This is a genomic window from Janthinobacterium sp. SUN033 (assembly GCF_030397595.1).
Taxonomy (GTDB): domain Bacteria; phylum Pseudomonadota; class Gammaproteobacteria; order Burkholderiales; family Burkholderiaceae_D; genus Janthinobacterium; species Janthinobacterium kumbetense.
Genome location: NZ_JAPQNV010000006.1, coordinates 169455 through 226509, shown reverse-complemented (window position 1 = coordinate 226509; position 57055 = coordinate 169455). Strand labels below are relative to the sequence as shown.

Annotated in this window: 54 protein-coding genes, 1 tRNA gene and 2 pseudogenes (1 of these 57 running past the window's edge); 35 read left to right on the top strand and 22 right to left on the bottom strand. The window is 62.1% G+C overall.

What is annotated here, in order from left to right:
- Positions 1-28 precede the first annotated feature (28 nt).
- Positions 29-550, bottom strand: coding sequence for a DNA-deoxyinosine glycosylase (locus tag OX460_RS24395; protein ID WP_289900209.1), 522 nt, complete (start codon positions 548-550; stop codon positions 29-31).
- 95 nt (positions 551-645) lie between these two features.
- On the opposite strand from OX460_RS24395, the gene OX460_RS24390 reads away from it, so the two are divergent.
- On the top strand, positions 646-1074 hold the full coding sequence (locus OX460_RS24390) for an Mpo1-like protein (protein ID WP_099666421.1): 429 nt from the start codon (positions 646-648) through the stop codon (positions 1072-1074).
- Between the two features lie 129 nt (positions 1075-1203).
- A complete protein-coding gene (locus tag OX460_RS24385; RefSeq protein ID WP_034780449.1) occupies positions 1204-1653 on the top strand; it encodes a glycine zipper 2TM domain-containing protein in 450 nt (149 codons plus the stop codon).
- A gap of 22 nt (positions 1654-1675) precedes the next feature.
- On the opposite strand, the gene OX460_RS24380 is transcribed toward OX460_RS24385, so the two are convergent.
- Positions 1676-1807 (bottom strand): hypothetical protein, encoded by a 132-nt coding sequence (locus OX460_RS24380; RefSeq protein ID WP_257218848.1) that lies wholly within the window; start codon positions 1805-1807, stop codon positions 1676-1678.
- A 182-nt stretch (positions 1808-1989) separates the two neighbouring features.
- On the opposite strand from OX460_RS24380, the gene OX460_RS24375 reads away from it, so the two are divergent.
- Positions 1990-2934, top strand: coding sequence for an EamA family transporter (locus tag OX460_RS24375; RefSeq protein WP_289900208.1), 945 nt, complete (start codon positions 1990-1992; stop codon positions 2932-2934).
- Entirely contained in the window at positions 2931-3437 is a 507-nt protein-coding gene (locus OX460_RS24370) for a GNAT family N-acetyltransferase (protein ID WP_289900207.1), read from the top strand. The genes OX460_RS24375 and OX460_RS24370 overlap by 4 nt, the downstream gene beginning before the upstream one ends.
- 233 nt (positions 3438-3670) lie before the next feature.
- On the opposite strand, the gene OX460_RS24365 is transcribed toward OX460_RS24370, so the two are convergent.
- Positions 3671-3808, bottom strand: coding sequence for a hypothetical protein (locus OX460_RS24365; RefSeq protein ID WP_289900206.1), 138 nt, complete (start codon positions 3806-3808; stop codon positions 3671-3673).
- Positions 3809-4022: 214 nt separating this feature from the next.
- Here OX460_RS24365 and OX460_RS24360 point away from each other — a divergent pair, with 214 nt between their 5' ends.
- Positions 4023-4202 (top strand): hypothetical protein, encoded by a 180-nt coding sequence (locus OX460_RS24360; protein ID WP_034746290.1) that lies wholly within the window; start codon positions 4023-4025, stop codon positions 4200-4202.
- 11 nt (positions 4203-4213) lie between these two features.
- Here the strand turns inward: OX460_RS24360 and OX460_RS24355 are convergent, their stop codons facing one another.
- From OX460_RS24355 to OX460_RS24315, 9 genes are all read right to left on the bottom strand, one after another.
- Positions 4214-5659 (bottom strand): glycine betaine ABC transporter substrate-binding protein, encoded by a 1446-nt coding sequence (locus OX460_RS24355; protein WP_289900340.1) that lies wholly within the window; start codon positions 5657-5659, stop codon positions 4214-4216.
- 81 nt (positions 5660-5740) lie between these two features.
- Entirely contained in the window at positions 5741-6967 is a 1227-nt protein-coding gene (hutI, locus tag OX460_RS24350; protein ID WP_289900205.1) for an imidazolonepropionase, read from the bottom strand.
- A 12-nt stretch (positions 6968-6979) separates the two neighbouring features.
- The gene (locus OX460_RS24345; protein WP_289900204.1) at positions 6980-7555 is read right to left on the bottom strand and encodes a HutD family protein; all 576 of its coding nucleotides are present in this window, start codon (positions 7553-7555) and stop codon (positions 6980-6982) included.
- Positions 7555-8931 carry a formimidoylglutamate deiminase gene (locus tag OX460_RS24340; RefSeq protein ID WP_289900203.1) on the bottom strand — a complete coding sequence of 459 codons (1377 nt, stop codon included), beginning with the start codon at positions 8929-8931 and terminating at the stop codon, positions 7555-7557. Before OX460_RS24340 ends, OX460_RS24345 begins: the two co-directional genes overlap by 1 nt.
- Positions 8916-9704 carry an N-formylglutamate deformylase gene (hutG, locus tag OX460_RS24335; RefSeq protein ID WP_099666414.1) on the bottom strand — a complete coding sequence of 263 codons (789 nt, stop codon included), beginning with the start codon at positions 9702-9704 and terminating at the stop codon, positions 8916-8918. Before hutG ends, OX460_RS24340 begins: the two co-directional genes overlap by 16 nt.
- Positions 9705-9724: 20 nt before the next feature.
- Positions 9725-11284, bottom strand: coding sequence for a histidine ammonia-lyase (gene hutH / locus OX460_RS24330; protein ID WP_289900202.1), 1560 nt, complete (start codon positions 11282-11284; stop codon positions 9725-9727).
- A gap of 19 nt (positions 11285-11303) precedes the next feature.
- The gene (gene hutU, locus OX460_RS24325; RefSeq protein WP_251350176.1) at positions 11304-13007 is read right to left on the bottom strand and encodes a urocanate hydratase; all 1704 of its coding nucleotides are present in this window, start codon (positions 13005-13007) and stop codon (positions 11304-11306) included.
- A gap of 118 nt (positions 13008-13125) precedes the next feature.
- Positions 13126-14799 (bottom strand): amidohydrolase, encoded by a 1674-nt coding sequence (locus tag OX460_RS24320; RefSeq protein WP_289900201.1) that lies wholly within the window; start codon positions 14797-14799, stop codon positions 13126-13128.
- Between the two features lie 66 nt (positions 14800-14865).
- Entirely contained in the window at positions 14866-15480 is a 615-nt protein-coding gene (locus OX460_RS24315; protein ID WP_289900200.1) for a GNAT family N-acetyltransferase, read from the bottom strand.
- Between the two features lie 119 nt (positions 15481-15599).
- Here OX460_RS24315 and OX460_RS24310 point away from each other — a divergent pair, with 119 nt between their 5' ends.
- The 7 genes from OX460_RS24310 (at position 15600) to OX460_RS24280 (ending at position 19181) form a co-directional block, all read left to right on the top strand.
- Positions 15600-16166: a hypothetical protein gene (locus OX460_RS24310; protein ID WP_289900199.1), complete on the top strand. Its 567-nt coding sequence runs from the start codon at positions 15600-15602 to the stop codon at positions 16164-16166.
- 90 nt (positions 16167-16256) lie between these two features.
- Positions 16257-16670 (top strand): hypothetical protein, encoded by a 414-nt coding sequence (locus OX460_RS24305; protein ID WP_289900198.1) that lies wholly within the window; start codon positions 16257-16259, stop codon positions 16668-16670.
- Between the two features lie 19 nt (positions 16671-16689).
- Positions 16690-17115, top strand: a complete 426-nt coding sequence (locus OX460_RS24300; RefSeq protein ID WP_289900197.1) for a hypothetical protein — start codon at positions 16690-16692, stop codon at positions 17113-17115.
- Positions 17116-17167: 52 nt separating this feature from the next.
- Positions 17168-17626 carry a hypothetical protein gene (locus tag OX460_RS24295; RefSeq protein WP_289900196.1) on the top strand — a complete coding sequence of 153 codons (459 nt, stop codon included), beginning with the start codon at positions 17168-17170 and terminating at the stop codon, positions 17624-17626.
- Between the two features lie 10 nt (positions 17627-17636).
- Entirely contained in the window at positions 17637-18152 is a 516-nt protein-coding gene (locus OX460_RS24290; RefSeq protein ID WP_289900195.1) for a hypothetical protein, read from the top strand.
- Between the two features lie 47 nt (positions 18153-18199).
- Positions 18200-18664: a hypothetical protein gene (locus tag OX460_RS24285; RefSeq protein WP_289900194.1), complete on the top strand. Its 465-nt coding sequence runs from the start codon at positions 18200-18202 to the stop codon at positions 18662-18664.
- A 13-nt stretch (positions 18665-18677) separates the two neighbouring features.
- The gene (locus OX460_RS24280; protein ID WP_289900193.1) at positions 18678-19181 is read left to right on the top strand and encodes a hypothetical protein; all 504 of its coding nucleotides are present in this window, start codon (positions 18678-18680) and stop codon (positions 19179-19181) included.
- 32 nt (positions 19182-19213) lie between these two features.
- Here the strand turns inward: OX460_RS24280 and OX460_RS24275 are convergent, their stop codons facing one another.
- The 3 genes from OX460_RS24275 to ada form a co-directional block, all read right to left on the bottom strand.
- Complete coding sequence (locus OX460_RS24275) at positions 19214-20890, bottom strand: mechanosensitive ion channel domain-containing protein (RefSeq protein ID WP_289900192.1); 1677 nt, start codon at positions 20888-20890, stop codon at positions 19214-19216.
- Between the two features lie 75 nt (positions 20891-20965).
- On the bottom strand, positions 20966-21655 hold the full coding sequence (locus OX460_RS24270; RefSeq protein ID WP_289900191.1) for a 2OG-Fe(II) oxygenase: 690 nt from the start codon (positions 21653-21655) through the stop codon (positions 20966-20968).
- Complete coding sequence (ada, locus tag OX460_RS24265) at positions 21652-22707, bottom strand: bifunctional DNA-binding transcriptional regulator/O6-methylguanine-DNA methyltransferase Ada (RefSeq protein ID WP_289900190.1); 1056 nt, start codon at positions 22705-22707, stop codon at positions 21652-21654. Before ada ends, OX460_RS24270 begins: the two co-directional genes overlap by 4 nt.
- A 180-nt stretch (positions 22708-22887) precedes the next feature.
- On the opposite strand from ada, the gene hutC reads away from it, so the two are divergent.
- The 8 genes from hutC (at position 22888) to OX460_RS24225 (ending at position 33457) form a co-directional block, all read left to right on the top strand.
- Entirely contained in the window at positions 22888-23607 is a 720-nt protein-coding gene (hutC, locus tag OX460_RS24260; protein ID WP_070254615.1) for a histidine utilization repressor, read from the top strand.
- A gap of 330 nt (positions 23608-23937) precedes the next feature.
- Positions 23938-27261, top strand: a complete 3324-nt coding sequence (locus tag OX460_RS24255) for a PAS domain-containing hybrid sensor histidine kinase/response regulator (RefSeq protein ID WP_289900189.1) — start codon at positions 23938-23940, stop codon at positions 27259-27261.
- Between the two features lie 70 nt (positions 27262-27331).
- A complete protein-coding gene (locus tag OX460_RS24250; RefSeq protein ID WP_077409296.1) occupies positions 27332-27790 on the top strand; it encodes a response regulator in 459 nt (152 codons plus the stop codon).
- A gap of 302 nt (positions 27791-28092) precedes the next feature.
- A complete protein-coding gene (gene trxA / locus OX460_RS24245) occupies positions 28093-28419 on the top strand; it encodes a thioredoxin TrxA (RefSeq protein WP_077408631.1) in 327 nt (108 codons plus the stop codon).
- A 156-nt stretch (positions 28420-28575) separates the two neighbouring features.
- On the top strand, positions 28576-29838 hold the full coding sequence (gene rho / locus OX460_RS24240; protein ID WP_034746249.1) for a transcription termination factor Rho: 1263 nt from the start codon (positions 28576-28578) through the stop codon (positions 29836-29838).
- Positions 29839-30132: 294 nt separating this feature from the next.
- On the top strand, positions 30133-30402 hold the full coding sequence (locus tag OX460_RS24235) for a type B 50S ribosomal protein L31 (protein ID WP_034746247.1): 270 nt from the start codon (positions 30133-30135) through the stop codon (positions 30400-30402).
- Positions 30403-30554: 152 nt separating this feature from the next.
- A complete protein-coding gene (locus OX460_RS24230; RefSeq protein ID WP_289900188.1) occupies positions 30555-32279 on the top strand; it encodes a glycosyltransferase in 1725 nt (574 codons plus the stop codon).
- Between the two features lie 197 nt (positions 32280-32476).
- Positions 32477-33457, top strand: a complete 981-nt coding sequence (locus OX460_RS24225; RefSeq protein ID WP_289900187.1) for a choice-of-anchor A family protein — start codon at positions 32477-32479, stop codon at positions 33455-33457.
- A 75-nt stretch (positions 33458-33532) separates the two neighbouring features.
- Here the strand turns inward: OX460_RS24225 and OX460_RS24220 are convergent, their stop codons facing one another.
- Positions 33533-35212 carry an AMP-binding protein gene (locus tag OX460_RS24220; protein ID WP_289900186.1) on the bottom strand — a complete coding sequence of 560 codons (1680 nt, stop codon included), beginning with the start codon at positions 35210-35212 and terminating at the stop codon, positions 33533-33535.
- 132 nt (positions 35213-35344) lie between these two features.
- On the opposite strand from OX460_RS24220, the gene OX460_RS24215 reads away from it, so the two are divergent.
- Both OX460_RS24215 and OX460_RS24210 read left to right on the top strand, forming a co-directional pair.
- Positions 35345-37708, top strand: a complete 2364-nt coding sequence (locus OX460_RS24215) for a DNA polymerase II (protein WP_289900185.1) — start codon at positions 35345-35347, stop codon at positions 37706-37708.
- A 274-nt stretch (positions 37709-37982) separates the two neighbouring features.
- Positions 37983-39299 carry a hypothetical protein gene (locus OX460_RS24210; protein WP_176376560.1) on the top strand — a complete coding sequence of 439 codons (1317 nt, stop codon included), beginning with the start codon at positions 37983-37985 and terminating at the stop codon, positions 39297-39299.
- Positions 39300-39389: 90 nt separating this feature from the next.
- Here the strand turns inward: OX460_RS24210 and OX460_RS24205 are convergent.
- Positions 39390-39580 (bottom strand): annotated as a pseudogene (locus OX460_RS24205) (SDR family NAD(P)-dependent oxidoreductase); the annotation flags it as partial.
- 242 nt (positions 39581-39822) lie between these two features.
- Here OX460_RS24205 and OX460_RS24200 point away from each other — a divergent pair.
- The 3 genes from OX460_RS24200 to OX460_RS24190 all read left to right on the top strand — a co-directional run bounded on the left by OX460_RS24200 (position 39823) and on the right by OX460_RS24190 (position 42379).
- A tRNA-Leu gene (locus OX460_RS24200) sits at positions 39823-39909 on the top strand.
- Positions 39910-40358: 449 nt separating this feature from the next.
- The gene (locus OX460_RS24195; protein ID WP_289900184.1) at positions 40359-41054 is read left to right on the top strand and encodes a site-specific integrase; all 696 of its coding nucleotides are present in this window, start codon (positions 40359-40361) and stop codon (positions 41052-41054) included.
- 155 nt (positions 41055-41209) lie between these two features.
- Positions 41210-42379 carry a hypothetical protein gene (locus OX460_RS24190; RefSeq protein ID WP_289900183.1) on the top strand — a complete coding sequence of 390 codons (1170 nt, stop codon included), beginning with the start codon at positions 41210-41212 and terminating at the stop codon, positions 42377-42379.
- Positions 42380-42499: 120 nt separating this feature from the next.
- Here OX460_RS24190 and OX460_RS24185 read toward each other — a convergent pair whose 3' ends face one another.
- Positions 42500-43153, bottom strand: a complete 654-nt coding sequence (locus OX460_RS24185; protein WP_289900182.1) for a DUF4113 domain-containing protein — start codon at positions 43151-43153, stop codon at positions 42500-42502.
- A gap of 584 nt (positions 43154-43737) precedes the next feature.
- Between OX460_RS24185 and OX460_RS24180 the strand changes: the two genes are divergently transcribed.
- The 3 genes from OX460_RS24180 to OX460_RS24170 are packed head-to-tail and all read left to right on the top strand — an operon-like array spanning position 43738 to position 47276.
- Complete coding sequence (locus OX460_RS24180; RefSeq protein ID WP_289900181.1) at positions 43738-44799, top strand: radical SAM protein; 1062 nt, start codon at positions 43738-43740, stop codon at positions 44797-44799.
- Positions 44800-44803: 4 nt separating this feature from the next.
- Positions 44804-46234 (top strand): MBOAT family O-acyltransferase, encoded by a 1431-nt coding sequence (locus OX460_RS24175; protein ID WP_289900180.1) that lies wholly within the window; start codon positions 44804-44806, stop codon positions 46232-46234.
- Positions 46221-47276, top strand: a complete 1056-nt coding sequence (locus OX460_RS24170) for a hypothetical protein (protein WP_289900179.1) — start codon at positions 46221-46223, stop codon at positions 47274-47276. Before OX460_RS24175 ends, OX460_RS24170 begins: the two co-directional genes overlap by 14 nt.
- Before the next feature lie 5 nt (positions 47277-47281).
- Here OX460_RS24170 and OX460_RS24165 read toward each other — a convergent pair.
- The 3 genes and pseudogenes from OX460_RS24165 to OX460_RS24155 form a co-directional block, all read right to left on the bottom strand.
- Positions 47282-47368, bottom strand: a pseudogene (locus OX460_RS24165) (GNAT family N-acetyltransferase); the annotation flags it as partial.
- On the bottom strand, positions 47369-47947 hold the full coding sequence (locus tag OX460_RS24160) for an NnrU family protein (RefSeq protein WP_289900178.1): 579 nt from the start codon (positions 47945-47947) through the stop codon (positions 47369-47371).
- Between the two features lie 68 nt (positions 47948-48015).
- Positions 48016-48408: an Imm10 family immunity protein gene (locus tag OX460_RS24155; RefSeq protein ID WP_289900177.1), complete on the bottom strand. Its 393-nt coding sequence runs from the start codon at positions 48406-48408 to the stop codon at positions 48016-48018.
- A gap of 147 nt (positions 48409-48555) precedes the next feature.
- On the opposite strand from OX460_RS24155, the gene OX460_RS24150 reads away from it, so the two are divergent.
- The 3 genes from OX460_RS24150 to OX460_RS24140 all read left to right on the top strand — a co-directional run bounded on the left by OX460_RS24150 (position 48556) and on the right by OX460_RS24140 (position 50291).
- Complete coding sequence (locus tag OX460_RS24150; RefSeq protein WP_180278681.1) at positions 48556-48972, top strand: GNAT family N-acetyltransferase; 417 nt, start codon at positions 48556-48558, stop codon at positions 48970-48972.
- A 7-nt stretch (positions 48973-48979) separates the two neighbouring features.
- Entirely contained in the window at positions 48980-49726 is a 747-nt protein-coding gene (locus OX460_RS24145; protein ID WP_289900176.1) for a M56 family metallopeptidase, read from the top strand.
- A gap of 64 nt (positions 49727-49790) precedes the next feature.
- On the top strand, positions 49791-50291 hold the full coding sequence (locus OX460_RS24140; protein WP_289900175.1) for a hypothetical protein: 501 nt from the start codon (positions 49791-49793) through the stop codon (positions 50289-50291).
- A 3-nt stretch (positions 50292-50294) separates the two neighbouring features.
- Here OX460_RS24140 and OX460_RS24135 read toward each other — a convergent pair whose 3' ends face one another.
- A complete protein-coding gene (locus OX460_RS24135) occupies positions 50295-51101 on the bottom strand; it encodes a class I SAM-dependent methyltransferase (RefSeq protein WP_289900174.1) in 807 nt (268 codons plus the stop codon).
- A gap of 297 nt (positions 51102-51398) precedes the next feature.
- On the opposite strand from OX460_RS24135, the gene OX460_RS24130 reads away from it, so the two are divergent.
- From OX460_RS24130 to OX460_RS24115, 4 genes are all read left to right on the top strand, one after another.
- Positions 51399-54749 carry an MHYT domain-containing protein gene (locus OX460_RS24130; protein WP_289900173.1) on the top strand — a complete coding sequence of 1117 codons (3351 nt, stop codon included), beginning with the start codon at positions 51399-51401 and terminating at the stop codon, positions 54747-54749.
- Positions 54746-55759: an HD domain-containing phosphohydrolase gene (locus OX460_RS24125; protein WP_289900172.1), complete on the top strand. Its 1014-nt coding sequence runs from the start codon at positions 54746-54748 to the stop codon at positions 55757-55759. The genes OX460_RS24130 and OX460_RS24125 overlap by 4 nt, the downstream gene beginning before the upstream one ends.
- A 312-nt stretch (positions 55760-56071) precedes the next feature.
- Positions 56072-56908, top strand: a complete 837-nt coding sequence (locus OX460_RS24120) for a universal stress protein (protein WP_099666390.1) — start codon at positions 56072-56074, stop codon at positions 56906-56908.
- A gap of 69 nt (positions 56909-56977) precedes the next feature.
- Positions 56978-57055: the start of a hypothetical protein gene (locus OX460_RS24115; RefSeq protein ID WP_289900171.1), read on the top strand. The gene runs 792 nt beyond the window's last position; 78 of the gene's 870 nt are visible here — the first part of the coding sequence; it begins with the start codon at positions 56978-56980; its stop codon lies beyond the right edge, outside the window.

The window sequence follows — 57055 nt, the reverse complement described above, 5'->3', positions numbered from 1 at the left end:
GGGCACCAGACATATAATAAAAAATTATTTATTCCGACAATAATTTCCATGCCACTAGTTTTTGCGCGTATGCCAAGGTGTAGGCAGGGCTGCTCGACGGCAAGCAGACGATGCGGTAGCGCTGCGCGTGCTCGCCCAGCACCTTGACGCCCAGCTTGGCGGCCGTGCCGCCGTTGAAGGCGATCGTGTGCAATTGCGGCAGGCTGGCGGCCAGGGCCACCAGGTCGTTATCGTCGCGGGCGCGGATATTGCTGTCCAGGCTGCCCATGCGCTGCGCCTGCGCCACCACGTCCCACAACCCCACGCCGTGCGCCAGCAAGGTGCTCAAGCGCGCTTCATAGGGCTGGCTCGTCAAGTCCACGCCCAGGACCTCTCCCAGCAACCGCCAGAACTTGTTTTGCGGATGCGCATAATACTGGCTGTGCGCCAGCGATTTTTCGCCGGGCAAGCTGCCCAGTATCAGCAAGCGCGTATCGGCGTCAACGACGGGATCGAAACAGCGCTTGCGCGGGTCGGCGGCAGGGTCTGGCAAGTAGGCTGGGCTATTCAAATGAGCGGTCCGGAAGGAGAAATGAAGGGCCATTTTACCCGGCCACGCGACGGTGTAGAATTCCCGGACAACCATCCCTACACAAGAGACCGCCCATGCGCACCATCGACACCCTGCTGGCCCAGTATGGCGAAAGCCACCGCAACCACGTCAATGAATGGGTGCACATCGTGTGCGTGCCGCTGATCGTTTTCAGCCTGCTGGGACTGCTCTGGAGCGTGCATCCCAGCGTGGCGCTGCTCGGCAGTATTCTCGCTTTATACTATTACTACAAGCTGTCGCGCCCGTTTGCGGCAGGCATGCTGGCCATGCTGGCCGCCATGCTGGGCCTGCTGCTGCTGATGCCGGCGCTGACCGTCCTGCCCGTGTCGCTGGCGCTGTTCGTGCTGGCCTGGATAGGCCAGTTCATCGGCCACCAGATCGAAGGCAAGAAACCGTCGTTCCTGGACGACTTGCGCTTCTTGCTGGTGGGACCGCTATTCGTGCTGGGATTTTTGTACCGGCGCCTGCGGCTGGCGTATTGAGCGGTCACGCGGGGCCGTAACAGATTTTTACTATTCGCAACTAGTTATATGAGGCAAGTGTCCTTATGATAAGTCATCATCTGTCGGTCAATGTAATCGGCAACTAACTTTTGTCCAAGGGAGTCCCACATGAAAGCACCAATTATTGCAGTGGCATTGCTCGCCACCCTGGCCGGCTGCGCCGTACAACCGAACTCGGCGAATGTGTACAACGCGCGCCAGGCGCAGAATGAACAATCGGTTCGCATGGGCACGGTTGAATCCGTGCGCCAGGTTACCATCGACAAGGGTGAAACGGGCACGGGCGTGCTGGCTGGCGCGGCGCTGGGCGGCGTGGCCGGCTCGACAGTCGGTGGCGGAAAGGGCGCCATCGCGGCCAGCATCCTGGGCGCCGTCGCCGGCGGCATGGCGGGCAAAAGCATCGAAGCGAACGCGTCCAACAAACCCGGCCTGGAAATCACCGTACGCCTGGACAATGGCGACATGCGCGCCATCGTGCAAGACGCGGACGAGCTGTTCCGTCCGGGCGAACGCGTGCGCCTGCTGTCCGATGGCCGCAAGACCCGCGTCACCCACTGATCTGCTTGCCGGCGCATGCGCTTTAGCCGAATGCGCCGGCAGCCATCAGCAAGGCCGAGGGCGACATGCCCTCATGCAGCCAGATGGCAACCAAGGTTGCCACCACGACATATACAAGCACGCTCCATACTTTGATCTGCAGTGAGGCTGGCATGGCGGTCCCCTTCAAAGATGCAATTCAGAAAATGTTTACTTGATAATAAAGTAAATATTTTCATAAATTCAACATTTTCCAGAAGCACTGCGCTGGCTCAATGCCTCGTTGTCTCCTGACCACTCTTTGAGCAAGCTCGGCCAAGACTCGCCATCCCCGCGCGATGCCCGTATACTTGCGCGATGTCCTCTCCTCTCCTGTTCATCATTGCCTGCCTGATCTGGGGCTCCACCTTCTGGGCCATCACCTTGCAGCTGGGCGATGTCGCCCCCGCCGTTTCCGTGGTCTACCGCTTCGGCCTCGCGTCCGCCACCCTGTTTGCCTGGTGCGCCTTGCGCGGCGACCGCTTGCGCCTGCCCTGGCGCGCGCAGAAATGGATGCTGCTGCAGGGCCTGGCCTCGTTTGCCCTCAGCTATGTGTGCACGTATAGTTCCGAACAGTACCTCGTCTCGGCCCTCGTCAGCGTGCTGTTTGCGCTGATGGTGTTCTGGACGCCATTGCTCAACCGCATCGCCTTCGGCACGCCCATCACCTGGAGCACCTGCTGCGCGGCATTCGTCGCCATCTGCGGCATCGTGCTGCTGTTTTACCAGTCCATCGGTGCGGCACTGCAAGATATCCTGGGCGGCGGCAATGGCCATTTCCTGCTCGGTTTCATGCTGGCCCTGGTGGCCACCGTGTCCAGCACGGCGGGCAATGCCCTCGTCATGAAAGTGCGCGAGCATTCCGGCAACGTGATGCTGACCATGGCCTGGACCATGCTGTGGGGCACCTTGATGGTGGCCGCCTGGGCCGTCGCCACGGGCCAGTCCTGGCAATTTCCCGCGCGCCCCAGTTACTGGATGGGCTTGCTGTACCTGGCCATCTTCGGTTCGGTGATCGCCTTCAGCGCGTATTTCACCTTAATCGCCCGCATCGGCACGCAAAAGACCGTGTATATCGGCGTCGTCACCCCCGTCATTTCCGTGCTGCTATCGGTGCAGTTCGAACACTACCGGCCCGCCGCCATCGAATGGGTGGGCATGGTGCTGTGCCTGTCCAGCGTGGCCTGGGCCCTGACCTCGGGCGCGCGCAAGACGGCTGTTGCATCCTCTATTTCCACCACTCCATCCGCAAAGGCAACATGAGCACCTCTTCCTCCCTCGCCATCCGTCCCGCGACCGCATCCGACGTGGCCGCCATCTTTGGCATGATCCACGAACTGGCCGTGTTTGAAAAACTCGAACACATGATGATCGCCAGGGAATCCATGCTGCACGACAGCCTGTTCGGCGCCCATCCCGCGTGCGAAGCGCTGGTGGGCGAGGAAGATGGCGAGGTGGTGACGTTCGCCCTGTTCTTCCACAACTTTTCCACCTTCCTGTGCCGCAAGGGCTTGTATCTGGAAGACCTGTATGTGAAGCAAGCGGTGCGCGGCAAGGGTTATGGCAAGCAAATGCTCGTGGCGCTGGCGCAACTGGCCGTCGCACGCGATTGCGGCCGCTTCGAATGGTCGGTGCTGGACTGGAATGAAAACGCGATCAATTTCTACAAGGGCATGGGCGCGGACGTGATGCCGGACTGGCGCATCTGCCGGGTCGCTGGCGATGCCTTGACGCAATTGTCGGCGGGTACGCCGCAACCACTGTGATTGGCATCGCATCGCGGGAACTGCAAACGCAAGCTCCAAAAAAAATCCCCGCGGGCTAGCGGCACCGCGGGGTGAACCCATTGTCAAGTGGGAGGGGGAGAATGCAATCAACGGTTATCAATATAAACGCTGCCGCTTGCCGCCGCGCCGACCTTTACATTTGCTTACCGGGCCTTACATTTGACTTAAATCCGCTAACCAAGTGTCACCGAGTGTCGCTCGGATGACACTGATTATTTCCGTGGTTCAATCAATGTGCCGTGCAAACCGATATGTTGTTGCGCAACCCCACTGCCGCCCTGCGTATTTGTATAGATTTGGTACACTGTCAGGCAGGCGATGCAGCCAGCAACCACGGCGAAAATGACCATGCGACGCTCCTTATGCTTGAGGGAATCAGGACCCGCGGCGCCTGATGATGACAGGGCGAGCAGGGAAGATTCAGTGTGGCATCTTCGGTCAGGGGGGCATTGCGCAATCTCAAACGCGCCAATTTGACGGGGTCATGGCATTTGATATGGCGCAAAGTGGCGGCATTCCGCTCACACAAAATGAACGCATCGTTACGCACCTGGGAGCCACATCATGAATGTCTCTGCCAAACCGCTCGTCATGAAAATCTACCGCGCCTACCTGCGCTCCCGCCTGGAGCGCTACACGCGCGACTTGCAAGCCATCGCCGAACAGCGAGAGAACGACTTCCAGGCTGAACGCATCCTGCACCAGGCCGTCGTCTCGGTGCGCTCCAAACTGCACTCGCTGTAACCGTGATGCCGTCAGTGCTGCCGGCCGGCAACGGCCCAGCGCTCCACCAGCTCGAACAAGCCTTGCGTCAGCAGGGCCAGCACGGCTGCGGGGATGGCGCCGGCCAGCAGCATGTCGTTGTCATTCAGCGCCAGGCCGATGGTGATGCGTTCGCCGTAACCGCCCGCGCCGATAAAGGCGGCGATGGTGGCCGTGCCCACGCTCATCACAGCCGCCGTTTTGATGCCCGCCAGCATCACCGGCAAGGCCAGCGGCAAGTCCACGTGCAGCAGGCGGTCGCGCTTGCTCAAGCCCAGCGCCAGCGCCGCCATGCGCAAGCCTTGCGGCACCTGCAAGATGCCCGTGCACGTGTTGCGCACGATGGGCAGCAAGGCGTACACGAATAGCGCGACCAGCGCCGGCACGGTGCCTATCATGCCCAGCAGCGGGATCAATATCGCCAGCAGGGCCAGCGACGGCACCGTCTGCAGCACGCCGACGAAGGCCAGCACCGTTTGCCGCAGCGGCGCCGACAACGCCGCCAGCACGCCCAGCGGAATGCCGATCAGGCACGCCAGCGCCACCGACAGCAGCACCAGGGTCAGGTGCTGGCGCGTCAGGGTCCACAGATCGTCGCCGAGGAGTTTATCGAGCAGCTTGCTGCGCGCGGCGGCCGGTTTTTTCGCCGACGTGCCGGAGGCCAGCCACTGGTGCGCCACGCCGGAAAAAGTCTTGCCATCGATTTCCACGGCCGCATTCATGGCGATCATGTCGCTCTCGCTGATGCGCCCCTGCAAGCCTTGCAGCGCGAGCCAGGCGGCGGGAAAACGCTGCGGCACGTCGAGCCGGTACAAGAGCATGGCGTCGTAGCGGGGAAAATACTGCTGCGTATCGGCCAGCACGCGCAAGCCGTACTGGCGTATCTTCGCGTCCGTCGAATAAATGTCGATCACATCCACCTGGCGCTGCGCCAGCGCCTCGTAGGCGATGCCGTGATCGAGCCCGCGCGGGCGCTGCGGCAAGCCATAGCGCGCGGCCAGGCCCGGCCAGCCATCGACCCGGCCGATGAATTCATGCGACAGGCCGAACTTCAAGGCGGGATGCTGCGCCAGCTGCGCCAGGCTGGCGATGCCCGTTTCATCGCCGCGCATGGCCAGCGCATAGGTATTGTTAAAGCCCAGCGGCACGGCCACGCCCAGGCCCAGCGCCGCCAGCTCGCGCCGCATCTGCGCCAGATCAATGGCCTTGTCGTGCTTGAGGATTTCGCCGGCGATGGTGCCCATGTATTCGGCATACACGTCGATGCTGCCCGCCTGCAGCGCAGCCAGCACGATGGCCGTGTTGCCCAGGCCTTGGCGGTGTTCCGCCCTGACGTGCGGCGCGGCGCTCTGTTTGACGATTTCGCCGAGAATATACGATTCCGTGAAGCGCTTCGAACCCACCTTCAGGGTGCCGCCGTCCATGGCAAGGGAGGACATGGGCGCGGCGGCGAAGACAAGCGAGAACAGCAGATAAAACAGCAAACAAGCAGCACGCACGCGGCGCTCCAGGACGGATGATCAATCCGGCAAGCTTACCACCGGCGCGCGCCAGACACCGCCATGCACCACGCCCGCGCACGGGTTCAGGCCCAGCGCATACGCCAGGTCGGCCGGGCGCGCGATGCGCCACAGGGCAAAATCGGCGCGCTTGCCCACCGCCAGGCTGCCCGTTTCCTGCTGCAGCCCCAGCGCGCGCGCCGCATGGATCGTGCAGCCGGCCAGCGCTTCCTGCGGCGTCAGCCGCCACAGGGTGCAGGCCATGTTCATCGCCAGCAGCAGGGACGTCATCGGCGACGTACCCGGGTTGCAATCGGTGGACACGGCCATCGGCACGCCCGCCGCGCGCAAGGCCGCCACGGGCGGCGGCTGCGTCTCGCGCAAAAAGTAATATGCGCCCGGCAGCAGAACGGCCACCGTGCCATGCTGCGCCATGGCGGCGACGCCCTCTGCCGACAAAAATTCCAGGTGGTCGGCCGACAGGCCGCCATAGCGCGCCACCAGCGCCGCGCCGCCCAGGTCCGACAGCTGCTCGGCATGGAGTTTCACAGGTAGCCCCAGCGCTTTCGCTGCCTCGAACACGAATTCCGTTTGCGCCGGCGTAAAGCCGATGCGCTCGCAAAAGGCGTCGACGGCGTCCACCAGGCCGTCGCTGGCCAGCTTGGGCAGCATTTGCCCGCACAGCAGCTCGATATACGAGTCGGCCTGGCCCGCATACTCGGGCGGCAGCGCGTGCGCGCCAAGAAAGGTGGTGCGCACGGATACGGGCAGTGTTTGCCCGATCCGGCGCGCCACGCGCAGCATCTTCGCTTCGCTGGCCGCGTCGAGGCCGTAGCCGGACTTGATTTCCAGCGTCGTCACGCCCTCGGCCAGCAGCGCCAGCACGCGGGGCAGGCTTTGCCGCAGCAATTCGTCGTCGCTCGCCGCGCGCGTGGCGCGCACGGTGGACATGATGCCGCCACCGGCGCGGCTGATGTCTTCATAGCTGGCGCCATTCAGGCGCGCCTCGAATTCGTCGCTGCGGTTGCCCGCGTGGACGATGTGCGTGTGGCAGTCGATCAGGCCGGGCGTGAGCCAGCAACCCTGGCCATCCTGCAGCACCGCGCCGCTGGCCGGCAGCTCGTCGCCGGGGCCGAACCAGGCGATGCGGCCATCCTTGACGGCGATGGCCGCATCGAGCAGCTCGCCATAACCGTGCTCCATGGTGGCCAGGTGGACGTTGTGGATGACCAGGTCCCAGTCTTGCATCGCTTTCTCTCCCTAGGTGAACAGGTCGACGCACAAGACGGGCGAACACTGCAAGGCGTCGAGCCGCCATTCCTGCGCATCGTCGGCGTCCAGCAGCAGCGCGTCATGGCGGGCCAGCGCGAACTGCTGCTCGCCACCGCGCGCCAGCACGTGGCCTTCGCCGGCGACAAACAGCAAGGTCGCCGCGCTGCGCCGCACCAGCCGGCATGGGGCCGTGATTTTTTCCAGCTGGTGGCGGCAACGGTCGCGCCGCGTCATCACATTGAAATCCGTCGTCGTTCCCCTGACTTGCGCCTCCACGGCCGCTTCGCCGGGAAACCACAGCATCGGTTGCGCCGCGCTCAAGGTCACCTTGCGCACACCATCGAGCGTCAGCTGCACGCTGTCGCCATCGACCAGCATCAAACTGCGGTCGATGCCGGGAAAGCTGGAAAACGGCCCGCTGGCCGTGATCGTCGCCAGGCTGATACGCCAGTCGAATTCCATCAGGCTGGCGCCGGGCGGAGCAATGGCGATTTCCATCGTGCTGCCGCCGCCATTTTTCCACGGCGCGGCGCGCAGGCATTCCTGCGGGATGAAGGTCGCCATCAGAGCGCCCTCAGTTGCGCCAGCGTGCGCTTGTAGGCGGCGGCGATGGCATCCTGCGCCACGTGGCGCCCGCCGCGCACCTGCCATTGGCCGCCGCACAGCACGTCGCGCACCAGGTTGTCGTTGCCGCAGAAAAGTACGCTGCCCAGCACATTTTCGATGGCCACGCCGCACAGGTTCACATGCGCTTCGTCGAGCACCAGCAAGTCGGCGCGGCAGCCGGGCGCCAGCGCGCCCAGCTTGCGCCCGGCCGCCTGCGCGCCGCCCTGCAGGGCCGCCTGCCACAGGTAGTCGCCCACATGGCGCTCCTCCGGCGTGGCGGCGACATTGCGCTGCTGCCGCTGCAGGCGCTGGCCATATTCGAGCCAGCGCAATTCTTCCACCGGCGACTGCGATACATGGCTGTCGCTGCCCACGCCGAAGCGCCCGCCGGCAGCGATGAATTCGGCCAGCGGGAACAGGCCGTCGCCCAGATTCGCTTCCGTCGTCGGGCACAGGCCCGCCACGGCGCCGCTGGCGGCCATCAGCGCCACCTCATCGGGCTGCACATGCGTGGCATGCACGAGGCACCAGCGCGCATCGACGTCGACCTGCTCGTACAAATACTGCACCGGGCGCCGTCCGCTGTAATCCAGGCACTGGTGCACCTCGCCCTGCTGTTCGGCGATGTGGATGTGGATGGGGCGGCCCGCGGGCAGCGCCTCCGCCACCTGTTTGATCTGCGCCACGCCAGCCGCGCGCAGCGAATGGGGCGCAAAGCCCACCTCCACCTGCCCGCCGCGCTGCGGCGCCAGCGCCTCGACGATGCGCAAGACATCGTCCGCACCGGTGCGAAAGCGCGCCTGCTCCGCTTTCAACGGCTGTTCGCCGAAACCCGCATGGCTGTACAGCACGGGCAGCATGGTCAGGCCGATGCCGCTGAGGCGCGCCGCCGCCAGCACTCGTTCCGCCGTTTCCGCGGGACGCGCATACAGAGCACCGGCCATATCGCGCTGCAGGTAGTGGAATTCGCACACGGCCGTGTAGCCATGGCGCAGGCATTCCGCAAACAGCTGCGCGGCGATGCTTTCCATCTGCTCCGGCGTGATGTGGCGCGCGAAGCGGTACATCAGGTCGCGCCAGGTCCAGAAGCTGTCCGGCCCGTCACCCGCAATCTCCGTCATGCCGCCCAGCGCCCGCTGGAAAGCGTGCGAATGCAGGTTGACCATGCCGGGCAAGACATATTCGGCCACTTCGGCGCCGGCAGACGGCGCGGCGTTTTCCGCCACCGCCGTCAAATCCCCATTCTTGTCCCATTCCAGCAGCACGTCGCGGCGCCAGCCTTGCGGCAGCAGCGCATGGCGGGCAAACAGGGACGCACTCAACGCGCCACCCATGCCACGGCCGCTTCCATCATCTGGCGCAGCAGCGGCTGCACTTGCGCCGCCAGGTCGGGCCGGTAGCCAAACGGTTCCGTTTCGTCCATGTACAGGCACTGGCACATCTCCAGCTGGATCGCATGCACGCGACCTTCCGGCTGGCCGTAGCGGCGCGTGATATGGCCGCCCTTGAAGCGGCCATTCAAGGCCACGGTAAATGCCTCCTGCGCGCGCGCGATATCCACCACGGCGGACGTCAAGCCCGCATCGCAGCTGGCGCCATCGGCCGTGCCGAAGTTCAGGTCGGGCAGCTTGCCGTCAAAGAAGCGCGGCACGCGCGAAGCGATCGAATGGGCATCCCACAGCACCACGGCGCCATGCACGCGCAGCAGCCGGTCCAGTTCCGCGCGCAGCTGCGCATGATACGGCGCCCAGTAGCGCTGCAGCCGCTGCCGCACGTCCTGCGCATCCGGTTCGCGGCCGGCCAGGTACAGCGGCTCGCGGTGAAAGGTATCGTTGGGCAGCAAGCCCGTCGTATCCTGGCCCGGATACAGATTCGTGTCTTCCTGCGGGCGGTTCAAGTCGATGGTGTAGCGCGACCAGCGCGCCGACAGCACGGACGCATCCATCTCCTGCAAAAAACCATACAGCTCGCGCAGATGCCAGTCCGTGTCAGCCTTGACCAGGGCCTGCGGCGTCATGCGCGCGGCGATATCGTCCGGTATGTCGGTGCCCACGTGGGGCATCGACACCAGCAGCGGAATGCTGCCTTCATTAAAGCGGAAATCCATGCTTGTCTCCTTGCTCCAGCTCAAGCGTACAGCGGGGCGAACAAATTCTTGCACGTGCTGCTCAACTCACCCTGCAGCACCATCTGCTTGGCCGCTTCGATGTCGGGCGCGAAGAAGCGGTCGGCGTCGAAGAACGGCACTTTCTGGCGCAACTGGTGATGCACATGTTCCAGGTGCGGCGAGGTTTTCAGCGGACGGTGGAAATCGATGCCCTGCGCGGCGGCCAGCAGCTCGATGCCGACGATGACGGCCGTGTTGTGCGCCATGTCGTCCAGGCGGCGCCCGGCGAACGTGGCCATGCTCACGTGGTCTTCCTGGTTGGCGGACGTCGGCAGGCTGTCGACGCTGGCCGGATGCGCGAGCGACTTGTTTTCCGACGCCAGCGCGGCAGCCGTCACGTGGGCGATCATGAAGCCGGAATTGACGCCAGGGTCGCGCACGAGGAAAGGCGGCAGGCCGGACAAGGTGGCGTCGATCAGCAGCGCGATGCGGCGCTCGGCCAGCGCGCCGATTTCGGAAATCGCCAGCGCCAAGGTATCGGCGGCAAAGGCCACCGGCTCCGCATGGAAATTGCCTCCCGAGACGATTTCCGCCTGCCCGTTGGGGCCATCCTGGAAGATCAGCGGGTTGTCCGTGACGGCATTGGCTTCGATCAGCAGGGTGCGGCCGACGTTGCCGATCAAATCGAGGCAGGCGCCCATGACTTGCGGCTGGCAGCGCAGGCTGTACGGGTCTTGCACGCGCTCGTCGCCTTCCAGGTGCGAGGCGCGGATCGCGCTGTGCGCCACCAGCTGGCGGTACATCTGCGCGGCCAGGATCTGCCCCGGCTGTCCGCGCACGGCATGCACGCGCGCGTCGAACGGCGAGTCGCTGCCCTTGGCCGCGTCGAGCGACAGCGCGCCCGTGACCATGGCCGCTTCCAGCAGGCGCTCGGCCATGAACAGGCCATGCAGCGCCAGCGCGTTCGACACTTGCGTGCCGTTGATCAGGGCCAGGCCCTCTTTCGCCGCCAGCACCACGGGCGCGATGCCCGCCTGCGCCAGCGCCTCGGGGGCCGCCATCAATTCGCCGTTGACGCGCACGTCGCCCACGCCCAGCATGGCCAGGGTCATGTGCGACAGCGGCGCCAGGTCGCCCGAGGCGCCGACGGAACCTTTGGCGGGAATGGCCGGCATGATGCCCGCGTTGTACAGGGCGATCAGGGTGTCGACGATCAGCGGGCGCACGCCGGAAAAGCCGCGCGCCAGGCTGCCGATCTTCATCAGCATGATCAGGCGCACGACGGCGTCCGACAGCAGCTCCCCCGTGCCGACGGAATGCGACAGGATCAGGTTGCGCTGCAACTGCTCCAGCTTTTCATCGGGGATGCGCGTCTTGGCGAGCAGGCCGAAGCCCGTGTTGATGCCGTACGCCGCGTCGCCCTTGGCGACGATGGCTTGCACGGCGGCGGCCGACGCCTCGATGACGGGATAGGCCTCGGCAGCGAGGGTCAATTTTGCCGGCGCGGCCCAGACGGCGCGCAGGTCGGCCAGGGTCATCGCGCCCGGTTTCAGGGTCCAACTTTTGGCATGCTGTGTCATAGTCATTCGAATCGAGGTCTCAAGGAATCATGGGAAGAATCAGGCCGTTGCGCTTGGCGCAGGCGGCCGCTGTTTCGTAGCCGGCATCGGCATGGCGCATCACGCCCGAGCCGCTGTCGTTGACCAGCACGCGCGCCAGGCGTTTCGCCGCCGCTTCGCTGCCATCGGCCACGATAACCATGCCCGCATGCTGAGAATACCCCATTCCCACACCGCCGCCATGGTGCAGCGAGACCCAGGTGGCGCCGCCGGCCGTATTGAGCATGGCGTTCAGCAGCGGCCAGTCGGAGACGGCATCCGTGCCATCCTTCATGCTTTCCGTCTCGCGGTTCGGGCTGGCGACGGATCCCGTATCGAGGTGGTCGCGGCCGATGACGATGGGCGCCTTCAGTTCGCCCGTGCGCACCATCTCGTTGAAGGCCAGGCCGGCGATGTGGCGCTCGCCCAGTCCCAGCCAGCATATCCGTGCCGGCAGTCCCTGGAAGGCGATGCGCTCGCGCGCCATGTCCAGCCAGTGGTGCACCTGTGCGTGGTGCGGGAACAGCTCCTTGATCTTTGCATCCGTTTTATAGATGTCTTCCGGGTCGCCCGACAAGGCCACCCAGCGGAACGGGCCGCGCCCCTCGCAGAACTGCGGGCGGATGTAGGCGGGCACGAAGCCGGGGAAGTCGAAGGCATTTTGCACGCCCTGGTCGAACGCCACCTGGCGGATGTTGTTGCCGTAATCGACGGTGTGCACGCCCATGGCGTGGAAATCGAGCATGGCTTGCACGTGGGCGGCGCAGGAATCGGCGGCCGCCACCGTCAGGCGCGCATGGCGCTGCGGGTCCTGTTGCGCCGCCTTCCAGTCCGACACGCTCCAGCCGCGCGGCAGGTAGCCGTTGACCAGGTCATGCGCGGACGTCTGGTCCGTCACCAGGTCCGGCACCAGGCCGCCCGCCTTGGCGCGGCGCACCAGCTCCGGCAGCACTTCGGCCGCGTTGCCCAGGAGGCCGATGGAAATGGCTTCCTTGCGCTGCGTGTGGTATTTGACCAGTTCCAGGGCTTCGTCCAGGCTGGCCGCCTGCTTGTCCAGGTAGCGCGTGCGCAGGCGGAAGTCGATGCTGCTTTGCTGGCACTCGATATTAAGCGAGACGGCGCCCGCCATGGTGGCGGCCAGCGGCTGCGCGCCGCCCATGCCGCCCAGGCCCGCCGTCAGAATCCAGCGTCCGCCCCAGTCGCCGCCGAAATGCTGGCGACCCGCTTCGGCGAAGGTTTCATACGTGCCCTGCACGATGCCCTGCGTGCCGATGTAAATCCAGCTGCCGGCCGTCATCTGGCCGTACATGAACAGGCCCTGGCGATCGAGTTCGTTGAAATGCTCCCAGTTGGCCCATTTCGGCACCAGGTTGGAATTGGCGATCAATACGCGCGGCGCATCCGCGTGGGTCTGGAACACGCCCACCGGCTTGCCGGACTGGATCAGGAGGGTCTGGTCGTCTTCCAGTTCGCGCAGCGAGGCGAGGATCTGGTCGAAACAGGCCCAGTTGCGGGCCGCGCGGCCGATGCCGCCATAGACGACCAGGTGCTGCGGATTTTCCGCCACTTCCGGGTCCAGATTGTTTTGCAACATGCGGTAGGCCGCCTCGGCCTGCCAACTCTTGCAAGCCATGACCGTGCCGCGCGGGGCGCGGATGGTACGGCTGGCATCAAAGCGTGGATCGGTGTCCATTGTGCTGTTCATGCTGTCTCCTCGTAGGGTGCGAGCGGACGTACCTAGCCCGATACCTGGCCCGCTCTGGTACTCCCAGCATAGGTTGTCTATACAACCAAGTCAACAGGTTTTTGCAGGCGTCAAATCCTTATTTTTTCTCGAACACGCGCTTGCCCGCCACCCACGTCTGCAGCACCTGCGTCTTGCCGATGGCCTTTGGTTCCACGCTGAACAGGTCCTGGTCGACGACGATGAAGTCCGCCCATTTGCCCGCTTCCAGGGTGCCGATGGCCTTTTCCTGGTGCGCCGCCCAAGCCGCGTCGAGGGTGAAGCAGCGCAGCGCCTGCGTCACCGTCATGGCTTGCTGCGGGTACCAGCCGCCGGCCGGGAAGCCCTCGCTGTTTTGCCGCGTGACGGCCGCGTGGATGCCCTCGAACGGGTTCGGCGACTCGATGGGGAAATCGGAACCGCAGGCGATGCGCGAGCCTTGCGCAAGGAAGGTGCGCCACGCATACGCGCCCTTGATGCGCTCGTGACCCACGCGCTGCTCCGCCATGTTCTGGTCCGAGGTGGCGTGCGTCGGCTGCATCGACGGCACGATGCCCAGCGCCTTGAAACGGGGGATGTCGGACAACTGCACCACCTGCGCGTGCTCCATGCGGTGGCGCAGGCCCACGCTGCGGTATTGCGCGGTCAAGGCCTGGTAGCCATCGAGGATTTGATGGTTGCCCGCGTCACCGATGGCGTGCACATTCACCTGGTAGCCGGCGCGCATGGCTTTTTCCATCTTCGCGCGCATGGCGCCGTCCGGGTAGAACAGCAGGCCACGGGTAGAGGGATCGTCGCTGTACGGTGCCAGCAGGGCCGCGCCGCGGCTGCCCAGGGCGCCGTCGGACACCAGTTTGACGGCGCGCAAGGCGTACATGTCGCGCGCATAGCTATTCAAGGGGCCGTTTTTCGACAGCGCGTCGAAGTCGTCCGTCGTGTCAAAAATCATGCCGTACACGCGCACCGTCAGCTTGCCGTGGTCCGCATAGTCGCGGAACAGCCGGTCCTGCATCTGGCCGATGCCCGCATCGTGCACGCTGGTCAGGCCCGCTTGCGACAGCTGCGCCAGTGCGCCATCGAGAGCGGCGCGGTTTTCCACGTCGCCCGGCTTGGGCAGCACGGCGTCCATCAAGTCCATGGCGCTGTCGACCAGCACGCCGGTGGCATTGCCGTCTGCGTCGCGCTCGATCTTGCCGCCCGCCGGGTCTTGTGTGGCGCGCGTGATGCCGGCCAGCGCCAGCGCGCGGCTGTTGGCCCAGCCCGCGTGGCCATCGACCCGGCGCAGCCACACGGGCCGCGCGCTTTCGGCCGCATCGAGTTCCGCTGCCGTGGGAAAGCGTCCCAGCTTCCAGATTTCCTGGTTCCAGCCATTGCCGACGACCCAGCTGCGCTCGGGATGCGCTTTGGCGAAGTCGCCCACAGCCTGCACGGCGGCCGGCAGCGAGGCAGAACCGTACAGCATCACGCCGCTGGCGATCGTCCCCAGGCCGAAGACGTGGCCGTGCGCGTCGATCAGGCCTGGCAGCACGGTTTTTCCCTGCGCGTCGACATGGATAGCGCCCTTGGCCGCCTTGCGCTTCACCTGCGCGGCGCTGCCGACGGCGAGCAGCTTGCCCCCGTCGTCAAAGGCCAGCGCCGTGAAACGCAGCACCTTGCCGGCAGCATTGAGCGTGTAGCCGTTGGCATTGTCGATGACGGTATCGGCATGCGCGTGGCCGATGGCCCCCAGGCAGGCGAGCGTGAGCAGGGTGCGGCGCAGTGGCAAGGTCGGCATTTCCATCTCCAGGTCTTTTAGTCGTTAGCAAAAAGACGAGTGTATAGAAATTGGCAAAATGGTCAATCAGGCAGCGCGGGGCGCTCGTACCATCAGCCAGTAATCGCAGCCCGTGACGGCTTCCGCGTAGCGGCCCGCCGCCACGAAGCCAAGACGGCCATAGAACGGCAGGCTGCGCTCGTTGTAGGTCTCCAGAAAGCACGCGGCGCCGGCCGCATCGACGGCCGCCAGGCCCGGCGCCAGCACGGACGCGCCCAGCCCCTGCCCTTGCGCGGCCGGGGCGATGCCGGCGATCGACAGATACCACGCGTCTTGCAGGCCATGCGGCGCCAGCGCATGCTCCATGTTCGCGACGATGGCCGTGAAATGCGCAAAGCCCCGCTCCCCCAGCAGCGCGCGCAAGGCGGCTTCGCGCTGCGCATACGCGGCCTGGCGCAGGGCCGCCGGCGTATCCGTCGTCCAGATGGCGGCGCCATTGCCCGCGTCGTCAGCCAGGTCGACGCGCCCCGCCTGCCACCCCTCGGCCAGCGCCAGCGCGAAGTAGGCTTCCAGCATGGCGTGCCGCGCCGCCTCGTCGTCGCCGCACGCCACCGTGACGGTGCGGTAGAACGGATCGTCGGTCAGGGCGGCGGCCAGGCTACGGGCGGTGCGGGAGGATTCGATGTTGGATGGGCTGGACATGGGGACTCTTTCTTCTCATTGAAACGCCCGGCATCTTAACGCAAGCGCGCAGGCTTTGCGCCCAGTCAATACTTGCAGACGCCACAGGTCTACGCTGAGGTTTTCAGGTGGAATACCCCATGGCCAGGCACCATGTCATCAGCACCACCGCGTGCGACGTGTTCTTCAAGCTCGTGGCGCACCAGAAGAGCAGCCTGGGCGCGCGCTTCGACAGCATGATCGTCACCTTCAGCGCCGACGGCCAGCCCGTGCTGGGCGCCGCCCTGCGCAACGCGACAAGCGGCTGCGAACTGCACCGCCTGGCCGGCCAGCCCGACGAATGCTGGTGCTGCGGTTATGACGAGCAGCTGGAATTCGTCTCGCAAGCCAACGCACCGCTGGCGCACGCCGACTACCGCCTCACTTTGAGCAATGGCGAAACGTGGACGGGGACGACAGATGCGAAGGGGCGCACGGGGCGTATCGCCAGCAAGCGGGAGGAACAAATCACCCAGGCCGAATTCCTGCCGCACGCGGATAAATCACCATGCTGCGCCGCCGCGCCAAAACACGCTGCGCCTGCCGTCAAGGTCGTCCAGCTGGATGGCATCAAGACGACCGACAAGGATGTCGGCTCGTCCGTGAAACAGGTCAAAGTGAAGGACAAGGTTCGCCCGCTGACCAGCGGCGAGATCGACATGGCGTGAATACTGTTTCAGGATGCGATCGACTACGGCAAGGTCAAGGTGCATGGGGAGCCGTATCTATGGTTTGGCTTGCAGCCGAAGGATGTGGCCATGACGCCGGATGGGGAGATTTATTTTCATGTATTGGACTACAAGGAGGACTTTTCCAAAGAAAAAGATAGTCTGAAACACTGGTTTATGCACGAAATGGTTCATGTTTGGCAGTACCAACTCGGATATCAAGTAAAACTGCGGGGAGCCATTCGCTTGGGGCTGGACTACAAATATACCTTGCTCCCCAATCAGAAATTATCCAGCCATGACATGGAAGCGCAAGGTGATTTATTGGCGGACTACTTTGTGCTGAGATTTTCAACTTCCACTCGTGCCATGCGCCAGCAACGCTATAAAAACTCCGGAGAACTGTTTAAAAAGGTACTCAATGATTTTTTTAACGACCGCAAGAGCCCGAAAAACTTGCCTGGTAACGATATTGACCATGAGCCTATATTCGATATTCCCTGACACATGGGCATATTCCCGCATGGCAGAAGCAGTTATCCAGTCGGCGCAGGGCATGCCCTGCTTCTCCATTACAAAAAAAGAAGAGGCACGCAATGGCCTGCCATTTCTTGGCGCACTCATGGTTTCAGACATGTCCGTGCAACCGGTAAAGGAAGTATGGGGGTTCTCCCTGCCGCCAGAAATGCCCTTATCCATCCGTGCCAGCACATGCATCCGCTATGGAAACGTGCCTACCGGTGCGACGGGCATACGCGCAGAAAAACTGATACCCGGGCATTTCTATAGCGTATTCCTGAATGGCAGCCCCAAAGATCCGTCCGATCCAACGTATGGCTATCAAGGAAAATTCTGCGTGAGAACTACGGCTGCTGGCGGTCAGCAAGTCATTCCCATCAACAGCGACATGCAGGCCTGGATCGATGAAGTCTGCCCAACGCCGCCTTAGCATCATGCCCTTGTCTCATAAAACACTATTCATACTGCTCGCATTCTCGAGCATGAACAGCGACGCGCGATCACGCATGGCCGATGCCGAAGTCACCTCGATCAATGACGTACCCTGCTTTAGCATTTCCAGAAAGGAAGATAGGCGCAACGGCCAGCCCTTCCTCGGCGCCTTGAGCGTGTCGGACGTGACGGTCAAGCCAACGACGGAAATATGGGGTTTTCTCATGACAGGTGGCAAGAAAATCCCGTTGTCATCAGCAAATTGCATTCTTTATGGGGATATCCCGTCCGGCGCCGAGGCTTCCCCTGCGCCTGAACTGAAGACGGGCAGGGTGTACGAAGTATTTCTGAATGGCAGGTCTATGGATGCTACCGATCCAACCTATGGATACGTGGCGAAATTCTGCCTAGTCCAGCAGGTCTCTGCCAAGCCACGTCTTGTCGTCATCCAAAGCGATACACAGGCCTGGATGGATGATACGTGCCCAGCCAAAAATCCTGTCCCATAGAAGGCATGCCATGAATCATCGTCACCTTATTCTTTATCTGCTGGCGACCTTGACGAGCATGGATGCCGCGGCGTGGTCGCGCATGGCCGAAGCCGAGATTAGCGCATTCAAAGGTATACCATGCTTCACCATCTCAAAAAGAGAGGAACACCGCAATGGAACGCCGATGCTTGGCGCACTCATGGTTTACGATCTATCCATAAAACCGCCTGTAGAGGTCTGGTCCTTCATTCTCCCTGGAGCGACGCCCCTCCCCATGCATGCCAAAACCTGCCATTTGTATGGCCAAGTACCGACGGGAGCCGAATCGACTGCCGCGACGATGCTGAAAACAGACAGGATGTACAGCGTCTTTTTGAATGGAAGACCGGATGCCCCATCAGACTCGACCTACGGCTACAAAGGGAAATTCTGTCTCATCACGACAGCGAACAGCGGCCAACAGGTTATTCCCATCACGCGCAATATGCGGGCCTGGATAGACGAAATCTGCCCAGCAAACAAGCTGGCACAAAAAGGTCAATAGTGTCCATTTATCACAAGCCACTATTGGTGCTCACCTTGCTGACCTGCATGAGCGCCTCGGCCACTTCCCGCATGGCATACGCGGAAGTACAGCTAAAAAATGGCACTCCCTGTTTCACCATTTCGCAAAAAGAAGAAGCGCGCAACGGGCTTCCTCGGATTAGTGCGATCGTACTGACAGATGTATCCGTCAAGCCTGCAGTAGAAGTATGGTCTTTTCTTTTACCGGGCGCCGCGACTATTCCTGTGCATGCCAAGTCCTGCCTTCTGTATGGAGTTGCACCAGCAACAGCAGAGGTCAAGCCACCCAAAGCACCGCCGCTGAAAACAGGACGCATGTATGACGTCTTCCTGAACGGTAGGCCAGCCGATCCGTCTGATCCTACTCGTGGTTACGTGGGCAAGTTTTGCTTAATCAGCGGCATCTCTGGGGAGCGAAAAATTCTCCGTATCGACAGCGATAGCCAAGCCTGGATAGATGAAATCTGTCCAGAACATTCGCTCATCAGATAGTGCGAGGGTCGCCATGCCATATCGTCACACGCTGCTATTCCTGCTTGCCACCCTGACGGCTATCGATGCCTCGGCGTGGTCGCGCATGGGTCCCGCCGCCGTCATCACGGAAGCGGGCCTTCCCTGCTTCCAGATTGCCAATGAAGAGGAAAGATCAAGAAGCCCTGTCAGCCTGAAGATGCTGACGATCAGCACACCTGGGCCGAATGGCTGGAAAAATGTATGGACGGTCATGTTCCCCAATGCCGCGTTTGGCGATCCCACCTATCGTCTGCCAAACAGGGGATGCGTGCGCTACGGCAAGGCTCTCGAGGGGGCCGAGAGCAGCGATGCAGCGCCACTGGTTGCGGGAAAGGTGTATGGCGTATCCTTCCTTGGAAGGCCGTCATCAGCATCCGATCCGACTTCCCGCTACTCGGCAGATTTTTGCCTGCTCACGGCCCAAGCCGGGGGATTTCACGTCCTTCAACTGACAAACGGCAAGAATACCTGCGCCTCCGAAGAACAGTCACGATAAGGCATGCAGCATCAGGGAATTGGCCAAAACACTCAAGGGTTGGGCGGAACCACTTCACTCGATTCCTCCCCCCGCTGCGCCGGCGCCCTGAACCATTCACCGGGCGGCACCACGTGCGACTCTTTCGGGTCATCGATGTAGTGCGGCGAGGTGATCTGCACGTCGAATTCGTTGAAGACGTCGATGATGTTCTGATGCAAGCGGTTCAGCACTTCGGCGCGCTGGCGGGGGACTTCGGCGCTGGCGTAGGCGACGAGGCGGTATTGCACGTAGTAATCTTGCAAGGCCAGTTGCATCACATACGGTTTCGGCGTGGTGGACAGCTCCGTCGTGCGCGACGCGGCCAGTTCCAGCATGGCGTGCACTTGCCGCCACGGCGTGGCGTAGCCGATGGTGACGGTGGAGTCGAGCACGAAGCCGCCGCCGGGCTGGGCGCGCGAATAGTTCTTTGTCGTCTGCGACATCACCCACGCGTTCGGCAAGGCGACTTCTTCGCCCAGTCCCGTGCGCAGGCGCGTCTCGAACATGCCCACGTCGACCACCGTGCCTTCGCTGTCGCCCACGCGCACATATTCGCCCTTGCGCAGGGCGCGCGTGTACATCAGGATCAGGCCGCTGGCGCCCTGCCCCACGATGCTCGACGCGCCGATCGACACCATCAGGCCCACCAGCACGGACAGGCCCTGGAAAGCGGCCGTGTGCGAACCGGGCAGATACGGGTAGGCCATGGCCAGCGCGAACAGCCAGATCACCACGCTGGCGATGCGGCGCGTCGGCAGGGCCGTGTCCTTGTCCAGCCAGCCGATTTGCAATTCGCCGCTTTCCACGCGCTTGAACAGCGAGGCGGCCGTGGCGGCGATCAGGCGCGCGATGGCGAAGATCACGCACACCAGCACCAGCCCCGGCAAGGCGCCGATGATGGCGTGGAAGACGTCGGCGGCCACGTCGAACAGATAGCCGCTCAGGCTTTCGCCCCACGAGCGCGTGTAGGGCAAGCGGCCCAGCACGAAGGCGGCCCACAGATACGTGGCCATCAGGCGCAAGCCCCACAGCACGGCGCTCAGCAGTTGATACGCAAAGGCGATGTAATGTTCGGCGTCGAGCACGCGCACGTTCTTCAGGCGCACGTCGCGCAGGCGCGAGGCCAGCAGGATGCCGCTGCGGCGCTTGGCCCAGTGGTACAGGCGCGTCAGCCCCATCCACACGAGCCAGAACACGAGGGTGGCGGCCGCGCACACGGCGGCGGCGATGGCCAGGTAACGCCAGCTGCCCTGTTCGCGGTAATCGAGCACGGCCTTGCTCAACTCGCCGGCCGCCGTTTTCGCCACGCTTTCCGTCGTGTCGCCGGCCAGCTGGTTGACATCGCCAGGCACGACGACGAACAGCTGCACGCCGTCGAGCAGCACTTGCGTGCCTTCGGGAATCATGCGCGTGCTCGTCTGCAAGGGGCCATTCTTGGCCAGCACGCCTTCCAGCCGGCGCTGCGCGCCCGTGGCCCGCTCATCGGGCGGATAGCCGGCCAGCGCGGCGCGGAAGACGAACACCTTGCGGTTGGCAAACATCAGCGGCGCCGTCCTGGCCGCCGCGGCCTGCGACGGCGCCACGACGGACGCGGCCTCCGCAACGAGCGCGGGCACGCCATCGTCCGCATGGGCTGCGGGCAGCAGGAAAATGGTCAACAGGCACAACAGGCGGAGCAGCGCGGACATGGCAGAAATGAAAGAGTGACAAGAAGCAGCCATCATGCCATGTAATCCTGGAAACTCAAGCGCAGCAGCTACCGTTCAGCTCGCATCGTGGAAAATGATGCCCAGGGTGTGGCGCAAGCCCGAACGCAGGCGCGACACGCCGTGGCGCATGTTCACGCGGTAGCTGCCGCGCGTGCCATTCACGGGACGCTGCGCGACGGGAAAGAGCACGGCGTCGCCCTGCGCCAGCGGCACCACTTCGGCGCGCGACTGCATGCGCGGGCGCTGCTCCGTCAGCACGAACTCGCCGCCCGTGAAATCCTCGTGCGGACGCGACAACAATACGGCCAGTTGCAGCGGAAACACGTGCTCGCCATACAAGTCCTGGTGCAGGCAGTTGTAATCGCCCTCGCGGTAGCGCAGCAGCAAGGGCGTGGGCCGGGTTTGCCCCGCCGCATGGCAGCGCGCGAGGAAATCGGCGTGGCTGGGCGGAAAGCGCGCCTCCAGTCCCATGCTGGCGTGCCAGCGGTTGGCGATGGCCGCCAGCGGCGGATACAGTTCCGTGCGCAAGGCAGCCACGGCGTCCGGCAGCGGATGCGCCCAATACTGGTACTCGCCTTGCCCAAAACCATGGCGCTGCATCACCACCCTGCTGCGAAAGCGCGACGCATCGTCGTACTGTGCCGCCAGCGCAGCGCATTGCGCGGGATTCAGCAAGCCCGGCACGACGGCGCAGCCGTATTGATTCAGATCATCCTCGATCTGGCGCCAGTCCGGCGCCCTCACCGTTCGCCCTCACGCTCGAGCAGCGCCTGCTTGCGCTCCACGCCCCAGCGGTAGCCGGACAGCGCACCATCGTTGCGCACCACGCGGTGGCAGGGAATGGCGACGGCCAGCGCATTCGCGGCACAGGCGCCCGCCACGGCACGCGCGCCTTGCGGGGAGCCGATGCGCCGCGCCAGCTCGGCATAGCTGACCGTGCTGCCGGCAGGAATCTCGCGCAAGGCTTGCCACACGCGCTGCTGGAACACGGTGCCGCGCACATCGAGCGGCAAGTCCAGTCCCAGGCCCGGCGCTTCGACCAGGCCGACGACTTGCGCCACCGTCTGTTCATAGTCGGCTTCCGCGCCGCGCAGCTCGGCTTGCGGAAAGCGGTCCTGCAAGTCGCGCAGCAGCACTTCCGGGTCGTCATCGATCAAAATCGCGCAAATGCCCTTGGCCGTGCTGGCCACGAGGATGGCGCCCAGCGAGCAGGCGCCGATGGCAAAGCGGATCACGGCGCCGCTGCCGCCGGCGCGAAACGCGCCCGGCGTCATGCCCAGCAAGCCCGGCGTGGCGGCATACAGGCGGCCGCTGGAATTGAAACCGGCCGCGTACAAGGTCTCGGTGACGTTGCCCGCCCCCTGCAAGCCGGCCTTCAGGCGCTCGCCGCGCCGCGCCGCCGCATACGCTTTCGGCGTGATGCCCGTGTGCGCCTTGAAGACGCGGTGAAAGTGAAAGCGGCTCAGGCCGGCCGCCTGTGCCAGGCTGTCCAGGTCGGGCAGCTCGTCGCTGGCGTCGATCAAACGGCAGATGTCGGCCACGATGGCCGCCTGGCGCTGGGCCAGCGGCGGCAGGTTGGGCTTGCAGCGCAGGCAGGGACGAAAACCGGCCGCCTCCGCCTGCTCGCAACTGGCGTGGAAAGCCACGTTGCGGCGCAAGGCGGGGCGCGCCGCGCAGGATGGCCGGCAATACACGCCCGTCGTGCGCACCGAATAGTAAAAGACGCCGTCGGCGTCGGCGGCGCGGCGCTGCAGGGCGTCCCAGCGCTCGTCGTCGGTCAGGTATGAGTGAGGCATGTCGGACTCCGTGCTTGTGATTGGCAAGTCTCCAGCATAGCCAGCGCCTGGGCGCACCACACTCCGGCGCTTGCTTTTGAATTCAAAAAAGGCTGGCGGCGCCTGCCTTGCTCGGTGCTAAAATCGGCCATCGCGCCTCCAGCCGGCGGCGCGCCCTGCCCGTGCCCCGGAGAAATCGCATTGGACGACCACAATACACAAGAAAATACGCCCATTTTCCAGCGCATCAAGGATTTTCTGCTGGCCGGCATCGCCGCCGGACGCTGGAAGGAAGGCGACGTGATTCCCTCCGAGCAAGCCTTGGTCAAACAATTCGGCGTCTCGCGCATGACGGTCAACCGCGCCGTGCGCGAACTGACCAGCGAGCAGGTGCTGACGCGGCGCCAGGGTTCCGGCACCTATGTGGCGCAGCAAAAATATCAGGCGACCTTGTTGGAAATCAAGAGTATCGCCGATGAAGTCCGGGCGCGCGGACATATCCACCGCAGCAGCTTGCAATTGCTGGAACGCACCAAGGCGTCCGACTTGCTGGCCAAGCAATTCGGCCTGCCGCCGGAACACCCGCTGTTCCATTCGCTGATCGTGCATTTTGAAAACGGCGTGCCGATCCAGGTGGAAGACCGCTGGGTCAATCCCGAGTGCGCGCCCGATTACATGACGCAGGATTTTTCCAGCATCACGCCAAACGAATACCTGATGGCCGCCGCGCCCCTGCAAGGCGCCACCTACAGCATCGAAGCGCTGTCGGCGCCGCGCGACATCGCCGAAATGCTGGCCATCGACACCAAACAGCCGTGCCTGGTGCTGCGCCGCCAGACGCGTTCGGGCGGCAAGATCGCCTCGATCGCCACCATGTGGCATCCCGGACACCGCTATCAATTCGCCGGCAGCTTTAGCTGAGACTATCGCCTCGATTGAGTAGCACGAATTCGCGCCAACTTTCTCACGAATTCTCACCAAATCGCGAAAAAAACGGCCATTTCGGGGCAAAAAAAATCCCGTTTTGGCCGTTTCTGAACTTAAATACTCCGAGTAAATATTCGATGCTATAGTTGCCGCCAGAAAGCGCCGCAGGCGTTTATTTGAGCGCGCCTCATGTACTGCCAGCCTAGTCCAATCACGCCCCAGAAAGGGATGCATTTGTCGTATTGCAGCCACACGAGTTTCGGCGCACCACGCCCACGGCGCCCTGCGCTGCGCCGGCTCGCTCGTACGATGCTGGCGGCAGGCATGACACTTTCGCTGCCGGCGCAGGCGGCGGCAGCCGTCATGGCGCCGGCATTGCTGTGGCCGTATGCGGCTGCCAGCGCCACCGCCCTGGCGGGACTGGCTTGCTGGCAAGCCTGGCGCCTGCGCCAGCAGTTGCACCGCCAGCCCCAACCGGCGCAAGCCCAGGCCGAACAGGATGCCGTGCAAGCCTTGCGCGGCGCCACCATGGCCGGCTGGACCTGGCGGCCCCAGTCCGACCGGCTGCAGTTCGCGCCCCAGTACCAGGATGTCCTGGGCGACAAGAATGCCAAACTCGAGCATGCGCTGGCCGACTGGCTGGCCGAAGTCCACCGGGATGACCGCGCGCGCCTGAGCCTTGCTTTCCGCCAGCACCTGGATGGCCAGGCGCCCGGCACCTTCAATTGCGAATTCCGTTTGCGCCACAGCGACGGCCACTGGCGCTGGCTGCTGGCGCGCGGCGCCGTCCTGTCGCGCGCCTCGAACGGCGCCGCCACGCAGGCCAGCGGCATCGTCTGCGATATCAGCGAGCGCAAGCAGGATGAGCAATCGCGCATGCGCTCGATGCTGGAAGCGGCGCCCGAAGCCATGCTGGTGGCCGACGTCGAGGGCAAGGTGCATTACGCCAACCAGATCGGCGCGCGCTGCTTCGGCTATCCGCTGGCCGAATTGACGGGTATGTCACTGGAGCAATTGGTGCCGGAAAGCACGTCCAGCCACTCCGCGGGCGACCCGCAAGGGCGGCACAGCCTGCCAGGCCGGGTGATGATGGCGCGCCGCCGCGACGGCACGCACTTCCCCGCCAAGGTCAGCCTGTCGCCGCTGCGCATGGCCGGCCAGGTATTTTCCATCGTCTCGCTGCGCGACATGACGCAGCGGCAACGCGCCGAAGAAGCGCTGCACGCCAGTTCGGAACGCTATCGTCTGATCGTGCAGACGGCCGCCGAAGGCATCTGGATGACGGATGCGAACGGCAAGACCACGTTCGTCAACCCGAAGATGGCGCACATGCTGGGCTACACGGTGCAGGAAATGCTGGGCCGTCCCCTGCTCGACTTCATGGACCGCGACAGCCAGTTGCTGATGCAGCGCCGCCTGGCCAGCCACGGCAGCTTCGCCAGCCAGCCGGACCAGGTCGATTTCCGCTTCTTCCGCAAGGACCAGTCCAGCCTGTGGGGCTTGCTGTCGAGCACCAGCATCCAGTCGGACAACGGTGAGCCGGGCGGCACCCTGGCGATGATCACCGACATCACCGAGCGGCGCCAGGCATCGATCGCCCTGTCGAACTCGAGCCAGCGCATGGCGTCCGTGTTCGGCGCCGTGACGAATGGTCTGGTGGTGCAGGACAGCCACGGCCACATATTGGAAAGCAATGCCGCCGCCGAACGCATGCTGGCGGCCAGTCCGGCCGGCAACAGCCTGTGGCAAGCCATCCGCGAAGACGGCTCCGCCTTCGACCAGCGCAGCCATCCCGTGCACATCACCCTGTCGACGGGCGAGGCCATGCGCGACGTGCTGATGGGCGTGCAGCAGCCCGACGGCAGCCTGTCGTGGCTATCCGTGAATACCGAGGCGATCCGCGATGAATACGGCAAGGTGGGCATGGTGGTGGCCAGCCTGACGGACATCACGTATCACAAGCGCAGCGAGAGCGCCTTGCGCGAGCTCAATGAACATCTGGAAGAGCGCGTGGCACAGCGTACGGAACAGCTGGACCAGGCCAAGCAGGTGGCCGAAGAAGCGAGCCTGGCGAAGGGACAATTCCTGGCCAACATGAGCCATGAAATCCGCACGCCGATGAATGGCGTGATCGGCATGGCCTACCTGGCCCTCAAAACGGACCTGGAACCGCGCCAGCGCGACTACCTGGAAAAAATCCGCTTTGCCGGCGAGCACTTGCTGGGCATCATCGACGATATCCTCGACATCTCGAAAATCGAGGCGGGCAAGCTGGAAATCGAGCATGTCAACTTCAGTTTCGACCATGTCGTGCAAACCCTGATGACGGTGGTGGCGCCGCGCGCCGCCGGCAAGAACCTGGAACTGCTGTTCGAGATCGATCCGCAATTGCCGGCCGTGCTCGTGGGCGACCCGCTGCGCCTGGGGCAAGTGCTGATCAACTACGCCAATAACGCCATCAAGTTCAGCGAACAGGGCAGTATTACCGTGAAAGTGCGCAGGGTGGTGGCGGACGCGAAACACTGCCTCGTGCGCTTTGAAGTGTGCGACCACGGCATCGGCCTGTCGCAGGATGAAATGAGCAAGCTCTTCCAATCCTTCCAGCAAGCCGACACGTCCACCACGCGCGAATATGGCGGTACGGGCCTGGGCTTGGCCATCTGCAAGCAGCTGGCGCAGCTGATGGGCGGCGACGTGGGCGTCGACAGCCGTCCCGGCGCCGGCAGCACCTTCTGGTTCACGGCCAACCTGGGCATTTCCGACCAGGCCGCGCCCGCCATGCTCGACAGCATGGTGCAGACGGCGGCCGCCATGCGCGCCAGCGCCGACGCGGCCCTGGTGATGCGCACGCTCAAGCATGCGCGCATCCTGCTGGTGGAAGACAATACGTTCAACCAGCAAGTGGCGCTGGAATTGCTGGAGGAAGCGGGCGCCTCCGTCTGCCTGGCCAACAATGGCGAGGAAGCGCTCGACCTGCTGCGCCAGACCCAGTTCGACTGCGTGCTGATGGACGTGCAGATGCCGCTGATGGATGGCTTGCAGGCAACGCGCCACATCCGCGCCGACCCGCAGCTGGCGCACCTGCGCGTGCTGGCCATGACGGCCACGGCCACCAGCGAAGACCGCGTGCGCTGTCTGGAGGCGGGCATGGACGATTTCATTTCCAAGCCCATCCAGCCAGCCATGATGTACCAGACCATCGCCAGCTGGCTGCCGGCGCACGAAACACCGCCGCCGCCGGCGCGCAGCCGCGCCGCGCCCGCCTTCAAGACCACCCTGGCGGGCGACCCGCAAGTGATCGACTTGTCCATCCTGGCCAAGTTGCTGGGCTACAACCCGGAAAAGGTGCGCAAGTTCGCCTTCAAGTTCCTGCAGACCACGCAGGATGGCTTCGGCGACATCGATGCGGCCCTGGCGCGCGGCGACGTGCACCAGGTGCGCGAACTGGGTCACCGCATCAAGTCGTCGGCGCGCACCGTGGGCGCCCTGGGGCTGGCCGAGCTGTGCCACAACCTGGAAACCCTGGCGCCGGGCGAACCGGCCGACGAGGCGGAGCGGGCACGGCGCATCGTTGCGCGCCTGTGGCCCCTGCTGGAACAGATTACCGAACAAATCATGAATAACACCAGCTTTGCCAATGACGATTAGCTACCGCCAAATTGGATTGCGGCAAGGTATCGGCATCGACAACGATGCATATCAACAGAAAGACATGACGATGAACACTGTATCAAACCAAGCAAGCCGGGAACACAACGAAGCAGGCCTGGCGCCATTGCGCGTGCTGCTGCTGGACGACGACGTTTTCATGCTCGATGTGCTCAGCGACATGCTCGAGCAAATGGGCCAGTTCGATATCCGCTGCGAGTCGCACAGCGAACAGGCGCTGGCCACCCTGAAGCAGCACCAGCCCGACCTGCTGATCTGCGACCTGTCGATGCCCGACATCGACGGCATCGAATTTTTGCGCATGGCGGCGGAAAACGGCTTCCGCGGCGGCGTGGTCCTGCTGTCGGGCCTGCATTCGGCCGTGCGCCTGGCGGCCGAGCGCCTGGCCATGGCCAACGGCCTGCATATCCTGGGCACTTTCCGCAAGCCGATGGAAAGCGCGGAATTGCAGCTCATGGTGAACTTGCAACTGCAGCACTCGGCGCGTCTGGCCAGCGTGCAAGCCTGAGCGCGCAGGCCGGCAGGGAGGGCGGATACGGCGCTGCAGGCCAGCAGGCATGCGGCTTTGCCGCCCTGCCGGCACGCATGGGGACGATATGCCTCAAGTTTTTCTGCAATAATCGCCACGCTTTGAAAAAATGGGTTATTATTTCAGCCATCCCCGCCTGCATACCTCTGGTCGCACCTTCCAAGACATTGAAGTCGTGCCCATTGTCCCCATCTTCTAACTGCATTCCAGGAAGCATGGATGGCGAACCAGCGTATGGTTAATTCCAGGCATTATTGATCCCACCCTCATTTGAGGAAAATATGAGCGAAAATATCAAACACATTAGCGATGCATCTTTTGAAGCAGACGTCCTGAAATCCGATTTGCCAGTCCTGGTCGACTTCTGGGCAGAATGGTGCGGTCCCTGCAAGGCCATCGCCCCGATCCTGGAAGAAGTAGCCAAGGAATACGCCGGCCGCATCCAGATCGCCAAGATGGACGTGGACGCGAACCAGGCAGTGCCTGCCAAGTTCGGCATCCGCGGCATCCCGACCCTGATCCTGTTCAAGGATGGTGTTGCAGCTGCTCAAAAAGTGGGCGCCATGGCCAAGGGCCAGTTGACCGCTTTCGTCGACAGCAACATTTAATGTATGATGGGCAGCGCTGCGCCCGCAGCGCCGCCTGACTGGAACGACCGGGAAGCGGCTTTGCCCTCATTCGTGCACAGCCTTCCCCAATAATTAATCAACGCCACGCAGTCCCCTCCCCTACCTTTACATCCCGTCTCGGGACACTCAACACATATGCATTTATCCGAACTAAAGGCCCTACACGTATCCGCCCTGCTTGAGATGGCGATCGGTCTTGACATTGACAACGCAGCCCGCTTGCGCAAACAGGAGCTGATGTTCGCTATCCTGAAAAAACGCGCCAAGTCCGGCGAACAGATTTTTGGCGACGGCGCCCTGGAAGTGCTGCCTGACGGCTTCGGCTTCCTGCGCTCGCCCGACGCCAGCTACATGGCGTCCACCGACGACATTTACATCTCCCCTTCGCAAATCCGCCGCTTCAATCTGCACACCGGCGATTCGATCGAAGGCGAGGTACGGACCCCGAAAGATGGCGAACGCTATTTCGCATTGGTCAAAGTCGACAAGGTCAACGGCGAATCGCCGGAGATGTCGAAACACCGCATCCTGTTTGAAAACCTGACGCCGCTGCACCCGAACGAGCCGCTGCGCCTGGAACGTGAAATGAATGGCCAGGAAAACATCACCGGCCGCATCATCGACCTGATCGCCCCGATCGGCAAAGGCCAGCGCGGCTTGCTGGTGGCGTCGCCGAAATCCGGTAAATCCGTGATCCTGCAGCACATCGCCCATGCGATCACGGCAAATCACCCGGACATCACCCTGATCGTGCTGCTGATCGACGAACGTCCGGAAGAAGTTACCGAAATGCAACGTTCGGTACGCGGCGAAGTCGTCGCCTCGACCTTCGACGAGCCGGCCACGCGCCACGTGCAAGTGGCCGAGATGGTGCTGGAAAAAGCCAAGCGCCTGGTCGAAATGAAAAAAGACGTCGTGATCCTGCTGGACTCGATCACCCGTCTGGCACGCGCCTACAACACCGTGATCCCTGCCTCGGGCAAGGTCCTGACCGGTGGTGTCGACGCGAATGCGTTGCAACGTCCAAAACGCTTCTTCGGCGCCGCGCGCAATATCGAAGAAGGCGGCTCGCTGACCATCATCGCCACGGCGCTGATCGAAACGGGTTCGCGCATGGATGACGTGATCTTTGAAGAATTCAAGGGTACCGGCAACATGGAAGTGCATCTGGAACGCCGTTTGGCTGAAAAACGTGTCTATCCGGCAATTAACCTGAACAAATCGGGTACCCGCCGCGAAGAATTGCTGATCAAGCCGAACGAATTGCAAAAAATCTGGATTTTGCGCAAGTTGCTGTACTCGATGGACGAGATCGAGGCGATGGAGTTCATTCTGGACAAGATGAAAGCGACGAAAAACAACGCCGAATTCTTCGACATGATGCGCCGAGGGGGGTAAACCTACTGCGCGTCCCGCTCTACGGCCTGTGTTGCTCGCTGTACCTTCGTACAGCTGCGCTACTCGGCCGTATATCGGGCCTGCTCGCTACGGTTTCCCTCCCCTCGGTGGCGTCATATCAATGCACTACCGGCCCAAGCCGCTCATCGAGCGGCTTTTTTATTGCCGTCCGCCGGAAAGCGCTATATAATCGACGGTTGCATTATTTTAAACCCTGGCAAGTGATCGGCAATCGGGTCAAGAAGCAGGACGACCGACGAAGTGCTGTTTGGCTACCAAACTAGAGAGAAGACCATGAAAGTCGATACCCATCCAGAATACCGCGAAGTTGTTTTCCACGATCTGTCGTGCGATTTCAAATTCGTTACCCGCTCGACCATCCAAACCCGCGAAAAAATCACCCACGACGGTAAAGAATACCCACTGGTGAAGATCGAGGTTTCGGCTGAATCGCACCCATTCTTCACGGGCAAGCACAAAATCGTCGATACCGCCGGTCGCGTCGAGAAGTTCCGTCAGAAGTTCGGTTCGGTTGGTTCGAAAACCGCAGTCGCAGCAGGCTAATTTTTGCCGCATTGCGGCAAAAAAGGGCAGCTTCGGCTACCAGAGAAAAGGCAGCCACGGCTGCCTTTTTTGTCTTTGGCCGCTTTACTTTATACTCGCGCATACCCGACGCCATTCGTCGCGTCTTGCCACTATTCTGATACCGATTATCGATGAAGCCAGTCCGCCTTCCCGCCGCCGCCACACTCGCGCTGCCACGATGGGCCTTGTTTGCGCTCGGCCTGCTGTACATCCTGCCTGGCCTGATTGGCCGCGAACCGTGGAAGAACGATGATGCCGCCAGTTTCGGCATCATGTGGACCATGGCGCATGGCGGCCTGAACGACTGGCTGTGGCCCAACGTGGCCGGCCTGTCGCTGCCCGATGAAGGCCCGCTGGCCTTCTGGCTGGGCGCCATCTTCATCAAGCTGTTCGGCTGGATCGACGGCGACGTCTTTGGCGCGCGCATGTCGACCATCGGCATCTTCGTCGTCAGCACCCTGTCCGTCTGGTACACCGCCTTCAACCTGGGACGCCGCAGCGATGCCCAGCCGCTGCGCCTGGCCTTCGGCGGCCAGCCCGAGCCGGACGACTTCGGCCGCACCCTGGCCGATGCCGCCGTGCTCATCTACCTGGGTTGCCTGGGCCTGCTGCAGCACAGCCACGACATCACGGCCGAAGCGCTGTATGTGTCCCTGATGGCCTATTTGCTGTACCGCGCCGTGCGCTACATGGAAGGCCCGTCCGTGCGCAATGCGGCCCTGCTGGGCCTGGCGATGGGCGGCCTGGCCCTGGCGCGCGGCTGGATCACGCCAGCGGCCCTGAGCATCGCCTTGCTGCTGTGCACTATCTTCCTGCGCCTGCCGTTGCTGCGCAGCATACGCCACCTGGCGCTGGCCATCCTGATCGGCATCGCGCTGACCCTCGTCTGGCTGCTGCCGGGCGAATGGCTGCTGCCGTACGGCCATTCGCCGCTGCACGCCTGGATGGAGTGGAATTGCCGCCAGTTCAGCGCTCCGAGTCTGAAAAGCGTGCAGTATTTCTTGCGTGTCGGCATCTGGTTCTTCTGGCCCGCATGGCCTTTCGCCGCCTGGGCCGTGTACGCCTGGCGCCGCCAGCACCACGTGCTGCACATCGTCGTGCCGCTGACCTTTGTTGCCATGCTGGCAATATTAGGCCTGTGCCACCCCGATCCCGACCCGAGCCAGTTGCTGCCCCTGCTGCCGCCGTTGGCCGTCATGGCCGCGTTTGGCTTGCTGACCATGAAGCGGGGCGCCATCAACGCCATCGACTGGTTCTCCGTGATGGTGCTGACCATCTGCGCCCTCGCGCTGTGGCTGTTCTGGTTCGCCATCCTGACCGGCTGGCCGCCAAAACTGGCGCATAACGCCCTGAAACTCATGCCAGGCTTCAAGCCCGAACTGGACTTGCTGGCCTTTTTCGTGGCCGCCTGCGTCAGCGCGGGCTGGGTGGCGCTGGTGCACTGGCGCATCTCGCGCCAGCCGGCCGTGCTGTGGCGCGCCGTGGTGCTGTCGTCCGGCGGCCTGATCCTGATCTGGGTGCTGATCATGACCCTGTTCCTGCCGCCGCTGAACTACAGCAAGAGCTACGCCAGCGTGGCGCACCAGATTTCCATCCACCTGCCGCCGGGCAGCAAGTGCATCAACAGCAACGTCGGCGCTGCCCAGCGCGCCTCGTTCGCCTACTTCGGCCACTTGCCGTTTGCCAGCGTGGGGCAGCAGGAATGCGATGTGTTCCTGTTGCAAGACAGCATCAAGGTTCCTGACAGCAAGGAACAATTGCCCGAACACCATGGCGCGGACTGGATCAAGCTGTGGGAAGGGCGCCGCCCCACGGATGACGTGGAACGCTTCCGCCTGTACCAGCGCGTCAGGTAAGCAGAAAAAACCGGGCCAGGCCCGGTTTTTTTATGTCCGCAAGCCAATCACTGCCGACAGCAAAAGTGTTGCTTTTAAATATACTTAATTACCTAAATTGAACTAGAATTGCTTTTTATATTATAATGATGGCTTGCGCGATGGCGGTGTCTTGCTTTCCCGCCCTATTCGTCCCCCAATTCACCATAAGGCTGTCCATGAAAAAATTTGCCACACGTACCTTGCCGCTCATCAGCGCCGCCCTGTTTGCCTTCTCCTTCAGCACCTCGGCCCAGGCCACCGTGATTGACCTCGGCGTCGCCAACGGCTACTCGGCCTTCATTTTCGGCAACATCGGCAGCAGCAACGCCAGCGGCTTTACCAGCGTCAGCGGCAGCCTGGCCGCCGGCGGCAATATCTATCTGGAAGGCTACAGCGTCGGCACGAACAAGAAGCCGGGCAGCGCCGCCAACACGCTGGTCGCCGGTAACAACCTGAACATCGGCGGCGGCAGCATCAACGGTACGGGCGTATATGGCGTGAGCAATGCCAACGGCACCGTGACGGCGCCATCGTGGTACCCAACGGGCACCTTCAGCAAGGGCAATGCTTCCACCCTGGACTTCGCAGCTGCCCAGCAGCAACTGACGACCCTGTCGGGCGATGTGGCCAAGCTGCAATCGAACGGCACCGTGATTTCGCAATACGGCGGCTTCAAGCTGGTAGGCGACATCAACGCCGACGTCAACGTCTTCACGATCAATGCAAACGACCTGCATAACCTGAGCCTGGACGTCTCGTCGCTGAAAAGCACGGCCAGCATCATCATCAACGGCACCGCCACCAACATCACCATGAGCGGCGGCTTCGACAATTTCGGCAGCTTCGCCGACCGTACGCTGCTGAACTTCGCCAATGCCACCACCACCAGCCTGAACAACGTCGGCATCAACGGCAGCATCCTGGCGCCGAACGCCGCGTTTTCCGGTTCGGGCAGCATGAACGGCACCCTGGTCGCCAATTCGGTCAGCTCGATCAATTATGGCCACGTCTCGATGAACGGCGCCGGCTTCAACACGGTGAACGTCTCGGCCGTGCCGGAACCAGGCACCTACGCCATGCTGCTGGCCGGCCTGGGCTTGCTGGCCTTCGTGCGCCGCCGCACGCCAGCGCGCGCACCGCAAGCCGCGATGGCCTGAGCTTTACGCTGAATCCATAAAAAAACACCGGGCCGCGCGAGCGTCCCGGTGTTTTTTTATGCGCTGGCGAAAGACTTAGTCCCCGCTCAGCCCCAGGTCCGTCGCCACCTGCTTGCGCAACAGGTATTTCTGGATCTTGCCTGTCACCGTCATGGGGAATTCCTCGACGAAGCGTACATAGCGGGGAATCTTGTAATAGGCGATCTGCCCGTCGCAAAAGGCGCGGATGTCGTCGCTGGTGGCCTGCGTGCCCGGACGCAAGATGATGCAGGCGCATAACTCTTCACCGTACTTGGCATCCGGCACGCCCACGCATTGCACGTCGAGCACGCTCGGGTGGCGGTACAGGAATTCCTCGACTTCGCGCGGATAGATGTTTTCGCCGCCGCGTATCACCATATCTTTCGAGCGGCCGACGATGCTGCAAAAGCCGTTGGCGTCGATCACGGCCAGGTCGCCCGTGTGCATCCAGCGCGCCGCATCGATGGCCTCACTGGTTTTTTCAGGATCGCCCCAGTAGCCCTGCATCACGGAATAGCCGCGCGTGAGCAATTCGCCCTTTTCGCCGCGCGGCACGATGCGCCCTTCCGCATCGACGATTTTCACTTCCAGGTGCGGATGGACCCTGCCGATGGACGACACGCGCATTTCGCGCGGATCCTCGATCGCCGTCTGGAAACTGACGGGCGACGTTTCCGTCATGCCATACGCAATCGTGATTTCCGCCATGTGCATCAATTCGATGACCCGCGTCATGACTTCCATCGGGCACGGCGAACCGGCCATGATGCCAGTGCGCAAATTCGACAGGTCGTATTGCTTGAAATCAGGATGGTCGAGGATGGCGATGAACATGGTCGGCACGCCGTGCAAGCCCGTGCAGCGCTCGGCCTGCACGGTGTCCAGCACGGCTTTCGGGTCGAAACCTTCGCCGGGAAACACCATGGCTGCGCCATGCGTGACGCAGGCCAGGTTGCCCAGCACCATGCCGAAGCAGTGGTACAGGGGCACGGGAATGCACAAGCGATCCTGTTGCGTCAGGCGCATGGCTTCGCCGATGAAGAAACCGTTGTTCAGGATATTGTGGTGCGTCAAGGTGGCGCCCTTCGGCGCGCCCGTGGTGCCGGACGTGAACTGAATGTTGACGGCGTCGTCAAACTGCAAGGTAGCGCTCACTTCTTCCAGGTGCGCCAGGTCGGCGTCGGTAATGCCGTCCATCAAGGCATCGAAGTTGTGCATGCCGGGGGTGGCGGCCGCGCCCAGGCGGATGACGTGGCGCAATTGCGGCAAGCGCGGCGACTGCAGGGCGCCCGCGCGGGAACGGGCGATTTCCGGCACCACGTCTTGCACGATGGCCAGGTAATCGCTGGACTTGAAGCTGGGCGACAGGATCAGCGCGCTGCATTGCACCTTGTCGAGCACGTATTCGAGTTCCGAACGCCGGTAGGCGGGATTGATGTTGACCATGATCAAGCCGGCTTTCGCCGTGGCAAACTGCGTCAGCACCCATTCGGCGCAGTTCTGCGACCAGATGCCGACCCGGTCGCCCGGCTGCAAGCCCAGCTTCAGCAAGCCGGCGGCCAGGCGGTGCACGCGCTGCTGGAATTCCAGATACGTCCAGCGCACGTTCTGGTGCGCCACGATCAGGGCGTCGTGCTGGCCGTAGCGGGCGGCGATGCCGTCCAGGTAAGCGCCTATCGTTTCGCCGATCAACGGCGTCTCGTGGGCGCCGTGTACATAACTCATTGCTTGCATGCTGTCTCCAGGGTAATGGCGCGACGCGCTCTTCTTATGGTCATCGACTACAAAAATTATAGCCGCAACCGCCCCCGTCCTGCACCGGCTTGCTGTAATGTGCAGGCCAGCACACCCGACATTCACGGCACCATGACAGGCAACACGCAGCACCCGCCCGAACAGGGCTTCATCCTGACCCGCCACTGGCGCGACACGCCCGCCGGCACGGAGGTCGATTTCTGGCTGGCAACGGATGCCGGGCCCCGCCACGTGCGCCTGCCCGTGCAGACGGCCGTCGCCTTCCTTCCCATGGAGCAACAGGAACAGGCGCAACAGCTGCTGCGCGGCGAGCGCCACGCGGAGCTGCGTCCCCTGTCGCTGTGCGATTTCCACCATCGCCCCGTGCTGGGACTGTACTGCAAGCAATACCGGCATTTGCTGAAGCTGGAAAAGCAACTGCGCGCACACGGCATCGATGTGTATGAAGCGGACATCCGCCCGCCCGAGCGCTATCTGATGGAGCGCTTTATTACGGCGCCGGTGACATTCAGCGGAGAAACACTGCAGGAAGTGCAGCTGAAACCGGCGCCCGGCTACCGTCCCGCATTAAAACTGGTGTCGCTCGACATCGAGACGACGGCCCACGGCGAGCTGTATTCGCTGGCCCTGGAAGGCTGCGGCCAGCGCCAGGTCTACATGCTGGGGCCGCCAAATGGCGTCGACGGGGAACGCGACTTCGACCTCGAATACTGCGACTCACGCGCACAGATCCTCGAACGCCTGAACACGTGGATGGAGCGCCACGATCCGGACGCCATCATCGGCTGGAACCTGGTGCAGTTCGACTTGCGCGTGCTCAGGCAACATGCTGAGCGTTATCAAGTCCCGTTGAAGCTGGGACGGGGCGGCGCCGTGATGGAATGGCGCGAACATGGCGGCAAGCAGGAGCATTACTTTGCGGCCGCCGCGGGCCGGCTGATCATCGACGGCATCGAAGCGTTAAAATCGGCGACGTGGAACTTTTCCTCGTTCAGCCTGGAAAACGTGGCGCAGACCTTGTTGGGCGAAGGCAAGTCCATCGACAATCCCTACCAGCGCATGGCCGAGATCGACCGGCGTTTCCGCGAAGACAAGCCGGCGCTGGCGCGCTACAACCTCAAGGATTGCGAGCTGGTCACGCGCATCTTCGCCAAGACCGAGCTGCTGACCTTCTTGCTGGAACGGGCCAGCGTGACGGGCCTGGCGGCCGACCGCAGCGGCGGCTCCGTGGCCGCCTTCGAACATTTGTACTTGCCGCTGATGCACCGGCAGGGTTACGTGGCGCCCAACCTGGGCGATATTTCCGGCGAAAACAGCCCCGGCGGCTTCGTCATGGATTCGCAGTCGGGCCTGTACGATTCCGTGCTCGTGCTCGACTACAAAAGCCTGTACCCGTCCATCATCCGCACTTTCCTCATCGATCCCGTCGGCCTGGTGGTGGGCACCAGCGGCGATGAGGCCGACACCGTGCCCGGCTACCGGGGCGCGCAATTTTCGCGTGTGAAACATTGCCTGCCCGCCATCGTGAAACAGGTGTGGCAGGGCCGCGAGATAGCCAAGCGCGAGCGCAACGCGCCGCTGTCGCAAGCCTTGAAAATCATCATGAACGCGTTTTACGGCGTGCTGGGCTCCAGCGGCTGCCGCTTCTTCGACCCGCGCCTCGCTTCGTCGATCACCCTGCGCGGCCACGACATCATGCACCGCACGCGGGAACTGATCACGGAACAGGGTTATCAGGTGATCTACGGCGACACGGATTCCACCTTCGTGTGGCTGAAAACGGCACATACGGATGAAGAGGCGGGCAAGATCGGCCGCGCCCTGGTGACGCATGTGAACGCCTGGTGGGACCAGCATCTGCGCGAGGAATTCGGCCTGGAAAATGCGCTGGAACTGGAATTCGAGACGCATTACCGGCGTTTCCTGATGCCCACCATCCGCGGCTCGGAGGAAGGCAGCAAGAAGCGCTACGCAGGCCTGGTGGGCAAGCCCGACGGCAGCGAGCAGATGGTCTACAAGGGCCTGGAAACCGTGCGCAGCGACTGGACGCCGCTGGCGCAGCAATTCCAGCAAGCCTTGTACCTGCGCATCTTCCAGCGCGACGCCTACCAGGACTATGTGCGCGACTACGTGGCGCGCACGGTGCGCGGCGAATTCGATGCTTTATTGGTCTACCGTAAGCGCCTGCGCCGCCCGCTCGACGATTACCAGCGCAACGTGCCGCCCCACGTGCGCGCGGCGCGCACGGCCGACGCCTACAACCTGGCGCAGGGCCGGCCGCTGCAGTACCAGAACGGCGGCTGGATCAGCTATGTGATCACGGTGGCGGGGCCGGAACCGCTGGAAACGCAACGCTCGCCCATCGACTACCACCATTACCTGACGCGCCAGCTGCAGCCGGTAGCCGACGCGATATTGCCCTTCCTGGGCGATGATTTTTCGCGCCTCGTGTCCGGCCAGCAGGATTTGTTTTAGATCAATTTTACTGACCAGCATGACAAAGCTGAGGTAATATCGGCGCCTGCCGGGCTTATCTGCCCCTGCCCAACAGGCGCTGTGCGCCGCGGCAGCGTAAAATACGCCATGGCGAAAGAATAAGAACTGCACGAAGAAGAAGATGCCATTCCAGACGAGAATCGTTCGCAACAGGATTTTCCACGCTGAAATGGCGCATAATTTCACACTATGTTGAACCAGCGGGCAGCGCGTTTAGCCGTCTGCCCCGCTAATTTTTGAATGAATTGATACCATGACCGAGATCACGTCCTTAAGAGACATCCCGCAAAAAAATATCTTCCGCAAGGGCGACACCTTTGTGCTGTTCGGCGAGCTGTTCGGCCGCGGCTATGTGAATGGCTTGCTGGACGAAGCGCGCAAGGCGGGCATGAATATCGTCGGCATGACGGTCGGCCGCCGCGATGAAAACATGGCGCTGCGCCCGCTGAACGCGGAAGAGCTGGCCGAAGCGGAAGCCAACCTGGGCGGCCGCATCATCAATGTGCCGCTGATGGCCGGTTTCGACCTGGACGCGCCTGCCGGCGAACCGACCCCGACGGCCCTGCTGGCCGACATGACCCTGAAAAGCTGGCAAGAAGACAAGCTGGACTGGGCACAGATCGAACGCTGCCGCGAAGCCGGCATCGCCCGCTTCAGCGCTTCCGTGGCGAAAGCCATGGCCGAGCTGGACAGCCTGATTCCTGACGGCAGCAATGTGTATTTCGCCCACACCATGGCCGGCGGCATTCCGAAAGTCAAAGTCTTCCTGGCCATCGCCAACCGCATCTACAAAGGCCGCGGCGAGCGCTTCATGTCCTCGCGCGCCCTGCTCGACAGCGACCTGGGCAAGCTGATCCTGATGAACTTCGACGAAGTCACGGCCAACACCCTGCAACACCTGATCGACGGCAGCGCCGCCATCCGCGCCCGCATCGAGCAAACGGGCGGCCAGGTGCGCTACAGCGCCTACGGCTACCACGGCACGGAGATCTTGATCGACGGCAAGTACCAGTGGCAAACGTACAGCAACTACACGCAAGGCCTGGCCAAGATGCGCCTGGAAAACGTGGCCAAGGCCGCGTGGGAAAAAGGCATCAAGGCGACCGTCTTCAATTGCCCGGAAATCCGCACGAATTCGTCCGACATTTTCGTCGGCGTGGAACTGTCGCTGTTCCCCCTGCTCGACGCGCTGAAAAAAGAAGGCGGCGCAGCCTGGGCCGAAGAGCAATGGAAAATCTGCCAGGGCTTGCTGGAAGACGGCGTTTCGCTGCAAGACTTGCTCGACCGTATCGCCGCCTACAATGGCGACGCCACCAGCGTGCAATTCCGCAACTTCGCCGCCTGGCCGATGGACAACACGCCAGAGCTGGCCGACGTCATGATCGGTACCTCGGACGACATCACCAAGCTGCACAAGGACCGCAAGGAACTGATCACCGACCACCTGAGCTCGCTGGTCCTGGAAGGCACGGGCCCGCTGATGTTCCACGCCATGTCGGAGCCGCAAGCGCCCGTCGTCTGGCTGAACCACGACATCATCGCGCGCCAGCTGAACTCGGTTCACAACTGAGCTTGATGTAGCGCAAGCTGCCAGACACCGACGGCCCGGCTCATCCCCGGGCCGTCGGCGTTTCTACGGCCGCCATGCGCTACAGGATCGTTATGCGCGCACGATGGACACGCCGCCATCGGCCAGCAGGGCCGTGCCGGTGGTAAAGCTCGATGCATCGGATGCCAGGGCCTTCGTCAAGCCGATCACGCCCGCCTTGCTGGCCGCATACGCGCCATGCCGGACATACCCAGCGTTTGGCCGACGAAGGTCGAGGTAAAGATCAGCGAGCCGCCGCCACGCGCCGCCGCATGCCCGATATCCGAGCTGGCTCACGTGATGATGGCGACCTTGTTTTCCAGTTGCAACATTTGATTCCCCTTCAAGTGCTTAAAAGGGAAAGATAGGCCGGCAAGCCAGGCGCGGCACGCCGCTTCTTGCGCTGGAATCGGCGCCTCCAAGGACTCTCCATACTTGTGCAAAACACCCGCCAAGCATAAAACTTGCCAGATTGTGACAAATCAGTGATAATGCGTCTCGCGTTGCCGGGATGGCGGAATAGGTAGACGCACGGGACTCAAAATCCCGCGCTGGAAACAGCGTGCCGGTTCGATTCCGGCTCCCGGCACCACAGAACACATCAAAGTAGTACCGATAAAGCCATTAAATCCAATACAATCAAGGATTTAGTGGCTTTTTTCTTACCTGATCATTCCGATTACCCCCAATAAAAACTGATAGGCGTTACGCCAAATTTACGCCTTGATTACGCCAAAGTGGCGAGATCATTGCATCATTCAGAAAAAATCAGGTGGCTGGCGCGCAGAAATCGCCGCGCTCGGTACCCGGAAATCAGAGACATTCAGTACTAAGGCAGAAGCCGTTGCATGAGCGGCCGAACGGGAAGCACAACTGCGCTGCGGCGATGCTGCCGGCATCGTCGCAGGCAAAACCTGCCTACAGGCATTTGAACAGTACCGCGATGAGGTCTCGGCCCACAAGAAAGGGGCGCGATGGGAAACCATCCGGCTTTTCGCAATCGCAAAGCACATTGTCGCCGACAAGAAACTGGGCGACTATTTGGTTGCGGAAATTACCCCGGACATCCTGGGGCAATGGCGCGAAATGCGGCTTCAAACAGTATTGGGCTCAACGGTCAATCGCGACCTCAACTTGATCTCACATGTTTGCACGACCGCGCGCCGCGAATGGAATTGGGCTGCAAAGAGTCCCACTGCGGATATTCGCCGACCGAAGGACCCACCACCGCGGGATCGTCTCATCAGTCAAGATGAAATTGACAGGATATGTTTAGCCCTTGCCTATGATGGCCAGATCACAAATCTATCTGGGGTCGTTGCAGCAGCTTTTTTGTTCGCGATTGAAACTGGCATGCGGTCGGGAGAAATTCTCAGCCTCACTCCCGAGCGTATCACTGGCTCAGTGGCGCATTTGCCACGCACGAAAAACGATAGCAAGCGCGACGTACCACTTTCAAAACGCACCCTCGAAATCATCGGTGAACTTCCTTCTCCAGCAGGCAATACCCCCTACTTCAACGTCTCCAATGAGAGCCGAGATGTCCTTTTTCGGAAAGCAGTTACTCGAGCCGGCATCAAAGGCCTTACCTTTCACGACTCTAGGCACGAAGCTATTACAAGGCTTTCCAAAAAATTGAATATTCTTGAACTGGCTAGGATGGTAGGACATAAGAACATTCGCCAACTCCAGGTGTACTACAACGAAACGGCAGCCGAAATAGCAGAGAAGCTATAAATTCACTTATTACGTACAGTAATAAATTTACAACATAAAGGTCTATACTTCTAGCATCTCTAAAAAAAATGGAATAAAATCCTTTAACGTCAGCTAGAGCCATTAAAACACTCTTGGCTTTTTATTTATTTTTCCATACTTAATATTCTCAACTAATGAACAGCCAAGATCTCGAAGCCTATCCATGTTTTGTTCAAGGAAGCCAGCAGCCGATTTTTGAAGGTAGTGGGGACGAAGATTTTAAGTGTGCCAACTGTGAGAATGTACTTGGGAAAAAATTTTCTCCCAGGTCTATCGTTGCAGTAGACCTTGAATGTTATTCATGCAAATTTATCACTAGAACACCAAGTTGGCCAGATAACGAAGTAATGCCGTTAAATTTGATCACCGTAGGTTCGGATGGGAAATACCTCATCAAAAGTACTGTTAAGATAACTGGCGGGGTAACAATGACTTGCGATCAAGAGATTGCAAGAATTCATGCAATAACAAACTCAAAAAAGGCAGATGACGAAAAAATTATACTGTCAACTGTTTTTTTTGATAGTCTAGTTACTGAATTAAATGTCTATACAAACAATGAGTTTGAAACAAAATATGTCCGAACTCTAAGGGCACGCAAAAGCGGAAACATCCGCTACTTAAATTCTCCACTTGCATGGGCAATTGTGCATTGTCGCTCATGTTTTGAGGAGCAAGATTTTCCATCACACAATGCAGATTATGTGGCACTCCTATATATCCAACAATATCGCCATGCAATAAGTCGCTGGAAGCATCATCCTTTATTCGAATCAATAGTTATAGCAATAAGTTCGGAATTTCATCACCTCATTACAATGCTAATTTCCGCCAGCTATTTAGAGGATGTCGGAAACCAAGTGGGATTCACTGACACCAAAGCTGCAGAAGGAAAGTCGCCTGATCTATATTTAAACATTGGACATGACAGTCGATTATCAATTGAAGTAAAATCACCACAGACATTATATTGGCCCAACGAAAATTTTAGCTTGGCGGACTTGGAGAATTCAATTGTAGCGGCAGCAAAATCGGCGAAAAATCAAATAACAGGTACATCCGGGATGCTAGTAATAGGAGCAACCAGCTTAGAATCAGGGTTTAAAGAATTGTTTGAACAGGCAATTATTAATGTCTTGAATAGAAATAAGATATCAAGCCGGATTGAGGCGATAGCTGGCGTTGTTCACACTCCACTCAACATAAAAGATTCACATGGTTTATTATCTTCCATTTCTCAATTTTCACCACATAAAAATCCTCGATTTAACGGAATTTCCGCTATTCGAACAACACCGCAATAGCAATCCAACAAGCGAAGTAAAATAGTTTTTTAATTTCACCTTTCAAATTTTATTGCTAACCGCAACACTTCAGCTTCCCAATAAAAGTTATTCGATATCACATAAGGTCTTCTTAACCGATTATTTTGCCAGCGCCGTCGGTAATTCTGTCCAGCAGGTGGTGTATCGCGGTATGCGGTTTTCCAACAACATTGCCCAGCGCCTGACCAGGCCAGCAGAGCCAAGGTGCACAGTATCTCGTCCGAACCGTTCATTCAGCGCATCTAACGCGGCCATGGCACGTACCGAGCGTGCACGATCCAGGGCCGCATCAAACAAGACTCCCTGGCGCTGGGTATTCCGCTGCAGATCCATCAGCATAATCCCGGCTTTCTTGTACTTGAACCCATCGCGGAAGATTATGGCCAGGCCGTGCAGCGCGGCGCAGGCCAGGATTCGATTATCGGCACTGGGCTCCTCCAGGGGGATGGTAATGCCATTGCTGTATTGCTCGTCTTTTTCACGAAACCGGTTCGTTTGCACGAAAACATGAACGGCGCCGCACAGGAAGCGCTGGCCGCGCAGCTTCTCGCCGGTGCGTGCCGCATAGGTGGATATCGATTCGCCCAGCTCGGCCGCCGTCATGACCATGGAGCCGAAGGAGCGCGACGACACAATCTCCTCGCGCGGCGGCGCCACCTCTTCCAACTCCAGGCAGGAAATTCCACGCAGCTCATTGCACGTGCGCTCGAGCACGGCACCGAAATGTGCCCGCATGATGCTGCCTGCCTTCATTCCCGAAGGCCATCCGCCTGCCGACATCAAAGGGCCGTGCGCAGCCCCTGTACAATGCCAAAGAGGTAATCGCGTGGGCACAATCGTATCGCGAGAAAAATTAATTTCGATTACACCAAATTTACGCCAAAGCGCCGGAAACCTGCATGCATATGCGGAGAACGGTTCCTGCCACCCGCACCACCAGACATCGCAACACCAGAAAACAACCACTCATTCTCAGGATCGGGTGGTTTTTTTTCGCCTGATTTTCCACACTTTCACCGCCCCCTCCGTGTCAAATGCGCACCCTGTGCACCCAACTTGCTAGTCACGCGCCGCAGCACCGGCCGCGCAGGCCCTGCAAACGGTAAAAATGGAGTATTTCATACTGTCAAGAAAATCTTGCATTGCAATAAAAAGATGTGGCTCAAAAGTAAATTAATTTATAGCCAATATTTCATTTTGCCGGAGCAAGCGGCATACTAAAGCCTCAGGCCCTCGCCCACTTTACGGCTCACGTCTGGGCATGCAAGCTGCCGTCATGCCTCGCCGTACGGGATGCTCAATGTCCATAAATTTTTCGATCCTACCTTCCGGTGCCTATGAACTCCCTCTCTGAACTTGCGTCCGCCACGAAGCAAAATGACTTCGCCTATTTTCGTGAACTCAATGCGCGGCTGGGAACCCTCAAGGCGGCCAACTATGATGTGGCGTCAAAATGCAATTTGCGTTGCGAGGGCTGCCTGTTCTTCGAAGGCGAGGAGAACGAAGGACACGAAGACAGCCGTTCGCTTGCCGAATGGGATGCCCTGTTTGCCGCCGATGCGGCGCGTGGCGTCACGCTGGCCTACATGGCGGGCGCGGAACCGAGCCTGGTGCCCGACAGGCTGCGTGCGGCCCAAAAATACATCCCGCATGGCATTGTGTTTACCAATGGCACGATACGCTTGCCGGACGATATCTTTTATCGCATCCATATCTCTTCCTGGGGGGTCGATGAAATCGGCAGTTCATTGCGTGCCGGCGACGTGCTGACCAAGGCGATGAACAACTACCGCGACGACCCGCGTGCCGTTTGCGTGTTTACCATTACCTCCCTGAATATCAATCAGATCATGATCATGGCAGAGCTTGCCAACAGTCACGGCTTGCCGCTCACCTTCAGCTATTTCAGCCCCACCACCCGCTATCTGGACAAGCTGGAAAACAAGGCCGATAACGACAAGGCGTATTTCCGCATCAGCAGTGCCACGCAAAGCCTGGCCCTGACGCAAGCCGATTTTGCCCATGCACGCGAGGAAATTGTGCGCGCCATGCTGGCCTATCCGGAAACGGTGCAATACTCCCTGCACTATGACGACTGGGTCACGGGCGACAAGCTCTATGACATCGATCCCGTCACCAAGATCGCCAGGAACTGCGGTTTCCGCGTCACCAAGCAAGTGCATGTGCATGTCGATCATCAACCGGGCAAGGGCAAGTGCTGCAGTTCGAATATCGATTGCAGCAACTGCCGCGCATATGCGATGGGACAATCGACCTATCTGTCACGTATCCGTGAAGCCGTCAGAAAACCGGAAGAGCTCGCCAAATGGCTGGAAGTGCGGGAAATCTGGGCCAAGCTGTTTTTGAACGCCACCAACTCGGCCAAGGCACGCCTGTAATACGATGAGTTTTACCTCGTACTGGTTTGCCCTCGCCTTCCTGCCCCTGTCCGCGTATGGCTATCGCCACTTGCTGTCGACAAGCCATGTCAAGCTGCTGCTGCCGCTGCTGATTTCGCTGGCTTTTTATTACCTCAACGATGCGCACAACCTGCTGCTGTTTTGTGCGTCGATGGGCGCCAATTGGCTGCTCGCCGGCCTGATAGGCAGGAACCGCGGGAAAACCCGCTACCTGGCGCTGGCCATTGCGGGCAATTTATGTTTTCTTGCCGCGTACAAGTATGCGAAATTCTTTGTCGTGCCCGGGATGGCGATCCCAGCCTTACCGCTGGGCATCTCGTATTTCACGTTTACGCAAATCGCCTTCCTGGTCGATACGGCGCGGGGACAGGCCCGCAGCACCAATCCGCTCGAATACGCGCTCTTCGTGGCCTGGTTTCCCCACTTGCCTGCCGGCCCCCTGCTGTCGCACAAGGACATGCTGCCGCAATTCCTGGGCGCGCCGGGCACGTCGTCGGCCTTGCATCCAGCGCCGCGCGACTATGCCGTCGGCCTCACCCTGTTTGCCATGGGCCTGTTCAAGAAATCCTGCATTTCCCCCATTTTCCTGTACGCGCAAGGCGACGTTTTCCTGCGCGCGGGACAAGGCGACCCCATCGGCCTCGTCGAGACCTGGATCGCCTGCCTGGGTTTCCTGTTTGAAACGTACTATGATTTTTGCGGCTATTCGGAAATGGCCATGGGCATCAGCCGCATGTTCGGCATCCACTTGCCCGTCAATTTCCATGCACCGTTCAAGTCGTCCAGCCCGGTCGAATTCTGGACCCGCTGGCATGTGACCCTGGGTGCCTTCATGCGCGACTACCTGTATCGGCCCCTGACAAAAAAACGCCAGGTATGGCGGCATTACGCAGCCCTGTTCGTGGTGATGATGGCTGTCGCCATCTGGCATGGCGCCACCATTCCGCTGCTGATCTTTGGCATTTATCAAGGGCTGCTCGTCACGGGCAACCACGCCTTGCGGCGCTGGAATCTGGTGTCGCGCAAAGGCGGCAAGCTGCAGCACTGGGCCGGCAGGACCTTCACGCTGGCGGCCATCGGCTTTTCCGTCAGCCTGTGGGCCACGCCTGACTGGCAGGAGGCCAGGCACGTCATGCTCGGCTTGCTGGGTGCCGGGCAGGCAAGCGCCTGGCCTGGAGGTTTTTTCGGCATCACCGCCATCCTCGCCGCCGTGGCATTTAACTGGTCCGCCCCTTCCCTGATCGACCTGATGGCGAAAGAACTCCCCGCCTGGAGCGTGCAGCTGAAAAAGTCCACGACCAGCTCGCTGGCCTGGAAACCCAGCCTGGCGTGGGCGGTAGCAGTCGCCGTCGCGCTGTGCCTGGCACTCATCAATTTGTCCGCTGTCAAAGAGTTCAAATATGCAGGGTTTTAATCAAGACATTCCCATCGCGCGCTTTTTCGCCTGCGTTTTTTTCATTGCGCTCGGATTCGCGCTCCTTGTTGCCGGACTCGTTTTTATCGTCGATCCCTATGCCATCTGGCGGCACCAGTCAAGCCATAAGATCAATACCATCAGACTGGAGATTCCTAACAGTAGCCAGACAAGCGCGGCTGTATTGCGCAGCACGCTGAACCCGCCTGACGTGCTGATTCTTGGTTCTTCCCGGGTACGGCGTGGTTTCAACGAAACACTCGCCTCCAGCTTATACGGCGGCAACGTTCAAGTGGCTGGCATCGATGCCCTGCCGCTATCAACAGCCAGGGATCTGTTTTTCACCCTGAGCCAAGAGGCACGCATTCGAAGGCTGTATTTGGAAGTCAATTACCTCACATCCAATGCCTGCGAAACGAAAAATGAAAATGCGGTGACAAAAAATGAGCTCGACTTGCCGTTTCATTATCTGTCGCCCGAGAATGCCGTCATATACAGCCTAAGAACGCTGAAAATAAATCTGTTCCCTCCGCGCTCCTTCGACAGCTATTTTGACAAACAAGGACGTTACTATGACGATCAGGCTAAAGGGGCGACACGTGCAGGGGGAGCGCAAGCACATGAGTCGCGCTTTAAGCAGCTCTTCAAGACGATTGCAAGCGCTTGTCAAAATCATGCAAACAATGCCGCCGATATCAGGGATTTGACGGCCATCTTCCATCTCGCGCAAACCAGGCAGATAGAAGTTATTTTGCTGATTTTGCCTGTTAGCGAAAAATGGCAAACACGTATCCACCAGGCCGGACTCGTGCCTCAAGCCGCGCAGTGGAAAAGGGAGATCACCTTGCTCGCATCGCAATTCCATGTGCCTTTGCTTGACTATGAGCTGCGCAACGGTGAAAGTGATCACTCTGACAATGCTTCTCCTTCCATGCCCATGTTTTGGGATGAGACGCACTTCTCAAACCGCCTGGGCGACCAGCTGTTACGCGCTATGCTGGACGCCAGCGGCCGCTCTTCCATCCGGCCAAAAATCCCCTGACACCGCAGCCTGCCCTCCAGGCCCGCCTTCACCGCCGCCCACTCCGTATCGATAATGCTGAAACGCACGGAATTGCATTTGCGCCCGTCCGGCTATCCAAACGGCCGCACGCCAAACAGCACGCCGTGCAGCCAGAACGCCAGCAGCAGCCACAGCGCACAGCCCGCGCCGACCGCGATCAGGGTGCCTGCCATGGTGCCGCCCTCGTACGCCACGCCGGCCGCGCGGTCGCGTTGCACGGCGGCATACAGATCGACTGACGACCAGACGAGAAAGCCGCCGAACAGCAGCACGTCGGCCACGTTGCCGTTGGCCAGCAGATGCGCTACGGCCCAGAATTGCGTGCCCAGCAACATGGGGTGGTGCACCAGGGTCTTGATATGGTTGCGCGGCACATTGGCCGCCGCCAATAAAATCAGCGAGAACAGCATCAGCAGGGCGCTGGCGTGGCGCAAGCCCATGGGCGGCGACCACAGCACTTGCGGCTGCTGGCGCGCCAGGGCGTAACCCCAGATGATCAGGCCCAGCCCGACGAACGCCACGAGCGAATACAGGCCCTTCCAGCGCTTTTCGCCGAGGCGCGCCAGCTGGGCGCTGCGCCAGCCGTCAGCGACGATGCGCACCGAGTGCAAGCCCAGGAACAGCAGCAAACCGAGTATCAGCACCGTCATCGTCCACTCCCCAGTCCATATCCTCTATCCAGCATACCCGACATCATGGCCGGCGGCGTCCGCGCAGATCAACGTTCTTCGCGATAGTAGTCGCAGCCCTCGAACGTGGTGCGCAACGCCTGCTGCAGCTGGACGTAGCGCTCCGGCGTCAAGTTGAAACGCACGTCGATCTGGCCGTCGTCGTCCATCTGCATGGCGGCCTCGGCATCCATCTGCACGGACAAACGGTTCGGATGCAGGATGACGGCGTGCATGTGGCCGTACCAGGCAAATTCCTGGCCGCCATATTCGATGTAGGGCTCGTCCATGCCCATGGCCACGTCCTGCTCGTCATACTCGTCGGCGCGCTGCAGCATCAGGTAGACGGGCTCGCCTTTGCCGGCTGGCGCGGCCAGGGTGGTGATCAGGGCGTCGTCTTCATTGATGACGGACAATTCGGTGGCGGTAAATCCTGCGGACATGGCGTGCTTTCAACAAATATGGGGATGGCGCCACCATAGCGCAAAAGCGGCACGGACGACATAGGGCGCGATGAATAAAGCCTGCCGTCACGAAAATCCATCGCCGCCTATAATTGCCGCTCCAAACTATTTCTACAGGAGACCGCCTTGACCGCAGCATCGCCCTACACCACCCGCCTGGCCATCCCATCCATCGCCACCTACCAGCACCTGCGCGTCACCGCCGGCCTGAGCGCGAAAACCACGGATGCCGCGGCCAGGGGCTTGCCGAATTCCCTGTTTGCCGTGCAAGTGCTGCATGGCGACGAGGTGGTGGGCATGGGCCGCATCATCGGCGATGGCGGCTGCTTCTTCCAGGTCGTCGATATCGCCGTGCTGCCGGCCCACCAGGGCAAGGGATTGGGCAAGCTGATCATGCGCGAAATCCGCCAGTTCATCGATCGCGACGTGCCGGAAAGCGCGTATGTCAGCCTGATCGCCGATGGCCAGGCGCAAGACCTGTACGCGCAGTTCGGTTTCAAGCACACGGCGCCCGCCTCCGTCGGCATGGCGCTGAAGCGCTAGGCGCCCGATGCCGGCCTGGCTGCTGTGCACCATGGCGCTGGCGCTGCTGTTGAGCGCCGCCGCCTGGCGCGCCGAGCGCACGCAGCAAAGGCGCGGGCGCACGACGCGCTGGCTGTGGCTGGCGGCCATCGCCGCGTCCGCCATCGTGCCCCTGGCATGGCTGCCCGGCGTGCTGGCGGCCATGCCGGCGGAACAGGCGCAGCTGAAACTGGGCTGGTTCATGCTATCGAGCGGCATGTTGCTGCTGCTGGCGCTGCGCAGCGTCTGGCTGCTGTCGCACCAGCGCCGCTGGCAGAAAACATCGTTGCTGGGCACGCCCGTGTACTTGAGCGGCGGCATCGGCCCCTGCGTGGCGGGACTGCTGCGGCCGCGCATCGTGATGCCCGTCTGGCTGCGATTGATTTCGTCCCAGCAACAGGCACTGCTGCTGGCGCACGCCCAATGCCGGCTGGCCGCGCGCGACCCGCAGCTGCTGGCCGTGGCGTACGCCTTGATTATTCTCATGCCGTGGAATGTGTCCCTGTGGTGGCAGTTGCACCGGCTGCGCTTTGCCATCGAAGTCGATTGCGACGCGCGCATGCTGGCGCAGAGCCACGCGCTGCGCGACTACGCCATCGTCCTGCGCCAGCACGGCCAGTATTATTCGGGGCTGACGGGCGCCTCGCCCATCGTGCTGAACGACCCGCGCGCACTGCGCCGGCGGCGCCGCCTGATGGCCAGATTTACCCGGAACCGGGCGGCGAACTTGCTATAGTAGCGGCAACGCCGCGCAATGCGCCCGCGCCACCGGCTTCCCCTTCAGAAATCAGAGAGATACCATGCTTTACCTGCTTGCCATCGTGATCGTCATCGCCCTGCTGTACTACGTCTTCAGCGGCCGCACGCCCGCCAAACCGCTGCACAAGCCGCTCATGTCGGTGCGCGAGTACGTGCCGGCGATTCCTGCGGGCGCCCCCGCGCATCACTGGACCGATGAGGGGCGCTTTGCGTCGGAAGTGGAAAACGAATCGATGTACCAGCCCGCCATCGCCAAACTGGCCGGCGAGCACGGTCCCGGCAATGCGGAAGAGAAATGCCTGGCCCTGCTCGTCTGCGACGACGCCAACCCGTTCCAGGACAAGGCCATCGCCGTCTTCATCGATGGCCAGCTGGTCGGCTACCTGTCGCACAACGACGCGCTGCGCCTGCGCCGCAACCTGGGCCGCATGGACCTGGTGGGCCAGCTGACCTCGTGCGACGCCGTCATCCGCGGCGGTGGACTGTGGAATGGCAAGCGCCTGTCGTATGCCGTCTGGCTGGACTTGCAGCCCTACAACTAAACGCTATCCCGCGCGCGCCAGCCTGACGGCGCGCGTGGCGATAAAGCTGGGCAGGTATTTTTCAATTTCAAAGCGCGGGTGGGGATGCATTTCCTCGTGGTATCCCGCCAGCATGAAGCCGGCCGCCAGCTGGCCGCCGATCTGGCTGTCCAGGCCGTGGCCGAAGATCAGTGGCTCGCCCCTTTCCATGCGCGCCGCCAGCGCATCGGCATCCATATCCTCCACATCCGAGTACGGCAGCACGAAACGGGGCCGTATCAAGCCCTGTTTTGCCCATTGCGGGTCGCGGTCGCCGATGAACACGGCCGGGTTGAAGAAACTGCTCAACAGCACGCCACCGTCCGCCAGCACGCGCGCGCATTCGCGCCACACGGGGGCGATATCGGGCACGTACTGGTTCGACACGGGATGGACGATGACATCGAAGCTGGCGTCGGCGAAGCAGGCCAGGTCGCGCATGTCGCCCTGCACGGTGGCCAGTTGCAAGCCGTCGCGCTCGGCCACCATGCGGTCTTGCGCCAATTGCTGCTCAGACAGATCAAAAACGGTCACGTGCGCGCCGGCGGCCGCCAGCACGGGCGCCTGTTGCCCGCCGGCACCGGCCAGGCACAGGATGCGCTTGCCACGCACGTCATCCAGCCAGCCTGCCGGCAAGGGACCGGGCGTCAGGTGGATGAGCCACTGTCCGGCGCGCGCTGCGGCGATGGTGGCGCTGTCGACGGGCTGCGACCAGGGACTGTTCCGGGTCGCCTGGGCATCCCAGGCTTGCTGATTATGCCGCAAGAAGTTGTTACCTAAAGGCATCGTCATCCTTTCAGAAAAAAGCAGGACGCGAATGTAGCATGACGCCCGGCAAGACGTCGCACTTTGCAAAAAAACCACACAATTCCTGATGGAAACTTCTTCGCCCGCACCGCCATTCCCTTGGTGCGGCGAGGCATACGCGCCACTTTTCCGCCTGCGCACGGCTTGCACGACAGAGAAAATAATTACAAATAAGATATTTGTTTCCAGAAATCTGGTAAGGTCATTTGCATCGGCCACCCGCAGCGATGGCCGGCCCCGATCCTGTTTTCAGCGCCACGACGCTCTCTTTGCCTGCCCACGATGATACCTGCCAGCGTCCAGCACCTGTTCCACCTTCCCGCCGATCCGGCCCAGCTGCACCACGGCCAGCATGCGCCGGGCCTGGTGCTGCTGTCGCTAGTGATCGCCATTTTCACTTCGTGGATGGCCTTCCAGATGACGGCGTACAGCCGCGCGCAGGCGAGCATCAGCCGCCGCTTGCACTTGCTGTGCCTGCTGGCCGGCAGCCTGGCGCTGGGCTGCGGCGTGTGGGCCATGCATTTCATCGGCATGCTGGCCTTCGAGCTGGGCACCAGCGTCGCCTACGATCCGGGCCTGACCTTGCTGTCCATCGTGCCCAGCGTGGCGGCCTCGTTCGTGGCCCTGGCCACCATCAGCCGGCGCGCCGTCACGGCGCCGCTGCTGCTCAGGAGCGGCTTGCTGGTGGGCCTGGGCATCGGCGCCATGCATTACACGGGCATGCACGCCATGCGCATGGGCCTGTCGCTGCGCTACGAGCCGCTGCTGTTCGCGCTGTCGCTCGTCGTTGCCGTGGCGCTGGCCACCGTGGCCCTGTGGATACGCTTCGGCCTGCGCGGCTGGAGCGGCCGCGTGTCTGCCTCGCGGCGCACCTTGATCAGCGCCGGCGTCATGGGTTGCGCGATTGCCGGGATGCATTACATGGGCATGCAAGCCGCCCGCTTCGTGGGGACGATTCCCCCAGGTAATGATGCCGATGCCAACCGGCCCATGCTGGTGATCAGCGTGACCCTGCTGACCATCGCCCTGACGATCCTCGTCGCCTCGGCCGTGGGCATCTTGCGCTACCGCGAACTGTTTCGCCACCTGAATCAGAGCGAACACTGGACGCGGTCGCTGTTGACGAGCACGGTCGACGGCGTCATCACCATCGACCGGCATGGCAGCATCGTCGACTTCAACGGCGCCGCCGAGCGCATCCTCGGCTGGCGGTCGGCGGAAATTGTCGGACGCCACGTCAGCCTGCTGGTCAGCGACGTGCGCCAGTCGGAACAGCAGGGCCTGCTGCACTACCTGCGCACGGGCGAAGGCGAGGCGGTCCACACCAGCGAAGAAATCGTCTACCTGCGCAAGGATGGAGTACCGGTCGCCGTGCAGCGCTCGATGGCCAGCGCGCGCCTGGCCGACCAGGATTTATATGTGCTGTTCATTACGGACATCAGCGAACGGCGCGCCATGCTGGCCGCCCTGCGCGAAAGCGAGCAGCAGTTGCGCTCGCTGATCGGCAATCTGCCCGGCATCGCCTTTCGCTGCACCACGGCGGAAAACCAGCCCATGCTGTTCATCAGCGACGGCGTGGAAGCCATCACCGGCTATCCGCCCGCCGACTTTCTCGGCGCCGCGCCGCGCCGCACCATCACGGGCCTGATCGCCAGCGAAGAGCGCGCCTACGTCATCGACGTCTTCAACCGCAGCGTCGCCAGCGGCGAGCCCTACCTGCTCGAATACCGGCTGCTGCATGCGGACGGCACGGCGCGCTGGCTGTGGGAGCGGGGCACCGTCGTGCATGACGCGGCAGGCGCCGTGCGCTGGGTCGACGGCGTCATCCTCGACATCAGCGAACGGCGGCAAATGGAGGAAGACTTGCGCATGGCCAAGGAAAAAGCGGAGCTGGCGGCCGCCACGCGGGCCAGCTTTGTCGCCAACATGAGCCATGAAATCCGCACGCCGATGAATTCCATCCTCGGTTTTACCGATGTGCTGCTCGACTCGCCGCTGGCGCCCGAGCAGCGGCGCCACCTCGATACCGTACGCCAGTCCGGCCGCTCGCTGTTGCGCCTGCTCAACGAAGTGCTCGATACTGCCAAGCTGGACAAGGGCGCCGTGGCGCTGGAATTGCGCGACTACAGCCTGCTGGCGCTGGTCGACGAGCTGGCGTCCACGTATGGCATCCATGCGCGCGCCAAGGGCTTGCGCATGGAGGTGCAGTACGACCCGCAACTGCCGGCCATGCTGCATGGCGACGAATTGCGCATGCGGCAAGTGCTGGGCAACCTGCTCGACAACGCCATCAAGTTCACGCCCGGCGGCGTCGTCAGCCTGGCGGCGCGCCGCGACGATGGCCAGCTGCACCTGCTGGTGCAGGACAGCGGCATCGGCATCCCCGCGGAACGGCGCGACGCCATTTTTGACCCGTTCGTGCAAGCGGACGCCTCGACCACGCGGCGCTTCGGCGGCACGGGCCTGGGCACCACCATCAGCCGGCAGCTGGTGACCCTGATGCAGGGGCGCATCTGGGCCGATGCCGCCTTGCCGCACGGCAGCGTGTTCCACGTCATGCTGCCCTTGCTGCCGGCGCGCCAGGCGGCGCTGCCCGCCAGCGAACGACGCAGCGTGCGCCTGCCGCCCCTGCGCGTGCTGGCCGCCGACGACGTGCCGCAAAACCTGGAACTGCTGAGCTTACTGCTGGGCAAGCGTGGCCACACGGTGGTCACGGCCGGCGATGGCGCGCAAGCCTTGCAGCTGGCGCAGCAGGATGACTTCGACGTGCTGCTGCTGGACTTGCAAATGCCGCACATGGATGGCCTGGCCGCCACGCAAGCCATCCGTGCCGCCGCCCTGCGCGACGGACGCCCGCGCGTGCCCGTGATCGCCATGACGGCCAGCGTGCTCGAGGCGCACCGCAAGGCGGCGCGGGCGGCCGGCATGGACGGTTTCGCCACCAAACCCGTCGAATGGCAGGCGCTGGCGCTGGAAATCGCGCGCGTGCTGGGCCTGGCGGCGGACCCGGCCGACGATAGCCTCGCGCCGCCCCCCGCTGGCGGACGGGTGCTGCACCATGCGGGCGCCCTGCAGCGCTGGGCCGGCAACGACAGCGCCTACCGCGCGGCGCTGGCCCGTTTCGGACGCGAGCATCCGCGCCTGCCGCCCGTCCTGCTGGCCGCCATCGAGGCGCGCGACCACGCGGCGCTCTTGTCGCACAGCCACCAACTGCGCGGCGTGGCCGCCAACCTGGGACTGGAGCAACTGGCCGCCAGCCTGGCGGCGCTGGAGCAATGCTGCGCCGGTCCCGGTCCCGCCACGGCGCAGCAGCTCGACGAAATCCTGGGCGCCCTGCTGACGCAATGGCCGGCGGCCTTGGCTGCCATCGCCCGGCTGGCGCCGCCTGTCTTGCCGGCGGCAACGGCGGCGGCCATCGACGCGCCCGCCGTCCGGCAAGCGGCCACTGCCCTGTTAAGCGCCTTGCGGCGCGGCGAACTCGATGACGCGGCGCAAGCACAGTTGCAGCACGCCATGGGCGCGCAAGCGGACGCGCTGGCGCCGCTGCTGCATGCCATCGACGACTTTGATTTCCCCCAAGCACAGTCGCTGCTGCACGACTTGCTGCACACCTACGCCCCGGAGTCCCCATGAATGCACCAGCCAGGCCCGTGATTCTCATCGTCGACGATGAGGCGGCCAATTTGCAATTGCTGCGCCAGATCTTGCAGAACGACTATGCGCTGCTGTTCGCCAAGGATGGCGCGCGGGCGCTGGCACTGGCGCAGCAGGAGCGCCCGGCCCTGATCCTGCTCGACGTGATGATGCCCGGCATGAGCGGCCACGACGCCTGCCGCCAGCTGAAGGCCGCGCCGCTGACGGCCGCCATCCCCGTCATTTTCGTCACGGCCCTGAACGACATGCGCGACGAACTGAGCGGTTTTGAGGCGGGCGCCGTCGATTACATCACCAAGCCGCTCAGCCCCGCCATCGTGCGCGCCCGCGTGCGCACGCACCTGTCGCTGGTGCGCATCGATGAATTGAAGGAAACGCGGCTGCAGATCGTCCAGCGCCTGGGCCTGGCGGCCGAATACAAGGACAATGAAACAGGCTTGCACGTGATCCGCATGAGCCATTACGCGCGCCTGCTGGGCGTGGCCGTCGGCATGGACGAGGCCGCCGCAGACGACCTGCTGCACGCGGCGCCCATGCACGACGTGGGCAAGATCGGCATCCCCGACCGCATCCTGCAAAAGCCGGGCAAGCTCGACGCGGACGAATGGACCATCATGCAGACGCATGCGCGCATCGGCGGCGACATCATCGGCGAACATGCGGAAGGCGGCATGCTGGCGCTGGCGCGCGCCATCGCCGTGTCGCACCATGAAAAATGGGATGGCAGCGGTTACCCGAACGGCTTGGCAGGCGAAGCGATCCCGCTGGCGGGGCGCATCGTCGCCGTGGCGGACGTGTTCGACGCGCTGACCTCGGTGCGCCCGTACAAGCGCGCGTGGTCGGTGACGGACGCCGTGGGCTATCTGCAAGCGCAACAAGGCAGCCATTTCGATGCGCGGCTGGTCGACCTGTTTGTCGGGGAACTGCCCGCCATCGACGCCATCCGGCTGCGCTGGGCAGAGAAAGCGGAACACCTCGCGCCCGCTTGAAGAGTGAACTCCCGCCACGGCCAGCGTTGTTGCGTCACACAAGCAAGTGCCGGACAGATGGCGCCGGCGCCGATGCAGACCACTGGAGGGGCCAGGAGTTCAATGCCATTATGGCTGGCGCTGGGGCGGGCATTTTGATGCACATCAAACAGCTTGCACTTTCCTGGCTGCGCACTTGCAGATGGCCCTGGCCTCTCTTTTTTTGACTTACATCAAGCCCAGCATAAGAAAAGCCCCGGCCAGCACGGCAATGCTGGACTTGCCCGTGTTGCCGTTCTAGCCTTGTTGCCATCCTGACTACCGAGTGACAACATGGCTTACAAATCCATCCTCGTCCACGCCGACCTGTCGCGCCATGCGCCGCAACGCATCGCCATCGCGGCGCGGCTGGCGCACGCGCACCAGGCGCACCTGATCGGCGCCGCCATGACGGGCATGTCGCGCTTTACCCTGGAAAACAACCGCGGCATGCGCGGCGGCGCCGTGGCGGCGCAGATTTCGGCCTTGCACGGGCAAGCGGAACAGGCGCTGGACCAGTTCGAGACGCTGGCGCGCCAGGCCGGCGCCGCCTCGCTCGAGCGGCGCCTGATCGAAGACGACGAGGATGGCGGCATGGCCGTCAGCGCCCGCTACAGCGATCTGACCGTGCTGAGCCAGCACGACGACAGCGAAGCCTTGCCCGGCGCCATGAGCGACCTGGTGCCCTACGTGATGCTGAACGCGGCCCGTCCCGTGCTGATCGTGCCGCGCAGCGGCCAGTTCGCACAGGTGGACAACACGGTCGTGGTGGCCTGGGATGGCAGCATGGAAGCGACGCGCGCCATCGGCCACGCCTTGCCCCTCTTGCGCGCGGCGCGCCTGGTGGTGCTGGCCCTGCTGCACCCGCCGGTCGGCCACGCGCAGCCGGCGCGCCATCCGGGCGCCGACATCGCCGCCTACCTGAGCCGCCATGGCGTGCCCGTCGAAGTGCGCCCGGCCGTCGCCACGGGCGACATCGGCGCGGCGCTGCTGGCCATGGCCGCCGAAGTGCATGCGGACTTGCTGGTGATGGGCGGCTACGGCCACGCGCGCTTCCGCGAAATCCTGCTGGGCGGCGTGACGGAAACCGTGCTGCGCCAGATGACCTTGCCGGTGCTGATGGCGCACTGACACCAAGCGCGCTCCATGTCGTTGCACAATGGGTATACTTGCCTGTTTATCCATATCAAAGCAATGTACATGAACCAACAACTCCTCAATTGGGGCAATAGCCTGGCGCCGTTCGGCGGCGAACTGCTGTGGACCGCCCTGCCGTGG

Bases quoted from the DNA above. Each gene is read 5' to 3' on its own strand.
- OX460_RS24310 (WP_289900199.1), top strand. From the start codon at position 15,600: ATGGCCAGGCACCATGTCATCAGCACCACCGCGTGCGACGTGTTCTTC.
- OX460_RS24250 (WP_077409296.1), top strand. From the start codon at position 27,332: ATGAACACTGTATCAAACCAAGCAAGCCGGGAACACAACGAAGCAGGC.
- OX460_RS24215 (WP_289900185.1), top strand. From the start codon at position 35,345: ATGACAGGCAACACGCAGCACCCGCCCGAACAGGGCTTCATCCTGACC.
- OX460_RS24185 (WP_289900182.1), bottom strand. From the start codon at position 43,153: ATGAAGGCAGGCAGCATCATGCGGGCACATTTCGGTGCCGTGCTCGAG.
- hutH (WP_289900202.1), bottom strand. From the start codon at position 11,284: ATGACACAGCATGCCAAAAGTTGGACCCTGAAACCGGGCGCGATGACC.
- OX460_RS24125 (WP_289900172.1), top strand. From the start codon at position 54,746: ATGAATGCACCAGCCAGGCCCGTGATTCTCATCGTCGACGATGAGGCG.
- OX460_RS24315 (WP_289900200.1), bottom strand. From the start codon at position 15,480: ATGTCCAGCCCATCCAACATCGAATCCTCCCGCACCGCCCGTAGCCTG.
- hutI (WP_289900205.1), bottom strand. From the start codon at position 6,967: ATGCAAGACTGGGACCTGGTCATCCACAACGTCCACCTGGCCACCATG.
- OX460_RS24135 (WP_289900174.1), bottom strand. From the start codon at position 51,101: ATGACGATGCCTTTAGGTAACAACTTCTTGCGGCATAATCAGCAAGCC.
- OX460_RS24390 (WP_099666421.1), top strand. From the start codon at position 646: ATGCGCACCATCGACACCCTGCTGGCCCAGTATGGCGAAAGCCACCGC.
- hutG (WP_099666414.1), bottom strand. From the start codon at position 9,704: ATGGATTTCCGCTTTAATGAAGGCAGCATTCCGCTGCTGGTGTCGATG.
- ada (WP_289900190.1), bottom strand. From the start codon at position 22,707: ATGCCTCACTCATACCTGACCGACGACGAGCGCTGGGACGCCCTGCAG.
- OX460_RS24220 (WP_289900186.1), bottom strand. From the start codon at position 35,212: ATGCAAGCAATGAGTTATGTACACGGCGCCCACGAGACGCCGTTGATC.
- OX460_RS24295 (WP_289900196.1), top strand. From the start codon at position 17,168: ATGAACAGCGACGCGCGATCACGCATGGCCGATGCCGAAGTCACCTCG.
- OX460_RS24305 (WP_289900198.1), top strand. From the start codon at position 16,257: ATGACGCCGGATGGGGAGATTTATTTTCATGTATTGGACTACAAGGAG.
- OX460_RS24300 (WP_289900197.1), top strand. From the start codon at position 16,690: ATGGCAGAAGCAGTTATCCAGTCGGCGCAGGGCATGCCCTGCTTCTCC.
- OX460_RS24375 (WP_289900208.1), top strand. From the start codon at position 1,990: ATGTCCTCTCCTCTCCTGTTCATCATTGCCTGCCTGATCTGGGGCTCC.
- OX460_RS24360 (WP_034746290.1), top strand. From the start codon at position 4,023: ATGAATGTCTCTGCCAAACCGCTCGTCATGAAAATCTACCGCGCCTAC.
- OX460_RS24140 (WP_289900175.1), top strand. From the start codon at position 49,791: ATGCTTTACCTGCTTGCCATCGTGATCGTCATCGCCCTGCTGTACTAC.
- OX460_RS24175 (WP_289900180.1), top strand. From the start codon at position 44,804: ATGAGTTTTACCTCGTACTGGTTTGCCCTCGCCTTCCTGCCCCTGTCC.
- OX460_RS24380 (WP_257218848.1), bottom strand. From the start codon at position 1,807: ATGCCAGCCTCACTGCAGATCAAAGTATGGAGCGTGCTTGTATATGTC.
- OX460_RS24320 (WP_289900201.1), bottom strand. From the start codon at position 14,799: ATGCCGACCTTGCCACTGCGCCGCACCCTGCTCACGCTCGCCTGCCTG.
- OX460_RS24290 (WP_289900195.1), top strand. From the start codon at position 17,637: ATGAATCATCGTCACCTTATTCTTTATCTGCTGGCGACCTTGACGAGC.
- OX460_RS24255 (WP_289900189.1), top strand. From the start codon at position 23,938: ATGACACTTTCGCTGCCGGCGCAGGCGGCGGCAGCCGTCATGGCGCCG.
- OX460_RS24345 (WP_289900204.1), bottom strand. From the start codon at position 7,555: ATGGCGACCTTCATCCCGCAGGAATGCCTGCGCGCCGCGCCGTGGAAA.
- OX460_RS24155 (WP_289900177.1), bottom strand. From the start codon at position 48,408: ATGTCCGCAGGATTTACCGCCACCGAATTGTCCGTCATCAATGAAGAC.
- trxA (WP_077408631.1), top strand. From the start codon at position 28,093: ATGAGCGAAAATATCAAACACATTAGCGATGCATCTTTTGAAGCAGAC.
- OX460_RS24180 (WP_289900181.1), top strand. From the start codon at position 43,738: ATGAACTCCCTCTCTGAACTTGCGTCCGCCACGAAGCAAAATGACTTC.
- OX460_RS24340 (WP_289900203.1), bottom strand. From the start codon at position 8,931: ATGGGTGGCGCGTTGAGTGCGTCCCTGTTTGCCCGCCATGCGCTGCTG.
- OX460_RS24285 (WP_289900194.1), top strand. From the start codon at position 18,200: ATGAGCGCCTCGGCCACTTCCCGCATGGCATACGCGGAAGTACAGCTA.
- OX460_RS24170 (WP_289900179.1), top strand. From the start codon at position 46,221: ATGCAGGGTTTTAATCAAGACATTCCCATCGCGCGCTTTTTCGCCTGC.
- OX460_RS24235 (WP_034746247.1), top strand. From the start codon at position 30,133: ATGAAAGTCGATACCCATCCAGAATACCGCGAAGTTGTTTTCCACGAT.
- OX460_RS24230 (WP_289900188.1), top strand. From the start codon at position 30,555: ATGAAGCCAGTCCGCCTTCCCGCCGCCGCCACACTCGCGCTGCCACGA.
- OX460_RS24210 (WP_176376560.1), top strand. From the start codon at position 37,983: ATGACCGAGATCACGTCCTTAAGAGACATCCCGCAAAAAAATATCTTC.
- OX460_RS24280 (WP_289900193.1), top strand. From the start codon at position 18,678: ATGCCATATCGTCACACGCTGCTATTCCTGCTTGCCACCCTGACGGCT.
- rho (WP_034746249.1), top strand. From the start codon at position 28,576: ATGCATTTATCCGAACTAAAGGCCCTACACGTATCCGCCCTGCTTGAG.
- hutU (WP_251350176.1), bottom strand. From the start codon at position 13,007: ATGAACAGCACAATGGACACCGATCCACGCTTTGATGCCAGCCGTACC.
- OX460_RS24145 (WP_289900176.1), top strand. From the start codon at position 48,980: ATGCCGGCCTGGCTGCTGTGCACCATGGCGCTGGCGCTGCTGTTGAGC.
- OX460_RS24275 (WP_289900192.1), bottom strand. From the start codon at position 20,890: ATGTCCGCGCTGCTCCGCCTGTTGTGCCTGTTGACCATTTTCCTGCTG.
- OX460_RS24355 (WP_289900340.1), bottom strand. From the start codon at position 5,659: ATGTCCTCCCTTGCCATGGACGGCGGCACCCTGAAGGTGGGTTCGAAG.
- OX460_RS24370 (WP_289900207.1), top strand. From the start codon at position 2,931: ATGAGCACCTCTTCCTCCCTCGCCATCCGTCCCGCGACCGCATCCGAC.
- OX460_RS24130 (WP_289900173.1), top strand. From the start codon at position 51,399: ATGATACCTGCCAGCGTCCAGCACCTGTTCCACCTTCCCGCCGATCCG.
- OX460_RS24160 (WP_289900178.1), bottom strand. From the start codon at position 47,947: ATGACGGTGCTGATACTCGGTTTGCTGCTGTTCCTGGGCTTGCACTCG.
- OX460_RS24120 (WP_099666390.1), top strand. From the start codon at position 56,072: ATGGCTTACAAATCCATCCTCGTCCACGCCGACCTGTCGCGCCATGCG.
- OX460_RS24385 (WP_034780449.1), top strand. From the start codon at position 1,204: ATGAAAGCACCAATTATTGCAGTGGCATTGCTCGCCACCCTGGCCGGC.
- OX460_RS24365 (WP_289900206.1), bottom strand. From the start codon at position 3,808: ATGGTCATTTTCGCCGTGGTTGCTGGCTGCATCGCCTGCCTGACAGTG.
- OX460_RS24190 (WP_289900183.1), top strand. From the start codon at position 41,210: ATGAACAGCCAAGATCTCGAAGCCTATCCATGTTTTGTTCAAGGAAGC.
- OX460_RS24225 (WP_289900187.1), top strand. From the start codon at position 32,477: ATGAAAAAATTTGCCACACGTACCTTGCCGCTCATCAGCGCCGCCCTG.